The sequence below is a fragment of the Acidovorax sp. SUPP3434 genome, assembly GCF_030159015.1.
GTDB lineage: Bacteria > Pseudomonadota > Gammaproteobacteria > Burkholderiales > Burkholderiaceae_C > Paracidovorax.
In genome coordinates this window covers 167461-224512 of record NZ_BQXL01000006.1, presented here as the reverse complement: position 1 = coordinate 224512, position 57052 = coordinate 167461, and the positions used below count along the sequence as shown (strand labels likewise).

At 69.2% G+C, this 57052-nt stretch carries 49 protein-coding genes and 1 pseudogene (2 of these 50 running past the window's edge); 18 read left to right on the top strand and 32 right to left on the bottom strand.

Annotation, left to right across the window (positions count from 1 at the left end; translation table 11 throughout):
• The 8 genes from rlmN to surE all read right to left on the bottom strand — a co-directional run.
• A protein-coding gene (rlmN, locus tag AVKW3434_RS12580) for a dual-specificity RNA methyltransferase RlmN (protein WP_272568220.1) crosses the window boundary here: on the bottom strand, positions 1-288 show its 5' portion. The gene continues 834 nt to the left of window position 1, outside the view; 288 of the gene's 1122 nt are visible here — the first part of the coding sequence; it begins with the start codon at positions 286-288; its stop codon lies beyond the left edge, outside the window.
• A gap of 87 nt (positions 289-375) precedes the next feature.
• Positions 376-801, bottom strand: a complete 426-nt coding sequence (ndk, locus tag AVKW3434_RS12575) for a nucleoside-diphosphate kinase (RefSeq protein WP_272551858.1) — start codon at positions 799-801, stop codon at positions 376-378.
• 101 nt (positions 802-902) lie between these two features.
• Positions 903-2357, bottom strand: a complete 1455-nt coding sequence (locus AVKW3434_RS12570; RefSeq protein WP_284406101.1) for a pseudouridine synthase — start codon at positions 2355-2357, stop codon at positions 903-905.
• The gene (gene scpB, locus AVKW3434_RS12565) at positions 2354-3121 is read right to left on the bottom strand and encodes an SMC-Scp complex subunit ScpB (RefSeq protein ID WP_284406100.1); all 768 of its coding nucleotides are present in this window, start codon (positions 3119-3121) and stop codon (positions 2354-2356) included. The genes AVKW3434_RS12570 and scpB overlap by 4 nt, the downstream gene beginning before the upstream one ends.
• Before the next feature lie 150 nt (positions 3122-3271).
• Positions 3272-4288 carry an RluA family pseudouridine synthase gene (locus AVKW3434_RS12560; RefSeq protein WP_284406099.1) on the bottom strand — a complete coding sequence of 339 codons (1017 nt, stop codon included), beginning with the start codon at positions 4286-4288 and terminating at the stop codon, positions 3272-3274.
• Positions 4285-5175, bottom strand: a complete 891-nt coding sequence (locus AVKW3434_RS12555) for a peptidoglycan DD-metalloendopeptidase family protein (RefSeq protein ID WP_284406098.1) — start codon at positions 5173-5175, stop codon at positions 4285-4287. The genes AVKW3434_RS12560 and AVKW3434_RS12555 overlap by 4 nt, the downstream gene beginning before the upstream one ends.
• Positions 5176-5186: 11 nt before the next feature.
• Positions 5187-5957: a protein-L-isoaspartate(D-aspartate) O-methyltransferase gene (locus AVKW3434_RS12550; RefSeq protein ID WP_272568210.1), complete on the bottom strand. Its 771-nt coding sequence runs from the start codon at positions 5955-5957 to the stop codon at positions 5187-5189.
• Positions 5954-6748 carry a 5'/3'-nucleotidase SurE gene (surE, locus tag AVKW3434_RS12545; protein WP_284406097.1) on the bottom strand — a complete coding sequence of 265 codons (795 nt, stop codon included), beginning with the start codon at positions 6746-6748 and terminating at the stop codon, positions 5954-5956. Before surE ends, AVKW3434_RS12550 begins: the two co-directional genes overlap by 4 nt.
• Before the next feature lie 162 nt (positions 6749-6910).
• On the opposite strand from surE, the gene AVKW3434_RS12540 reads away from it, so the two are divergent.
• The 4 genes from AVKW3434_RS12540 to AVKW3434_RS12525 all read left to right on the top strand — a co-directional run bounded on the left by AVKW3434_RS12540 (position 6911) and on the right by AVKW3434_RS12525 (position 13268).
• On the top strand, positions 6911-7885 hold the full coding sequence (locus AVKW3434_RS12540) for an NADPH:quinone oxidoreductase family protein (protein ID WP_284406096.1): 975 nt from the start codon (positions 6911-6913) through the stop codon (positions 7883-7885).
• 154 nt (positions 7886-8039) lie between these two features.
• Positions 8040-9569 (top strand): GGDEF domain-containing protein, encoded by a 1530-nt coding sequence (locus AVKW3434_RS12535; RefSeq protein ID WP_272568206.1) that lies wholly within the window; start codon positions 8040-8042, stop codon positions 9567-9569.
• Between the two features lie 70 nt (positions 9570-9639).
• Positions 9640-11262 (top strand): alkaline phosphatase D family protein, encoded by a 1623-nt coding sequence (locus AVKW3434_RS12530; RefSeq protein ID WP_284406095.1) that lies wholly within the window; start codon positions 9640-9642, stop codon positions 11260-11262.
• 176 nt (positions 11263-11438) lie between these two features.
• On the top strand, positions 11439-13268 hold the full coding sequence (locus AVKW3434_RS12525; protein WP_284406094.1) for a gamma-glutamyltransferase family protein: 1830 nt from the start codon (positions 11439-11441) through the stop codon (positions 13266-13268).
• Positions 13269-13346: 78 nt separating this feature from the next.
• Here the strand turns inward: AVKW3434_RS12525 and AVKW3434_RS12520 are convergent, their stop codons facing one another.
• From AVKW3434_RS12520 to AVKW3434_RS12490, 7 genes are all read right to left on the bottom strand, one after another.
• Positions 13347-13772, bottom strand: a complete 426-nt coding sequence (locus AVKW3434_RS12520) for a cupin domain-containing protein (RefSeq protein WP_272568201.1) — start codon at positions 13770-13772, stop codon at positions 13347-13349.
• A 217-nt stretch (positions 13773-13989) separates the two neighbouring features.
• Positions 13990-14736 carry a transporter substrate-binding domain-containing protein gene (locus tag AVKW3434_RS12515; protein WP_284406093.1) on the bottom strand — a complete coding sequence of 249 codons (747 nt, stop codon included), beginning with the start codon at positions 14734-14736 and terminating at the stop codon, positions 13990-13992.
• An 89-nt stretch (positions 14737-14825) separates the two neighbouring features.
• Positions 14826-15608 (bottom strand): EAL domain-containing protein, encoded by a 783-nt coding sequence (locus AVKW3434_RS12510; protein WP_284406092.1) that lies wholly within the window; start codon positions 15606-15608, stop codon positions 14826-14828.
• A gap of 270 nt (positions 15609-15878) precedes the next feature.
• On the bottom strand, positions 15879-17579 hold the full coding sequence (locus AVKW3434_RS12505; RefSeq protein ID WP_284406091.1) for a multicopper oxidase family protein: 1701 nt from the start codon (positions 17577-17579) through the stop codon (positions 15879-15881).
• A 9-nt stretch (positions 17580-17588) separates the two neighbouring features.
• A complete protein-coding gene (locus AVKW3434_RS12500; RefSeq protein ID WP_284406090.1) occupies positions 17589-18674 on the bottom strand; it encodes an RCC1 domain-containing protein in 1086 nt (361 codons plus the stop codon).
• 17 nt (positions 18675-18691) lie between these two features.
• Positions 18692-18850, bottom strand: a complete 159-nt coding sequence (locus tag AVKW3434_RS12495) for a hypothetical protein (RefSeq protein WP_284406089.1) — start codon at positions 18848-18850, stop codon at positions 18692-18694.
• 26 nt (positions 18851-18876) lie between these two features.
• Positions 18877-21129 carry an Lcl C-terminal domain-containing protein gene (locus tag AVKW3434_RS12490; RefSeq protein ID WP_284406088.1) on the bottom strand — a complete coding sequence of 751 codons (2253 nt, stop codon included), beginning with the start codon at positions 21127-21129 and terminating at the stop codon, positions 18877-18879.
• Between the two features lie 415 nt (positions 21130-21544).
• Here AVKW3434_RS12490 and AVKW3434_RS12485 point away from each other — a divergent pair, with 415 nt between their 5' ends.
• The 4 genes from AVKW3434_RS12485 to AVKW3434_RS12470 all read left to right on the top strand — a co-directional run bounded on the left by AVKW3434_RS12485 (position 21545) and on the right by AVKW3434_RS12470 (position 29269).
• The gene (locus AVKW3434_RS12485) at positions 21545-22492 is read left to right on the top strand and encodes a helix-turn-helix domain-containing protein (protein ID WP_284406087.1); all 948 of its coding nucleotides are present in this window, start codon (positions 21545-21547) and stop codon (positions 22490-22492) included.
• A gap of 54 nt (positions 22493-22546) precedes the next feature.
• Complete coding sequence (gene dnaG / locus AVKW3434_RS12480; RefSeq protein ID WP_284406086.1) at positions 22547-24541, top strand: DNA primase; 1995 nt, start codon at positions 22547-22549, stop codon at positions 24539-24541.
• 254 nt (positions 24542-24795) lie between these two features.
• The gene (gene rpoD / locus AVKW3434_RS12475) at positions 24796-27162 is read left to right on the top strand and encodes an RNA polymerase sigma factor RpoD (RefSeq protein ID WP_284402516.1); all 2367 of its coding nucleotides are present in this window, start codon (positions 24796-24798) and stop codon (positions 27160-27162) included.
• Positions 27163-27601: 439 nt separating this feature from the next.
• Positions 27602-29269, top strand: coding sequence for a methyl-accepting chemotaxis protein (locus AVKW3434_RS12470; RefSeq protein ID WP_284406085.1), 1668 nt, complete (start codon positions 27602-27604; stop codon positions 29267-29269).
• A gap of 19 nt (positions 29270-29288) precedes the next feature.
• Here the strand turns inward: AVKW3434_RS12470 and AVKW3434_RS12465 are convergent, their stop codons facing one another.
• The 5 genes from AVKW3434_RS12465 to AVKW3434_RS12445 form a co-directional block, all read right to left on the bottom strand.
• Positions 29289-30188: a LysR substrate-binding domain-containing protein gene (locus AVKW3434_RS12465; RefSeq protein WP_284406084.1), complete on the bottom strand. Its 900-nt coding sequence runs from the start codon at positions 30186-30188 to the stop codon at positions 29289-29291.
• A gap of 257 nt (positions 30189-30445) precedes the next feature.
• Positions 30446-31612 carry a mandelate racemase/muconate lactonizing enzyme family protein gene (locus AVKW3434_RS12460; protein WP_284406083.1) on the bottom strand — a complete coding sequence of 389 codons (1167 nt, stop codon included), beginning with the start codon at positions 31610-31612 and terminating at the stop codon, positions 30446-30448.
• A 28-nt stretch (positions 31613-31640) separates the two neighbouring features.
• Positions 31641-32360, bottom strand: a complete 720-nt coding sequence (locus AVKW3434_RS12455; protein WP_284406082.1) for an SDR family NAD(P)-dependent oxidoreductase — start codon at positions 32358-32360, stop codon at positions 31641-31643.
• On the bottom strand, positions 32350-33315 hold the full coding sequence (locus AVKW3434_RS12450) for a Bug family tripartite tricarboxylate transporter substrate binding protein (protein ID WP_272568184.1): 966 nt from the start codon (positions 33313-33315) through the stop codon (positions 32350-32352). Before AVKW3434_RS12450 ends, AVKW3434_RS12455 begins: the two co-directional genes overlap by 11 nt.
• 82 nt (positions 33316-33397) lie before the next feature.
• On the bottom strand, positions 33398-34336 hold the full coding sequence (locus AVKW3434_RS12445) for a dihydrodipicolinate synthase family protein (protein WP_284406081.1): 939 nt from the start codon (positions 34334-34336) through the stop codon (positions 33398-33400).
• 116 nt (positions 34337-34452) lie between these two features.
• On the opposite strand from AVKW3434_RS12445, the pseudogene AVKW3434_RS12440 reads away from it, so the two are divergent.
• From AVKW3434_RS12440 to AVKW3434_RS12425, 4 genes and pseudogenes are all read left to right on the top strand, one after another.
• Positions 34453-35410 (top strand): annotated as a pseudogene (locus AVKW3434_RS12440) (LysR family transcriptional regulator).
• A gap of 137 nt (positions 35411-35547) precedes the next feature.
• A complete protein-coding gene (locus AVKW3434_RS12435; protein ID WP_284406080.1) occupies positions 35548-37167 on the top strand; it encodes a sensor histidine kinase in 1620 nt (539 codons plus the stop codon).
• Positions 37164-37847: a response regulator transcription factor gene (locus tag AVKW3434_RS12430; RefSeq protein ID WP_284406079.1), complete on the top strand. Its 684-nt coding sequence runs from the start codon at positions 37164-37166 to the stop codon at positions 37845-37847. The genes AVKW3434_RS12435 and AVKW3434_RS12430 overlap by 4 nt, the downstream gene beginning before the upstream one ends.
• Positions 37848-38015: 168 nt before the next feature.
• Positions 38016-38498 (top strand): SgcJ/EcaC family oxidoreductase, encoded by a 483-nt coding sequence (locus AVKW3434_RS12425; protein ID WP_284406078.1) that lies wholly within the window; start codon positions 38016-38018, stop codon positions 38496-38498.
• A 76-nt stretch (positions 38499-38574) separates the two neighbouring features.
• Here AVKW3434_RS12425 and AVKW3434_RS12420 read toward each other — a convergent pair whose 3' ends face one another.
• The 8 genes from AVKW3434_RS12420 to AVKW3434_RS12385 form a co-directional block, all read right to left on the bottom strand.
• Positions 38575-39957, bottom strand: coding sequence for a sulfite reductase subunit alpha (locus AVKW3434_RS12420; protein ID WP_284406077.1), 1383 nt, complete (start codon positions 39955-39957; stop codon positions 38575-38577).
• 21 nt (positions 39958-39978) lie between these two features.
• Positions 39979-41085 carry an FAD:protein FMN transferase gene (locus tag AVKW3434_RS12415; protein ID WP_502869070.1) on the bottom strand — a complete coding sequence of 369 codons (1107 nt, stop codon included), beginning with the start codon at positions 41083-41085 and terminating at the stop codon, positions 39979-39981.
• Between the two features lie 14 nt (positions 41086-41099).
• Positions 41100-41912 (bottom strand): DUF4198 domain-containing protein, encoded by an 813-nt coding sequence (locus tag AVKW3434_RS12410; protein WP_284406076.1) that lies wholly within the window; start codon positions 41910-41912, stop codon positions 41100-41102.
• 47 nt (positions 41913-41959) lie between these two features.
• On the bottom strand, positions 41960-42484 hold the full coding sequence (locus AVKW3434_RS12405; protein ID WP_284406075.1) for a DUF2271 domain-containing protein: 525 nt from the start codon (positions 42482-42484) through the stop codon (positions 41960-41962).
• Positions 42485-42505: 21 nt separating this feature from the next.
• The gene (locus AVKW3434_RS12400) at positions 42506-43132 is read right to left on the bottom strand and encodes a PepSY-associated TM helix domain-containing protein (protein ID WP_284406074.1); all 627 of its coding nucleotides are present in this window, start codon (positions 43130-43132) and stop codon (positions 42506-42508) included.
• A 486-nt stretch (positions 43133-43618) separates the two neighbouring features.
• Positions 43619-44629: a tripartite tricarboxylate transporter substrate binding protein gene (locus AVKW3434_RS12395; protein ID WP_284406073.1), complete on the bottom strand. Its 1011-nt coding sequence runs from the start codon at positions 44627-44629 to the stop codon at positions 43619-43621.
• Between the two features lie 89 nt (positions 44630-44718).
• Positions 44719-45948 (bottom strand): CaiB/BaiF CoA transferase family protein, encoded by a 1230-nt coding sequence (locus AVKW3434_RS12390; RefSeq protein ID WP_284406072.1) that lies wholly within the window; start codon positions 45946-45948, stop codon positions 44719-44721.
• Between the two features lie 37 nt (positions 45949-45985).
• Positions 45986-46975, bottom strand: coding sequence for a hydroxymethylglutaryl-CoA lyase (locus tag AVKW3434_RS12385; protein WP_502869069.1), 990 nt, complete (start codon positions 46973-46975; stop codon positions 45986-45988).
• Between the two features lie 130 nt (positions 46976-47105).
• Between AVKW3434_RS12385 and AVKW3434_RS12380 the strand changes: the two genes are divergently transcribed.
• From AVKW3434_RS12380 to AVKW3434_RS12365, 4 genes are all read left to right on the top strand, one after another.
• The gene (locus AVKW3434_RS12380; protein WP_284406071.1) at positions 47106-48014 is read left to right on the top strand and encodes a LysR family transcriptional regulator; all 909 of its coding nucleotides are present in this window, start codon (positions 47106-47108) and stop codon (positions 48012-48014) included.
• 204 nt (positions 48015-48218) lie between these two features.
• Complete coding sequence (locus AVKW3434_RS12375) at positions 48219-48524, top strand: winged helix-turn-helix transcriptional regulator (RefSeq protein WP_092744314.1); 306 nt, start codon at positions 48219-48221, stop codon at positions 48522-48524.
• 145 nt (positions 48525-48669) lie between these two features.
• On the top strand, positions 48670-49029 hold the full coding sequence (locus tag AVKW3434_RS12370; protein WP_284406070.1) for an FKBP-type peptidyl-prolyl cis-trans isomerase: 360 nt from the start codon (positions 48670-48672) through the stop codon (positions 49027-49029).
• A 220-nt stretch (positions 49030-49249) separates the two neighbouring features.
• Positions 49250-50329 carry a TIGR03118 family protein gene (locus tag AVKW3434_RS12365; protein ID WP_284406069.1) on the top strand — a complete coding sequence of 360 codons (1080 nt, stop codon included), beginning with the start codon at positions 49250-49252 and terminating at the stop codon, positions 50327-50329.
• Positions 50330-50392: 63 nt separating this feature from the next.
• Here the strand turns inward: AVKW3434_RS12365 and AVKW3434_RS12360 are convergent, their stop codons facing one another.
• The 4 genes from AVKW3434_RS12360 to ppsA form a co-directional block, all read right to left on the bottom strand.
• Positions 50393-50884, bottom strand: coding sequence for a hypothetical protein (locus AVKW3434_RS12360; RefSeq protein ID WP_284406068.1), 492 nt, complete (start codon positions 50882-50884; stop codon positions 50393-50395).
• 168 nt (positions 50885-51052) lie between these two features.
• On the bottom strand, positions 51053-53146 hold the full coding sequence (locus AVKW3434_RS12355; protein ID WP_284406067.1) for a VC_2705 family sodium/solute symporter: 2094 nt from the start codon (positions 53144-53146) through the stop codon (positions 51053-51055).
• On the bottom strand, positions 53139-53498 hold the full coding sequence (locus AVKW3434_RS12350; protein ID WP_284406066.1) for a DUF4212 domain-containing protein: 360 nt from the start codon (positions 53496-53498) through the stop codon (positions 53139-53141). Before AVKW3434_RS12350 ends, AVKW3434_RS12355 begins: the two co-directional genes overlap by 8 nt.
• Before the next feature lie 19 nt (positions 53499-53517).
• Positions 53518-55908, bottom strand: a complete 2391-nt coding sequence (gene ppsA, locus AVKW3434_RS12345; RefSeq protein WP_284406065.1) for a phosphoenolpyruvate synthase — start codon at positions 55906-55908, stop codon at positions 53518-53520.
• Positions 55909-56126: 218 nt separating this feature from the next.
• Between ppsA and ppsR the strand changes: the two genes are divergently transcribed.
• A complete protein-coding gene (gene ppsR, locus AVKW3434_RS12340) occupies positions 56127-56948 on the top strand; it encodes a posphoenolpyruvate synthetase regulatory kinase/phosphorylase PpsR (RefSeq protein ID WP_272568151.1) in 822 nt (273 codons plus the stop codon).
• 34 nt (positions 56949-56982) lie between these two features.
• Positions 56983-57052, top strand: the beginning of a protein-coding gene (locus tag AVKW3434_RS12335) for a hypothetical protein (protein ID WP_284406064.1). Its footprint extends 242 nt past the window's final position; only the first 70 of its 312 coding nucleotides appear in the window; the start codon lies at positions 56983-56985; the stop codon falls past the right edge of the window.

The window sequence follows — 57052 nt, the reverse complement described above, 5'->3', positions numbered from 1 at the left end:
TGGGATGAACACGGTTTCGACCGCATTGCCGTCACCCACGTCGAACAGCCACTTGACCGTGCCGTCCGTCGAAACATGTTCGCTCACGACCGGCAATGCCTGCACATGGGCGCAGGACTTGAGTTTTTCCCGCAGCGACTTCGCCAGATCGCTCATCTGGTCGAAATCGTGCGCGCCCCGCTGGTGAATCCAGCGGAACAATTGGGTCGCCCGAAAACGCTTCTCCCCCAGCTGCTCGCAAAACGCAGCCAGACCGTCGAGGTCGAAGTCAAGGAGATTGGTGGTCATCGGAGCGAAGGCTGTTCACGTCGATCACCGCCCCCTGCACTGGGCGCGCGGCCTGGGCAGCGCTCCGGCGCAAGGGTGGATCGCATATCAGCGCGAGTAGATGTTGAGGCCAGGGAAGAAGAAAGCCACTTCTGCCTGAGCGGTTTCCAAGGCGTCGGAACCGTGCACGGCGTTGGCATCGATGCTGTCTGCGAAGTCAGCGCGGATCGTGCCGGCTTCTGCCTTCTTGGGGTCGGTGGCGCCCATGAGTTCACGGTTCTTCAGGATGGCGTTCTCGCCTTCCAGGGCCTGGATCATCACCGGGCCGGAGATCATGAAGTCCACCAAGTCCTTGAAGAAAGGACGCTCCTTGTGCACGCCGTAGAACTGTTCGGCTTCCAGGCGCGACAGGTGGGCCATGCGTGCTGCGACCACCTTCAGGCCAGCGGCTTCGAAGCGGGCGTAAATTTGGCCGATGACGTTCTTGGCCACTGCGTCGGGCTTGATGATGGAGAGGGTGCGTTCGATAGCCATGTTGATTTTCCTGGAGAGTGGTTGATCTATTTGAATTTTTCGCCCTGCGGACAAAGCCCTCGATTCTAACTGGGCGGATTAATTCCCCAAGGCGCAAAGGTTCAGCGACCGCCGCGGCGCGGCGGGCCGTTGCGTTTCTGGTCCTGCCGGTAGCGCGACAAGCTGTCCGTGCCGATGTAGCCCACCGACGTCTTCATCGGATCCGGCTGGCTGCCCGTGCCGCCACCGCCGCCCTGGCGCCCACCGGGTGCGCCGTCCTTGCCGCGCCCTGCGCCCGGTCCATAGCCCGGCTTGCGCGCAGAAGATGGCGCGGCCGCATCGCGCGGCGTGCCATTGTTGCGACCGCGGGGCCCGCCACGGCGCAAGCCGCTTTTGCGGTCCGCAGGTCCGGCAGGTGCCTCGACCGTCTCTCTGGGGGCCTTGTTGCCACCACCCACGGCCTGCATGAGCGCGCGGATATCGCGCTCGTCCAGTTCCAGCCACGCGCCGCGCTTGAGTCCGCGGGGCAGCATCATCGCGCCGTAGCGGATGCGGATGAGCCGGCTGACCGCATGGCCCACGGCCTCCAGCATGCGCCGGACTTCGCGGTTGCGGCCTTCGGAGATGGTCACGCGATACCAGCAGTTGGAGCCTTCGCCGCCGCCATCCTCGATAGAGCCGAACGAAGCCATGCCGTCGTCGAGCTGCACGCCGTCGAGCAGCCGCTGCTTCTCTTCGTTGCTGAGTGCGCCCAGCACCCGCACGGCATATTCACGCTCCAGGCCAAAGCGGGGGTGCATCAACTGGTTGGCCAGCTCGCCCGAACTGGTGAACAGCAGCAAGCCCTCGGTGTTCAGGTCCAGCCGCCCCACGGACTGCCACTTCCCGTGGGCGAGCCGCGGCAGCTTGCGAAACACGGTGGGCCGGTTCTGGGGATCGTCGTGCGTCACCACTTCGCCCGCTGGCTTGTGGTACGCGATGACCCGGGCGGGAGGGGGATCGATGCGGTAGCGAATGGGCCGGCCATTCACTTTCACCTGATCGCCGAACTGCACGCGCTGACCGATGTGCGCCGGCTCGTTGTTGACCGAAATGCGGCCTTCCAGGATCAATTGCTCCATTTCCAGGCGAGAGCCCAGCCCCGCCTGGGCCAGCACCTTGTGCAGCTTGGGCGTTTCCACCTGCGGCAGCAGGACGCGGCGCGCAGGCACAGCATCGGCTGCCGTTTCGTCCTCGTCCAGGCGGCCGGACACCACGTCGGCGAACTGATATCCCGGCGTGGTACGCGCCCCCGCAGCAGGGCGAGGCCCCGAAGGGCGCTCCGATCTGGTTGAAGCAGGTTCAGTCCGCCCCGGCGCAGGGGCAGCCTCCACCGCCGTCCCATCCGGTGCAGCGACAGCCTCGGCATCCTGCGCGGACTCGGCAGAAGCCTCCACCGGCTGGCCTGCTGCCGCGTCGGACTCCTTCGGCGCCTTCTTGCGGGGCGGCTTGCGGGTCGCGGGCTTCTTCACGCTGGCGTCTGCCTCGGCGGGCAACGCGGGCTGGTCGTCGGCAGGTTCTGAAATGGGATCGTTCATGGGAGACTCTCTGGTGTGCCGTTATCGGCGTCTTTTGGCTTCTCGTGCGAGGGGGCCAGCACGTCTTCTTCGTCGGATGGGCGCGGTGTGTCTTCCGTGGACGGGCCGGTGACCGGCTCCGTTTCAGAGCCCTGCGGCACCGAAGGCACCGCCTCTGCCACAGGGGGGTGATCCCCCGGCGCCGGGTCGGCAGGTTCGTCGAGCGGCAAGGTGCCGCCAGAACCCAGCGCTTCGAGCACGCTGGCCTGCACGGCCGGATTTTCCATCACGGGCAACTGGTCGAGCGACTGCAGCCCGAGGTCGTCCAGAAACTGCCGCGTGGTGGCGAACAGGGCGGGCCGGCCCACGGTTTCTCGGTGCCCGATGACCTCCACCCAGCCCCGGTCTTCCAGCTGCTTGACGATCAGGCTGTTCACGGTCACGCCGCGGATGTCCTCGATGTCGCCCCGCGTCACCGGTTGCCGGTAGGCAATGATGGCCAGCGTTTCCAGGGTGGCCCGGGTGTAGCGCGGCGGCTTTTCCGGATGCAGCCGGTCCAGGTACTCGCGCATTTCAGGGCGGCTCTGGAAACGCCAGCCCGTCGCGACCTGCACGAGCTCCACGCCCCGCAATGCCCAGTCCTGCTGGAGTTCCAGCAGGATGGTTTTCAGGGTATCGGTTCCGAGAGCGTCGTTGAAGAGCGTGCGCAACTCGCGCAGGGTCGCCGGTTGCGGAGCGCAGATCAGCGCGGTTTCAAGGACCCGTTTGGCGTCCACCGTATTCATGGTTCAGCAATTGCGGGGAAAGGGACGCCACGTGTCGAAAAGGGCGCCATGCCTGTCAAAGGGTTCGTTCAGCGGGACCGCACGCAAAGACCTTGGTGCTGTTCCCAGCCCTGCAGTGTGTCCATGCGGGCGAGTCGGCTGGTACAGCCGCTAGGCGCGATTGTAGCGCAGGCCCCAAAAATCCAAGGCGTTTTCCATGTCTGGCGGCAGAGGCACATGGAACTCCATCGGCTCTCGCGTCATGGGATGGGCGAAGGCCAGCCGGTACGCGTGCAGCGCCTGGCGCGCGAGCCCCCCCGCAGCTTCTCCGCCGTACAAGGCATCGCCCACCAGGGGATGGCGAAGCGAGGCCATGTGCACCCGGATCTGGTGCGTGCGCCCGGTGTGCAGCGTGCAGCGCACGAAGCAGACCGGATCGACGCTATCGAGCAGGGCGATGTCCGTGCGCGCGGGCTTGCCCGACTGCGTGGCCAGGTCCACCACGGCCATACGCAGGCGGTTGCGCGGGTCGCGGCCGATGCTTCCCTCGACCACGCGCTGCTCCGGCCCGCTCCAGGGGCGGTGGCCGATGGCGAGGTACTGCCGGCTCACTTCGCGGGCGGCGATCATGCGCACCAGCGCATCCATGACGCCCCGCTCGCGCGCCACGACCATCAACCCGCTCGTGTCCTTGTCGAGCCGGTGGACGATGCCCGCCCGGGGCACCAGCAGCGCCTTGGGATCGCGGGCCAGCAGGCCGTTGAGCAAGGTCCCGCTCCAGTTGCCGGGCGCGGGGTGAACGACGAGCCCCGCAGGCTTGTGGATCACCAGCAGGTGCGCATCCTCGAACACCACGTCGATGGGCATGAACTCCGGCCGGAAGGCCTGGCTCTGCTGGGTGGGCCGCAGTTCCACCGCCACCACATCGCCCGCCTTGACGCGGGCCGCAGGCTTGGCCGCGGCCTGCCCGTTGAGCAGAACGCCCCCCTGGGCCAGCAATTGCTGTAGGTAGCTGCGCGAAAACTCGGGCACCTGATCGGCGAGCGCCCGGTCCAGGCGATCGCCGTGCTGCGCCTCGCCGATGGCGAACTGGCGAATCTCCTGCGAGGCTTCGCCGCCCTCCTCCAGGTCTTCGGTGCCGGCCTCCCCCTCGGGGAGCAGGCCGGGGCCGGACGGCAGCGTGCTCAACGCGCCGGCAGGTAGCGGGACGGATCGACCGGCTTGCCCTGGCGGCGGATCTCGAAGTGCAGCTTCACCCGGTCGGTGTCGGAGCTGCCCATTTCGGCGATCTTCTGGCCGCGGCGCACCGTCTGGTCTTCCTTCACCAGCAGGGTCTGGTTGTGGGCGTAGGCCGTCAGGTAGGTGTTGTTGTGCTTGAGGATCACGAGGTTGCCGTAGCCACGCAGGCCGGCGCCGGCATAGACGACCCGCCCATCCGCGGAGGCGAGGACGGGATCGCCCGCCTTGCCGCCGATGTCATACCCCTTGTTGCGGGCCTCGTCGAAACCCGCCACCAGCGAACCCGACGATGGCCAGATGAACGCCATGTCGTCTTCGCCGCCGGTCGCCGCAGGCGCGGGGCTGGGCGCAGGAGCGGGGGCGGTGGCCACGGCGGGGGCCGATGCGCCGGGCTTGGCACCGCTGGCGGGGGTCGCCGGGGCGATCGCGGACGAGGTGACCGGGCGAGTGACCACGCCGGTATCGCTGGCCACCGAGGGCGCTGGCGTGGCCGACGGCGCGGCCACGCGGAGCACCTGGCCAACCTCGATGAGGTTGGCGTTGTCCAGGTTGTTCCAGCGGGCGATGTCCTTCCAGCTTTGGCCGTTTTCCAGGCCGATGCGAATCAGGGTATCTCCTGGCTTGACCGTGTAGTAGCCGGGTTTGCCGGCGTTTTCAGCACCGGGCAGGGGCTTGGCCGCGGGAGCGACCACCATGCCGGGCTGGGAGGCGGATGTGGAAGCGGACGTGCCACGATCTTCCACCGGTGCCCTGTTGACGCGGGTACCGCAACCCGTCAGCACCAAGGCTGCGAGCGCTACCGAACCCCAACCAACAAGACCACGCGTAACCAACATAAGCAATCCCTTCAGGCAATCCCCGATTTTAGGGGGACAAAATGAACGGCCTCCAAAACGTTCTGTTTCAATCCGTGCGCCGTTTTGTCGATGACCAGCAACACCTGGTGGCCGCCGGCGCCCACCATGGGCGCCACGAGGCGGCCACCCACGGCCAGTTGGTCGATCCACGCCTGAGGGAGGGTCTCGCCGCCTGCTGCGGCGATGATGGCCGCATACGGCGCGCCCTTCGCATAGCCCACCGTGCCGTCGCCGAAGATGAGGTGCACGTTCGCGAGGCGCCAGGGACGCAGGTTGTCGCGCGCCTTCTCGTGCAACGCGCGCAAACGTTCGATGGTGTACACCTCGCGGGCCACGCGCCCGAGCACTGCGGCCTGGTAGCCGCAGCCGGTGCCGATCTCCAGCACGCGACCCAGCCCGGCGGCGCGCGCGCCCTCCGCGCCCAGCAGCAGCTCCGTCATGCGGGCGACGATGCTCGGCTTGGAGATGGTCTGGCCCAGCCCGATCGGCAGGCTGGTGTCTTCGTAGGCCTGGTTGACGAGGGCCGTGTCCACGAAGCGGTGCCGCTCCACCGAGCCCATGGCCTGCAGCACGGCCGGCGATGCGATGCCCGAAGCCGCCAGGCGCTGCACCATGCGCGCCCGCACGGCGGCCGAATCGAGCCCCACGCCCTGGGGCATGGGCGGAGCATCGCGGCGCGGCGCGGGCTGCGATGGCGGCCGGGGCGCAGCGCCCGGCGGGGGGTCGATGCGGGCCGGAAAGCCGGGGCGGCGCTGGGTCATCGGGCGGGGACCGGCGCGGGAGCGGCGGGCGCGTCGGGCACCAAGCGCGCCGCGGTCTGCGTCCAGTAGCCCAGGCCTTCGTGGTCGGTCAGGTCCACCTTCAAAGGGGTGATGGCCACATGGCCCTGGGCCGTGGCATGGAAGTCCGTGCCCTCGGCGTCGTCCTTGGCCGCGCCGGCGCCGCCGATCCAGTACATGACCTCCCCGCGCGGGCTTTGCTGCTCGATGACGCGCTCGGCCGCGTGGCGGCGGCCCAGGCGGCACAAGCGCAGGGGCCGCAGTGCATCGAACGGCATGTTGGGAATGTTCACGTTGAGGAGCCAGGGCGCCTCGCCCACCAGGTTCTGCGCCTGCATCTGCTCGACGATCTCGCGCGCCTTGCGGGCGGCGGATTCGATCTCGCCCCAGCCCTTGTCCACCTGCGAGAACGCGATGGCCGGAATGCCGAAGAGGTAGCCCTCCATTGCGGCGCCCACGGTGCCGGAGTAGATGGTGTCGTCGCCCATGTTGGCGCCGTTGTTGATGCCCGAGACGACCAGATCGGGCCGGTAGCCGAGCAGGCCGGTGAGCGCGATGTGCACGCAGTCCGCCGGGGTGCCGTTCACGTACCGGAAGCCGTTGGCCGCCTGGTGCACGTACAGGGGCGAATGCAGCGTGAGCGCGTTGGACTTGGCGCTGTTGTTGTGTTCCGGCGCCACCACCTCGACGTCCGCGATGGTCTTGAGCGCATCGTGCAGGGCCACGATGCCGGGTGCCTGGTAGCCGTCGTCGTTGGAAATGAGGATCTTCATGGGTGGCAGGAAGCAGGGTGCGAGCGATTGTAGGCCGCGTCCGACACGGCTCGGCCGGGCCGGATCCCGGGCGCCCGCCCTGCCGGCGGCCGCCGTCGCTCCAGGGACTCGCCATGCCGCCCCCCGCGCCTATCATGCGGCCACACCGACAGGAGACCTCCCATGCATGCTTGGCTTTGCACCAACCCGACGGGCGTCGACGCCCTGGCCTGGACCGAACTGCCCACGCCCACGCCGAAGGCGGGCGAGGTGCTGATCGCGATCAAGGCCGCCAGCCTGAACTTTCCCGACCTGCTCATCGTGCAGAACAAGTACCAGATGAAGCCCCCCCTGCCCTTCGTGCCGGGGTCGGAATACGCCGGCGTGGTGGAGGCCGTGGGCGAAGGCGTCACCCACCTGCGCCCCGGGCAGAGCGTGGCCTGCCTCACCGGCACGGGCGGCTTCGGCACCCACGCGGTGGCGCCCGCGGCGCTGTGCATGCCGCTGCCCGAGGGCTTTTCGCACGTGGATGCGGCGGCGTTCATCATGATCTACGCCACATCGCACCATGCGCTGGTGGACCGGGGGCAGCTCAAGGCCGGCGAGACGGTGCTGGTGCTGGGTGCGGCCGGTGGCGTGGGCACGGCGGCCATCCAGATCGCCAAGAAGATGGGCGCCCGCGTGATCGCGGCCGCCTCCACCGAGGAAAAATGCAAGCTGTGCCTGTCCGTGGGCGCCGACGCCGTCATCAACTACACCGAGGAAAACCTGCGCGAGGCGATCAAGTCGCTGACCGACGGCAGGGGCCCGGACGTGATCTACGACCCGGTGGGCGGCGACTTCACCGAGCCCGCCTTCCGCTCGATCGCCTGGCGCGGGCGCTACCTGGTGGTGGGCTTCGCCTCCGGCCCCATCCCGGCGCTGCCGCTGAATCTGGCGCTGCTCAAGGGCGCCTCGATCGTGGGCGTGTTCTGGGGCGAGTTCTCCAAGCGCGAGCGGCAGGCCAACGCCGCCATGATGGCCGAGCTGGCCGCCTGGTACGGCGAGGGCGCCATCAAGCCCGTGATCGACCGCACCATGCCGATGGCGCAACTGCCCGCGGCCTATGCCCACATGGGATCGCGCGGGGTGATGGGCAAGCTGGTCATGGTGAACTGACACTGGCGCCGACCCGCACCCGCCGGGGCCTTCACCCCGTTCACCCAGGCCGGTGGTGCGCGGGGCCGGCGTTGCACGGATGCCTTGCGGGCGCCTGTTCAAGCCGTGCGCCGTCTGTCACACTCGCGCATCTTTGCCTTTCCGTGCACGCCAGATGGCCGACCGCCCCCCTTCAGAAATCGCGCGAGAAACCCTCAAGCAGCTGGCCGCGCGCCGTTTGGCGCCCACGCCCGACAACTACCAGGCGCTCTACGACGAGATCGCCGGCAACCCCAGCCCCACCGCCTTTCCAGAAGGCCCCCTGCGCCACATCCTGCGCGTGCTGCCCGGGCAGACGCCGGCGCAAAAGCGCCTGCTGGGCCTGTTCGAATCCGCCATCGACAACACCGACTGGGCACAGTTGCAGAGCGTGCTGGTGGGCTACGCGAACCTCGGCCTGGCCAGCGTGGCCGCACCGGCCGCCGCGGCGGCGGAACCCTCGGCCGCCACGCACCTGCCCGAGGAACTGACCGAGCAGCTCGCCCGCCTGATCGACAACACCCTGCCTGCGCTGGGCGAAGACGATGCCCGCGTTCATGAACTGGCCGCGCAGCTGACCAACTTCCTGCGCCAGCCCTCGCCCCCGGTCTCGACCTTCGGCCTGATGCTGAACAACTTCAGCTATCGGCTCTCGTTCGCCACCGAGGACCAGGCGGCCATCCGCGCCAGCCTGCTCGAACTGCTGCACATGCTGTTCGAGAACATCGCCGTGCTGAGCCAGGACGACCGCTGGCTGCAGGGCCAGGTCGAGGCGCTGATGGCCGCCTCCACGCCGCCGCTCACGCTGCGCCGGCTGGACGAGGTGCAGCGGCGCCTGAAGGACGTGATCTTCAAGCAGACGGAGGCCAAGGAGCGCACCGTGCAGGCGCAGGAACAGATGAAGGAGCTGCTGGCCACCTTCATCGAGCGGCTGGTGCAGATCACCGCCTCCAGCAGCACCTACCACGACAAGATGGAGCACTGCGCCGAGCGCATCGGCCAGGCCAACAGCCTGCAGGAGATCACCCCGCTGCTCGAGGAGGTGATGAGCGCCACGCGCGCCATGGCCCTGGACAGCCGGGTGGCGCGCGACGAGCTGCAGGACCTGCGCGCGCGCTCCGATGCGCGCCATGCCGAGATCGCCAAGCTGCAGGAAGAGCTGGACCGCGCCAGCGCCCAGGCCCGGCACGACCCGCTCACCGGCTCGCTCAACCGCAAGGGCCTGGACGAGGTGATGGAGCGCGAGATCGCCCGCGCCACGCGCAACGGCTCGCCCCTGTGCGTGGCCCTGCTGGACGTGGACAACTTCAAACTCATCAACGACCGCCTGGGCCACACGGCCGGCGACGAGGCGCTGGTGCACCTGGCCGGCGTCACGCGCGAGGTGATGCGCCCGCAAGACATGCTGGCGCGCTACGGCGGCGAGGAATTCGTGTTGGTGCTGCCCGACACCGACCTGGACCAGGGCGTGGAAGCCATGAAGCGGCTGCAGCGCGAGCTGACCACGCGCTACTTCCTGAAGGACCGCGAGAAGGTACTCATCACCTTCAGCGCCGGCGTGGCGCAGATGGCCGAGCAGGAGGGCAGCACGGAAGCCATCCGCCGGGCCGACCAGGGCATGTACCTGGCCAAGCGCGCGGGCAAGAACCGGGTGATGGCCGCCTGAGCCCCTCCCGGGCGGCTGTTTCAGCGCGCCCGGCCTGACGGCTTCCCGCTCGCGCACTGCAACCCTTCCCATGACGCAAACACCCCTGCTCTCGCGCCGGGCACTGCTGCAACGGGCCGCCTGGGCCGCAGGCGTGGCCGCCTGGCCCCGCTGGGCCGGGGCAGGCACCGCAGCGCTGCGGCACGACCCGTTCACGCTGGGCGTGGCCAGCGGCGACCCCTCGCCCGATGGGATGGTGCTGTGGACGCGTCTCGTGCCCGCCGAACCCGGCGCATGGAACCGCCCGATCGCCGTGCGGTGGGAGGTGGCGCACGACGACGCGTTTCGCCGCATCGTGCAGTGCGGTACGGCCACCGCCCTGCCGGAGTTCGCGCACAGCGTGCATGTCGAGCTGCAGGGGCTGGCCCCGGGGCGCTGGTACCACTACCGCTTTCTGCAGGGCGACGCCGTCAGCACCACCGGCCGCACGCGCACCGCGCCGGCCGCCGGGGATGTGGCGCCGGGCCTGCGCATCGCCTTCGCGTCGTGCCAGCGGTGGGAGCACGGCCACTACGCCGCCTGGGCCGACGTGTGCCGCCAGTCGCCCGACCTGGTGCTGTTCCTGGGCGACTACATCTACGAATACGCCAGCCCCAAGGACCCGGCCGGGCTGGCGCGCGTGCACGGCCTGCGCCTGGCGCACACGCTGGCCGACTACCGCGACCGCTACGCGCTGCACAAGAGCGACCCGTCGCTGCAGGCGGCCCACGCGCTGTGCCCCTGGGCCACGACCTGGGACGACCACGAGGTGCAGAACGACTACGCCGGCACCCACGGCCGCGGCGACGCCGCCGACTTCCTGGCGATGCGCACGGCGGCATGGCAGGCCTTCTACGAACACACGCCACTGCGGGCCGCGAGCCTGGCGGCCAGCGGGTTCGGCGCGCTGCAGGTGTACCGCGCGCTGCCATGGGGGCGGCTGGCGACCATCCACCTGCTGGATGCGCGCCAGTTCCGCGACCGCCAGGCCTGCCGCGCGGAAGGCAGCAGCGGCGCGGGCGCCGTGCGGCCCGGCGACTGCGCCGAGTTGCAGGCGCCCGGGCGCAGCTTCCTGGGCGCGGCGCAGGAGCGCTGGCTGGATGCCGGCCTGGCCGCCGATGCGCGCGGCGGCGGCGTGGGAAGCGCCATCGGCGACGGCACCCGCTGGAGCGTGATCGCGCAGCAGACGCTGTTCTCGCCGCGTCACTACCCCTCGGGCGTGCAATCGACCGACAGCTGGGACGGCTACCCGGCCGCACGCCAGCGGCTGCTGCAGTCGGTGGCCCGGCATGCGCCGCGCAACACGGTGCTGCTGGGGGGTGACATCCACCAGAACTACGTCTGCAACGTGATGGCGCCGACCGACGGGGCCGCGCCGGCCGAGTCCCCGTTGGCCCCCGCGGCCCGCGTGCTGGCCAGCGAGTTCTGCGGCACCTCGATCAGCTCGCGCTCGGGCACCACGCAGGACAAGGTGGACGCCATCGCCCGCCACAACCCGCACGTGCTGCTGGCGCGCTGCGACCTGCGCGGCTGGGGGCTGGCCGAGGTCACGCCCCGGCGCTGGACCACCACGCTGCGCACCGTGGACGACCCGCTGCGGGCCGACAGCGGAGCCTCCACCCTGGCCCGCTTCGTGGTGGAAGACGGTCGCCCCGGACCCGTGCGCGACCTCTGATTTGCTACAAAATAGATAGCAAAATGCCCTAGTATTGATTGCGCTGGAGGCCAAAAAGACCAAAGACTCCCAACGCAGGGGCCACCCACGCGCGCCGGTTCGGTAGCGGGGTGTAACACCCGCAGGCCAGGCCTGCACCCCGCATTACCATGGCGCCCACCACACAGGGAGACTCCATGATCCAAAAGCACCTGCCCGCCGTCCGGCTGGCCGCCCTCGCTGCCACCGCCCTGCTCGCGGCCTGCGGCACCAGCCCCCGCCTGAACTACACCCTGCCCGACCAGCCCGAAGGCGCGTCCGGCTATACCGAGAAGCCCGGCTGGGCGACGCAGAAGTTCGCCGTGGCGGCCGCCAACCCGCTGGCCACCGATGCGGGCTACCAGGTGCTCAAGGCCGGCGGCTCGGCGATCGATGCCGCCATCGCGGTGCAGATGGTGCTGTCGCTGGTCGAGCCGCAGTCGAGCGGCATCGGCGGCGGCGCGTTCCTGCTGCACTCGGCGGGCAGCCGCGTCGAGGCCTACGACGGCCGCGAGACGGCGCCGGCCGCCGCCACCGATAACCTCTTTCTCGGCCCCGACGGCAAGCCCGTGCCTTTCTACGACGGCGTGGTGGGCGGCCGCTCGGTGGGTACACCCGGCGCGGTGCGCATGCTGGAGCTGGCGCACAAGGAGCACGGCAAGCTGCCATGGGCATCGCTGTTCCAGCCGGCCATCCAACTGGCCGAGAACGGCTTCAAGGTGAGCCCGCGCCTGAACACGCTGCTGGCCAACGAAAAGTACCTGGCCCAGGACCCGGCCGCGCGCGCCTATTTCTTCGACACGGCGGGCCAGCCCTGGCCCGTGGGCCATGTGCTCAGGAACCCCGAGCTGGCCGCCGTGCTGAAAGGCATCGCGAACAACGGCTCCAAGGCGCTGCTGGAGGGCGAGGTGGCGCAGGCCATCGTCGCCAAGGTGCAGGGCCACCCGACCAACCCCGGGCGCCTGGCGCTGGCCGACCTGGCCGGCTACCAGCCCAGGAAGCGCGAGGCGCTGTGCACGGACTACCAGGTGGCCTCCAAGGACTTTCGCCTGTGCGGCTTTCCGCCGCCCAGCTCGGGCGCGATCGCCGTGGGGCAGATCCTGGGCATCCTGAAGAACACCGACGCCAACACGATGGCGCTGCAGGAAGGCCCCAAGGGCGCGGGCGACTGGTTGCCCAGTGCCGACTGGCTCTACCTGTACAACGAGGCCTCGCGCCTGGCCTTCGCCGACCGCGGCCTCTACGTGGCCGACCCCGACTTCGTGCAACCGCCGGGCGGCAGCTGGAGCACCCTGCTCGCCCCCGCCTACCTCGCCCAGCGCGCCCAACTGATCGGCCCGCAGAGCATGAAGGTGGCGCAGCCCGGCAACCCCGGCGCGGTCCAAACCAGCCATGCGCCCATGCCCGACCAGATCGAACACGGCACCAGCCACATCAGCGTCGTCGATGCCTTCGGCAACGCGGTGGCGATGACGACCACCATCGAAGACCAGTTCGGCTCGCGCCAGATGGTCAAGGGCTTCCTGCTGAACAACGAGCTGACCGATTTCAGCTTCGCGCCCAAGGACGCGCAGGGCCAGCCCATCGCCAACCGCGTGGAGCCCGGCAAGCGCCCGCGCTCGTCGATGGCGCCCACGCTGGTGTTCGACAAGCAGACCGGCCAGGTGGTGATGAGCGGCGGCAGCCCGGGCGGTGCGCTCATCATCCACTACACGGCCAAGACGCTCTATGGCATCTTCAACTGGGGGCTGATGCCGCAGCAGGCGATCAACCTGCCCAATTTCGGCTCGCTCAATGGCCCGACGATGCTGGAGGAAAACCGCTTCCCGCCGGCCACGTTGGAGGCGCTGCGCGCCCGCGGCGCCGAGGTGCGCGAGATGAACATGACCAGCGGCCTGCAGGCCATCACCCGCGCCGAGGTGCACGGGCAGCCGATGTGGCTGGGCGGCGCCGACCCGCGCCGCGAAGGCGTGGTGATGGGGGACTGAGCGCCCGCCACCCCAAAAAAGAGCACCCTGCGGGTGCTCTTGGGCGTTGCGGCCCGGGGCTGGCCGCCGCGCCAGCGCCTACTGCTCGGCGATCACGTCCAGGAACACCAGCGGCTCGGTGCCAGTGTTGGTCAGCCCGTGCGATTCGCCCTTGCGCACAATGGTCACGTCGCCCGGCTTCACGGCCACGTCCACGCCGTCCTTGTCCTTGAAGGTGCCGCGGCCCGAGACGATGACGTAGGTGTCCTCGTTGCTGGTGTGCTTGTGGTAGCCGATGGAGTCACCCGGCTGCAGCGTGAGCCAGCTGATCTCCTTGATGGCCTGGTCCTTGAGCGCCTTGTCGCGGGTGAAGGCGTATTCGCCGGCCAGCGTGCCCTTGCCGCCGCCGGCGCCCTCCTTGTTGGCTTTCAGCAGCGCCTCCTTGGGGTACACCTCGGCCGACGCCGTCGATGCCACTCCCACCAGGGCGAATGCGGCGGCCAGCAGGCGGAACGTTTTTTTCATGGGTTGTCTCCTTTGGAATGGTCGGATGGCAGCGCGGGCCGCCGCAGCATGCCGCGGCCCGCCCGGTGCCGATGCGATCTTATGCGCGGCCCCGCGCGCACCGCACCGGCCAGCACCCCGGCGGGGCCCTGCGAAGCAGGCTTGGTATCAAAACAGGCCCCAGCACAATCAACACTAGGGCATATCGCTATTAAAACAATAGCATCGAATCACCGCCTCAAGCCGGGGCCTGGGCCGGCGCCACGGAGGCGCCCTGGATGCCGTGCCGCTCCAGCGCGGCCTGCACGAAGCCGCTGGCCTTGGCCTCCTCCACGAAGGCATGGAGCACGCCCGCCGCGGCCGCGCCCCGGCCCTTGGGCAGCCCCATGGCCTGCTGGATGACCATGAAGCGGCCCGGCAGCAGGCGCAGGCCGCCGCCCAGGCGCTGCGCATCGGCCTGCAGCTGCTGCTTGACGCCCGCGGCCACGTCGGCGCCTTCGGCCAGGAAGGTCTCCACGACGGCGGGCGACGTGGGGGCGCGCACCAGGGTGGCGGCCTTCATCTCGCGGCTCAGGTAGAGGTCGTAGGCGCTGCCCTTGCCGACCACCACCCGGTGTCCGGGCCGGTCCACGGCCTCGTTGTCGCGCAGCGGTGAATCGTCCCGCACCAGGTAGCAGCCTTCGATGAGCACATACGGCGCGGTGAACGCGATGCCGGCGCCGCGCAGCGGGTCCACGGCGAAGAAGCCCACATCGGCCTGCTCCTGCGTGACGGCCTCGACCGATCGGCCGGCCGCATCGAACACGGCGAAGGCGATCGGCACGCCCAGGCGCTCGGCCAGGGCCCGCGCCAGATCGACGGACACGCCGGACGGGTCCGCCCCCGGCGCGCCGGCCTTGGCCAAAATGGGGTTGCCCAGGTTGATGGAGGCGCGCAGCACCCCGGCGGGTGCAAAGGCCTGGAGGACGGCGGGATCGATGGACATGCGGCGAAGGACGGGGGGGTTGAACGAAGGCCGAGCATCTTCCAGCCAGAGCGCCGTGTAAACCCCCGCCGCCGCCTGGCGGCGCAGCGTCAGGCGCCGGCGTCCTGCGGCCAGCGCACAGGCGGCAGGGCCTGCAGCGCGGGCCGGGCGAACAGGTAGCCCTGGAACAGGTGGATGCCCAAGCCGCGCAAGGTGTGCAGCTCGGCATCGGTTTCGACGCCTTCGGCCAGGGCCTGCACGCCCAGGTCATCGCACAGGCCCACGATGCTGCGCACGATGGCTTGCCGGACCGGATGGCGGTCGACGCCGCGCACCAGGGCCATGTCGATCTTCAGCAGATCGGGCTGGAAGTCGGCCAGCAGGCTCAGGCCCGCGTAGCCCGCGCCGAAATCGTCGATCGCGCTCAGGAAGCCGTGGCGGCGGTAGGCGTGCAGGATGCCCTGCAGGTGCGCCTTGTCCAGCAGGTTCTCGCGCTCGGCGATCTCGAAGATGATGCGCTCGGTGGGAAAGCCGCAGCGCTGCGCGGCCTGCAGCGTGGCGCGGATGCAGGCCTCCGGCTGGTACACGGCGTTGGGCAGGAAGTTGATGCTCAGCCGGCAGGGCATGCCCAGTGCCGCGGCCAGCTCCACGGCCTTCACGCGGCAGGCCTGGTCGAAGGCGTAGAGGTTCTGCTCGGTCACCCGATCCAGGATGCTCTGGGCCGAGCTGCCGTCCAGCCCCCGCACCAGCGCCTCGTAGGCGTAGACGCTGCGGTCGCGCAAATCGACGATGGGCTGGAACGCCATGGTGAACTCGAAGTCCAGCGCCTGGCCATCGCGGCAGGCGGCGCAGGCGGGCGAAGAGGCGGCGTGGGGGGAGGCGGGCAGATTCATGACAGCGATGGGCCACGGGCAATGGCGGGGCGACGATCGACTCGACAAGCTTACGCCCATTCGGCGGCACCCCGGTCCCACACGCGTCCCGTGCGCCACCAGGACACCAGCCATTGCTGCCCCATCAGGCCCCAGCGCGCGCACGACGCCGGGGCCCGGCGCACCGCACCGGGCCCCTCGCCGCGCTCTTCTTCTCTCCCCTCTCTCTCTTGGTTCCTGTGGCTCCGCGTCTGCTTTCGCCCGTGTTCGCTCGCTCGTGTTCGTCGCCTGTCACGCCACCACGTGCACCAGTTGCATCATTCCCAGGTCTTCGTGGTCGAGCGCATGGCAGTGCCACACGAACTGGCCGTGGAAGTCGGTGAAACGCATGCGGAAGGTGATGCTGCCCATCGGCGGCACCGGCAGCGTGTCGGCCCAGTACGGATCGACCGGCTCGCCGTTGACCCGGACCACATAGCTGTCGTTGACGTGGATGTGGAACGGGTGCGGGTAGCGGTTGAGGTTCTGGATGGTCCATTCCTCCACCGCGCCCAGCGCCACCGTCTGCGTGGCCGTGAGCGACGACTGGAACGGCGACAGCCGGGCCTGCGGCGAGGCATCGCCGGACGAGAACACGGTGTCGGTGAAGCCGTCGACGCCGTCCGACAGCGGGATGAACCAGCCCTCCCCCGCCGGAATGGGCTGGGCCAGGCGCTCGCTCGTCTTGGACAGCACGGCCAGCACCAGGCTGCGCTGCTTGCCGCCATGGGCCGCCAGTTCCTCATCGGTGATGGGCAGGTGCTCGGCATAGCGCGGCAGGCGCGCGGGCTGGGGCAGCGGGGTGGACAGCGGCGTGCCCTCCACCACGATGCGCGCGACGATCTCGTCCTGCGCCTCGCTCGACGGCGCCTTGACCGAACGCAGGTAGTAAGTGCCAGGCACGTCGCTGGCCTTCACCACGATCGAATGGCGGTTGCCGGGGTACAGCGCGTTGCCGGGCCAGTGGGCGTTGTCGAATTGGTCCGAGGTGGCCGCGTTGATGGGCTTGAAGCGGCGGTTGAACACGTTGCCGTCCTTGGCATACGCCCAGAGCGTGTGGCCGTCCAGCACGGGGTTGAACGGGTAGAACGAAGCCGTGTTGACGAAGTGCCACTGCTGCACCTCGCCCGGCCGCATCACGATGGTGGGCTGGTAGGCGCCGTTGAGCAAAAAACCCGACGACGCGGTGCGGATGGAGTCGTAGAACGATTCCGTTTTGCCGTCGTCGGTCAGGTTGACCTTGTGCACGTGGATCGCGCGCTCGCGGATGTCCGGCGTGTCGATGAAGGTGTCCTTGGGGTCGTGGATGAGGATGGCGCCGAACATGCCGCTGGAGACCTGCACGTTGGACGACCCGTGCAGATGGGGGTGGTACCAATAGATGCCGTTGGTGTGGTCGGCCGGGATGGCCACCTCGTGCTGGCGGCTGGCCCCCGGCAGCACGCCGGCCTCGGCCATGTCCACCACGTAGTCGCCGAACACGCCGGGGCGGATCTCCCGCGGATCGACGTGCAGGCCGTGGAAATGCAGGTTGGTGCTGTTCTGGTGGTTGAGGTAGTCCAGCGAGGACTGGCCCTTCACGTTGGCCGGCAGTTCGTTCACCAGCCGGATGCGCAGCGTGTCGCCGGGCTGCAGGTGCAGCGTGGGCGCCATGTACTGGCCGTTGAAGCTGCGCAGCGCGGTCTGCACCGTGCGGGCCACGCCCGGATAGGCCGGCGGCTGCGATCCCGCGATGCGCAGCGGCTGCGCGCCGTAGCGGGCGAACAGGTCCAGGCTGAGTTGGCCGCCGGACGACGTCAGCGCGGCGGGTTCGGGCAGCGTGTCCGCCGTGGCGCCGGAGGCGCTGCCGCCGCAGCCGGCCAGCGGGGCAACCACCGAGCCCAGGGAGAGCCCGAACATCCACTGCAGGCTGGCGCGGCGCGTCGGCTCCGGGGTCGAGAAAGAATCGGTCATGGCGGGCCTTCAGGCGAATGCGATGGGATGGGGACGGACCTGCACGGCGGTGGACGGAAACGCCCCGCAGGCGGACGAGCGGTTGTCGCCCCAGGCGAGCAGCCCGGTGCCGGTGCGCGCCAGCACGTGGCCCGATCCGGCCGCCAGTTGCAGCACGCCGCGCAGCGCCGGCACCCGCAGCGGCTTGGCGGAAAAGGCCATGCCGTCCCGCGCGAGCTGCCCCATGCCGTTCCAACCCCACGCGAACACATCGCCCTGGCGCGACAGCGCCACGGTGTAGAACATGCCCGCATCCACCTGCGCCACGGCAAAGCCGGTGCGCACCCGCACGGGCCGGGCGAAATAGCGGGCCTCGCCGCCGCCCGCCTGCCCGTACTGATTGGAGCCCCAGGCCCACAGCCCGCCTTGCGCGTCCACCGCGAAGCTGTGCGTGTCGCCCGCGGCCACCTGCACGATGCGCCCGGGCAGGTCCACCCGCACCGGCACGGCGGATTCAGTCAGTGCCCCGTTGCCGAGCTGGCCGGCTGCGTTGGCCCCCCAGGCCCAGACGCGTCCGGCACGGTCCAGCGCCAGCACGTGCGCATGGCCAGGCGCCAGGTGCGCGATGGCGCCCAAGCCTTCGATGGCCTGCGGGCCGGATTCGCGCGACGCCGTCACGCGGCCCAATTGCCCGTAGGCCGCCATGCCCCAGGAGCGCACCGTGCCGTCGGCTTGCAGCGCGAATGCGGCGGCCTCGGTCTGCGCCACCTGGACCACGGGGGACGGCAGGCCCGACACGCCCACGCGGTCGGCGCCGTGATCCGGCGACACCACGGGCCGGCAGGCCACCACGGCGCCGCCCTGGCGCACGGCCAGCGTGTGGGAATGCCCGTCGTGCACCGCGGTGAACGGCAGCCCGGGGTTCAGCCACTGGGGCTGCGGCTGCGCGTAGCGGTTGTGGCCGATCTCGGTGGGGCTGGACGTGCACAGCTCACCTGGATAGCCGGGTGGCAGTTGGGCGCCGAGCCGCTTGACGCCGCCCCAGCCGTAGGCCGCACCGTCTGAGGCGAGGGCGATGGACCGGTCGCGGCCGGCACTGATGGTGAGAAATGGCATGGATGGCGCCTCGCGGGTCAGGGCAGCAGCACGAGGTAGGCGAACCCTTCGGCACCGCCGATCGTGGCCTTGATCTGGATCTGCTTTTTCGATGTGGGGGCCTGGGACACCGTCACGTGGCCGGAGGGGCTGATCTGCACGCCGGAATCGCTCGGGTTGCACGACCAGACGGCCATGTCCTTGTCGACGGCGGCCCCTGAACTCAGGACGCCCCGGATGCTGAGGTCGTACGAGAACGGGGATTGCTTGGTGATCTTCGTGGCCGGGGACAGCAACAGCGCTTGAGCACCGGCACCGGCGCGCTCTGGTTGCCGTAGAGGATGGCCTTGCCTTCGAGCCGGCCCGATTGCCCGGGCTGGTCCGACAGGTACCAGGGCAGTTCGGCCTTGATCGTGTAGGCACGTGGCGTGCGCTCCTGGCTGCGCAGCTGCACCAGGCCACTGGTGCCTTCGTGGTTGGACACGTGCACGTCCGATGCGTGTTCGCCCTCGACGCTCCAGATGGCATCCTGGGTCACGTCCTTCCATTCGCCGCTGTCGGAATAGCGCACCAGCGCCCAACCCTGCGCCGTGTCGGCCGTGGATTTGAAACCTTCGTAGAACTCGACCTTGAACTCCACGGGAACGGGCGGCGTGCGCACGTACAGCACCGGCATGGTCCAAGGCACAGGTGGCTGCGAGGAGCCGTATTGGGTATAGCACTTGCCGTCGCCACGGCAGAATTTGATGCGGATGTTTTCCTCGTCGCCGTTGTAGAGGTTCATCACCAGCGTGCGCAGTTCGTAGTCCGACTGGCCCCAGTGGCGATCGCGCCGCGTGTAGGCGTTGCGGGTGACGATGTAGCCCGGGCCGAGGATCTTGTACGGCCTGGACCCCGCCTGCCCCAGGTCGGCGAAATGCCGGTAATGGGTGGTGCCGTCCTGCTGGTACGACTGCGGCTTGAAGCCGAAATACCGCATGACTTGAGGCGTCGCAGCCGACTGTTCGCCGGAAGGCAGCCGATGGCGCACGGCGTTCGACGGTATCAGGCTCTGCAGTTCGGTGATGCTGGGCAGGCGCCAGGGATTGCCCGCGCTCGCCGGGTCGGCCATCAGCCCTTCCAGACCGTCGTACTCGAACATCTCCGGTTTCCACATCAGGCCGGTGTCGCGGTCCAGGATGCTGCCGTCGGCGAAGGGCTTGAGCCCGTTGGGGTACATCAGCCGCTGGCGCTTGAGGTGAATGTGGTACTCGTCCAGGTGCCGCTCCGCCTTGTCCAGCTGCGGCGGATCGCCCGCATGGGCGGCCTCGACCTTGAGGTTCAGCGCCTGGGCCTGCAGTGCGCGCGCCTGGTTGAAGGCGTTGAACAGCAGGTCGTCATAGGCCGTTCCGGCGCGGCCCGAATAGAACTTGGGGTGGTCGTCCAGCAGCAGGCGGATCAGCCCCTTGGCATCGGCACCGGAGCCCACCTGGTTGTCGTGCAGTTGGGTCAGCACCAGGCTTTCATTCACGGACTTGACGAATTGCTCCTGAAGCTGGTCGGCCGTCGGCGGCGCATCCCCCGCTGCGCTGGCCAGCAACTCGGTCTTGTCCTGCACGAACGCCTTCAATACCTCCAGCGCCGTCAGGCGGGCGATGTAGGCCGTGGACCGCGGCACCTTGTCGATCGCCTCGCTCAGCCGCTTGATCTCGGCCGTGATCGCCTGCAGTTGCTTGGCGGTGGTGTCCTCTCCTTCACCCAGCCCCAGTTCGTTCAGGAAGCTGTTGATCCCGCTGACCCGCATGAGCCAGCCTTTGACCTTGCCGCCGGCCCAGTCCTTGAAGTTGCCGGACAAGCCATCCACCAGGTCCTTGATGGTGGCGTCGGGGCTTTTGTCGGCGCCCAGCAGGCCGGCCGCGCTCCGTCCGAAGCGCTGGACGGAGACCGTGGCGTCGATGCCGTCCGCCACCTGCCATGCCAGCGCCTGCGTGCCGCCCGCGCCGCGCGCGGCCTGGTGGAAGTGGTCCGCATCGAACCGGTCGCGGTCCAGGCTGAAGCCCAGAGTCCCCACGGGAAGGTCGGGCGGCAGCCCCAGCGACTCCAGCACGCGTGCCTGGGCCCGCGCCAGCGCCATCCCTGGCTGCGTGGCGAGGTAGGCATCCACCAGCGTGGAGATCGGCGACAGCACGACCGCCGTGCCGGAGCGGTAGTCCTCGAGCCGGGCGGCCAGGTGCAGGCCGTCCCCCAAGTCCAGGACGAGGCGCAGGCCGCCCTGCGCCGCGTGCACCAGCACCGTGGCATGGCCGTCGAAGGCCGTCTCCACCAGCGTCTGGCCGCCCGCGCCGAAGACCGTGAGCGTGCCCTGGCCCGGGCCGCCCGGCTCGGCATGGACCGGCACCGACAGCGCATGGGGTGCAGGGCCGAGTCCGCCTTCGCCGCAGCTTCGGACGAGGTCAAGATGCTGCAGGGGGTCGAGGGGGCTGTCCACAGGGTGCATAAATTGTGTCCGGCAGGCCGGTCCATTGGGGTGATGACGCAGTTTTTTCGCCCGGAATCGGGCAGCAGGCCTCCCGCCCACCGGTGCATCGTGACGTTTCGCCCCGGCCGTTTCAACCCGCTGATCCAGTGGGGATTTCCATCCCACGCCGCGGCCAGAGCCCTCCGTACGGGCAATTGAGACGGGCGGCCATGCCAGGCCCAACGGGTGAGACGCGGGGTCCATTTCGACCCTGTTCGGCGCGCAGGGTTTTTTTCGCGACCTGTCGCGCGTGCACTACATTTCGAGTGGAAACACACAGAAAGCAACAGACCGCCGAAGGGAATTCATGGCAAACAAGATCCGTCCGGCTTCCGATTCCCATCCACCCCGCCGCCATGCTGCGCTCGCCAGTCCGCACGTCCCAGGGACCCTGGTGGAGGTCTCCACTGACCCCATCCCCTCAGGCGAGCGCCTCGACTTCTGGCGGGAATCGGTACTCAGCCGCATGCGCCCCGAATCCGACGTGCCGGACGGGGCGGCGTTCGGCGGGCGGTTGCGGCGCATCGTCGGCCAGGGGGCCGATCTGGTCGAGCACGCGAGCGAGGCCGTGCATGCCGTGCGCACCGAGGCCATGTGTCGCCGGGACGGCGCGGACGACATCAGCCTGTCGCTGATGGTGGAGTGCGACTGGGCCACCCAGGAAAACCACGGAGCGCAGCAGATCTCGGCCGGCATGCTCTACCTCGTGGACTACGCCCGGCCCGTGGAGATCCGGCGCTCCCGCCACCGCGACATGTCCCTCATCGTGTCGCGCAAGACCATCCACGACACCCTGGGCCCCGGTTTCGCCCTGCCCGACCAGCTGCCGCAGCGCCCGGGCCTGGGCAGCGTGCTGCAGACCCTGATGGCCGCCACCTGGCGCGAGGCGCCGCGCATGGGAATCGACGAACGCACCGTGGCGCTGAAAGCCTGCACCGACATGGCCCTGGCCCTGCTGCAGACATCGCAGAAAGCCGGCCTGCAGGCCGATGCCGGCCGCTTCGACGACAGCCTGTACCGGGCGGCCTGGGGCCTGGTGCGGCGCCACTGCGGCGACCCGGCCTTCGGTGCCGAGCGGCTGGCGGTGCTGCTGGAATGCTCCCGTGCATCGCTGTACCGCCTGTTCGCACGCCACGGCGAGGGCGTGGCGGCGGCCATCTGGAGCGCCCGGCTGGAGGCCGCATGGCAGCAGATCACCGCGACCGCGGGGGCCGGCACCGAGCGGCCCAGCCTCTCGGAGATCGCGCTGCGGTGCGGGTTTTCGGACCCCTCCACCTTCCAGCGCATGTTCAAGCGCCGTTTCGGCCTCAGCCCGCGCGAGGCGCGCCACCAGGCGAACTGACCCGCGGGCCGACCGGCGGGTGCCGGCACCGGCGCGTTGGGGGACAATCGCCGGGTGTCCATCCCCCAGTCGTTCATCCAGGAATTGCTCGCCCGCGTCGATGTGGTCGACATCGTCGGCCGCTACGTGCAACTCAAGAAGGGCGGCGCCAACTTCATGGGGCTGTGCCCCTTCCACGGGGAAAAATCGCCCTCGTTCAGCGTCAGCCCCTCCAAGCAGTTCTACCACTGCTTCGGCTGCGGCAAGAACGGCAACGCCATCAGCTTCCTCATGGAGCACGCCGGCATGGGCTTCGTGGAGGCCGTGCAGGACCTGGCCCAGCAAGTGGGCCTGCAGGTGCCGCAGGACGACGTTTCGCCCCAGCAGCGCGAGCGCGCCGCCGCCCAGCGGCAAAAGCAGGCCACGCTGACGGATGTGCTCGAGAAAGCGGGCGAATCCTTTCGCAAGCACCTCAAGGATTCGCCGCGCGCGGTGGGCTACTTCAAGGGGCGCGGCGTCTCCGGCACGGTCGCCAAGCGCTACGGCCTGGGCTACGCGCCCGAGGGCTGGCGCAATCTGGCCAGCGTGTTTCCCGAGTACGACAGCCCCCTGCTGGCCGAGAGCGGCCTGGTGATCGTGAACGAGGAGGACGACAAGCGCTACGACCGCTTCCGCGACCGCGTGATGTTCCCGATCCGCAACGTGAAGGGCGAGTGCATCGGCTTCGGCGGGCGCGTGCTGGGCGACGACAAGCCCAAGTACCTCAACTCGCCGGAAACGCCCGTGTTCCACAAGGGCCGCGAACTCTACGGCCTGTTCGAGGCGCGCACCGCCATCCGCGAGCACGGCTACGTGCTGGTCACGGAAGGCTACATGGACGTGGTGGCGCTGGCGCAGCTCGGCTTCCCGAACGCCGTGGCCACGCTGGGCACGGCCTGCACGCCCGACCACGTGCACAAGCTTTTCCGCTTCACCGAAACCGTGGTGTTCAGCTTCGACGGCGACGCGGCCGGGCGGCGCGCGGCGCGCAAGGCGCTCGACGGCGCCCTGCCCTACGCCACCGACACGCGCAGCGTGAAGTTCCTGTTCCTGCCGGCCGAGCACGACCCCGACAGCTTCATCCGCGAACATGGCACCGACGCCTTCGCCCGCCACGTGGGCGAGGCGCTGCCGCTCAGCCGCTTCCTTTTGGAGGCGGCCCGCGAGAACTGCGACCTGGGCACCGCCGAAGGCCGGGCCCACATGGTGAGCAATGCGCGGCCGCTGTGGTCCGCCCTGCCCGACGGCGCGCTCAAGCGGCAGTTGCTGACCGAACTGGCCGAGCTGGGCCAGCTCGACGCACGCGACCTGTCCGACCTGTGGAACCAGGCCGCGGCACAGGACGCGAGCCGCCAGGGCGGTGGCGCGCACCGCGCGGCGCCCGGTGGCGCGCCCCCGCCCGCCTACGCCGACGAACCACCCTGGGGCGCCTCGGCGCAGGACGCCGCCTGGGCCCCGGCCGGCGAACCGCCCGGCGGCGGCCAGGGCTATGCCGCCAAACCGTTTCGCAAAAACAACGGCGACTGGAAAGGCAAGGGCCGCTGGAAGAAGGAGGACGAGCGCCCCATCCAGCCGCGCCTGCCCCGCACCCCGGCAGCGAGCCGCACGGACCACGCGGTGCGGCTTCTGCTGTCGCACATGGAGTTCCTGGAAGACCTGGCCCACGAGGACCATGCGGTGCTGTGCGCCCAGGCGGCACCGCACGGGCCGCTGTTCACCTGGCTGGAAGGCCAGTTGCACGAGCACGGTCCGCTGGCCTGGGCCGTGCTGCGCAAGAGCCTGCGCGGGCACGAATGCGAGGGGCTGGCAGAGCGTGTGATGACCGGCTCGCACGCCCAGACCGAGGGCGACGTGCAGGAACTGCGGGCCGAGCTGCGCGACCTGCTCGACCGCATGCTCATCGAGGAGCTCAAGCGCCAGCAAAACGAGCTCATCCTGCTGGCAGCGCGCGACCCGGCGGCTCTGGCGCAATACCAAGCGCTGGAGCAGCGGCTCAAGGCATTGCGCGGAATTTCGCTCAAGCCGGCTTGAAATTCCCCTGGGCCGCTATAATGTAGGGTTCATCGGCAAGAGCGACAGCAGCACCTCCGGGCCGGGCAACCGTGACACACACGCACGACCGCCCTTCACACCGCAAGGACTGCACACCAAATGTTCGCCCACACATCTTGCCCCTGAGGGTCGCTCCCTCGAACCGCGAAGGCTCCGGCCTTTGCCGTGCCACCCGCGCCGGGATCCATGGCGCTTGCGTTTTCTTTGTGTCCGTTTTTGATCCTGAGGTGTCCATGCCTGCTCAAAAGTCCGCGAAGTCGCCCAAGTCCGCCCCAGGCACCGCCGCGAAGGCCGCTTCCAAACCTGCTGCCAAAGCCGCAACGACCGAGCCCAAGAAGGCCCTGGCCGCCGCTGCTCCAGCCGCCAAGAAAGTCCATACCGTGCCCGTGAACAAGTCCTCTGACAAGGCCGAAGCCTCCGAAGAAACCAAGAAGCCCGCCCGCGCCAAGGCCGCCGTGGCCTCCGCTGACGACGAAACGCCCAAGAAGCGCCCCGGCCGCCCGGCCAAGGCCGCCGGCGCCGCCGCAGCCGACAAGGCCCCTGCCAAGCGGGGCCGCAAGCCCAAGGCCGGCGCGGACGACGATGCGGTGGGCGACGACGCCGACCTGTCCGACATCGAGGCTGACCTCGAAGGCGAACCCGAAGCCGAAGCCACCCCCACGGCCACGGTCGAGAAGGTCAAGCCCCTTCGCATGAAGATCAGCAAGGCGAAGGAACGCGCCTTGATGAAGGAATTCGGTCTGGACGAGACCGTCCTGTCCGAGGAAGACCTGGCCAAGCGCCGCTCGCGCCTGAAGACCCTGATCACCCTGGGCAAGACGCGCGGCTACCTGACGCAAGTCGAAATCTCCGACCACTTGCCCGACAAGCTGGTCGATGCCGAGACGATGGAAGTCGTGGTCACGATGCTCAACGACATGGGTGTGGCCGTGTACGAGCAGACGCCCGATGCCGAGACCCTGTTCCAGAACAACGTGACGCCCACTGCGGCGACTGTCGAGGAAGCGGAAGAAGAAGCCGAAGCGGCCTTGTCCACCGTGGACAGCGAATTCGGCCGCACCACCGACCCCGTGCGCATGTACATGCGCGAAATGGGTACGGTGGAGCTGCTGACCCGCGAAGGCGAAATCGAAATCGCCAAGCGCATCGAAGGCGGCCTGCAGGCCATGATGGAGGCGATCAGCGCATCGCCCGCCACCATCGCCGAGATCCTGAACATGGGCGAAGAGATTCGCGAGGGCAAGGTCGTCATCTCCACCATCGTGGACGGCTTCTCCAACCCCAATGAAGCCGACGACTACGTGGCCGAAGAAGACTTCGACGAATTCGACGAAGAGGACGACGACGACGGCAAGGGCGGCTCCAAGGCGCTGACCAAGAAGCTCGAAGAACTCAAGCGCGAAGCCCTGTCCCGCTTCGACACCATGCGCGACCTGTTCGAGAAGGTCCACAAGATCTACGACAAGGAAGGCTACGGCACGCCCGCGTACATGAAGGCCCAGCAGGCCCTGTCGGCCGAGCTGATGACCATCCGCTTCACCGCCAAGACCATCGAGAAGCTGTGCGACATGGTGCGCGGCCAGGTGGACGACGTGCGCAAGAAGGAGCGCGAGCTGCGCCGCATCATCGTGGACAAGTGCGGCATGCCGCAGGAAACCTTCATCAAGGAATTCCCGCCCAACCTGCTGAACCTGAAGTGGGTGGAAAAGCAGGCGGCGTCCGGCAAGCCCTGGAGCACCGTGCTGCAGCGCAACATTCCGCCGGTGCAGGAACTGCAGCAGCGCCTGATGGACCTGCAGGCGCGCGTGGTGGTGCCGCTGCCCGAGCTCAAGGACATCAACAAGCGCATGAACGAGGGCGAATCGTCCTCGCGCGATGCCAAGAAGGAAATGATCGAGGCCAACCTGCGCCTGGTGATCTCCATCGCCAAGAAGTACACGAACCGCGGCCTGCAGTTCCTGGACCTGATCCAGGAAGGCAACATCGGCCTGATGAAGGCCGTGGACAAGTTCGAATACCGCCGCGGCTACAAATTCTCGACCTACGCCACGTGGTGGATCCGCCAGGCCATCACGCGCTCGATCGCCGACCAGGCGCGCACCATCCGCATTCCGGTGCACATGATCGAGACGATCAACAAGATGAACCGCATCTCGCGCCAGCATCTGCAGGAGTTCGGCTTCGAGCCCGATGCGTCCATCCTGGCGGCCAAGATGGAGATTCCGGAAGACAAGATCCGCAAGATCATGAAGATCGCCAAGGAGCCGATCTCCATGGAAACGCCGATCGGCGACGACGACGACAGCCACCTGGGCGATTTCATCGAGGACGGCGCCAACACCGCCCCGATCGACGCCGCCATGCAGGCCGGCCTGCGCGATGTGGTCAAGGACATCCTGGACGGCCTCACGCCGCGCGAGGCCAAGGTGCTGCGCATGCGCTTCGGCATCGAGATGTCCACCGACCACACGCTGGAAGAGGTCGGCAAGCAGTTCGACGTGACGCGCGAGCGCATCCGCCAGATAGAAGCCAAGGCATTGCGCAAGCTCAAGCACCCCAGCCGCAGCGACAAGCTGCGCAGCTTCATCGACTCGCTGTAATCAGCCCGCCGCCGCCCCCTGGGCCGCGTCCATCGAAAAGCCTGCCCCCGCCTTGCGGGAGCAGGCTTTTTTCATGGCTGGACGTTTTCGCGAAAGCACCCCTTGGCCCGCACGGGAAAGAGCCCCACCACCCTTCGGAAGATGGCCGGCCGCCACATGCGGCGTTTGGCGAGACATGCGAAATTGGCACGTGTTGCTTTCCAAAATTTCGCTTTGGATTTGAAAATCTGAAACATAGACTTACGAACGACATTGCACTGCCAGCAAGTTTCCACGCAGATGGACAGGGAGGGAGGGTAGAAGCCGAAGCGGCTGACCCATGGGGCGAACCGCACGCCGCAAGAGGAAAGCATTGAAGTGCGCGCCACCTGCAACTCCGCCCCGGCACTTGCGGGTGGCGCATTTTTTTCTGCCCACCAAGAAAGAAAGAGCCACTTCCATGAACCACCGATTCTTCGGAAACCTGCGCATCGGCCCCCGCATCACGCTCGCATTTCTTTCCACGATCGTGTTGCTGCTCCTCGTGGCCGGCATCTCCATGTCGGCCCTGAGCAACGTCAATCAGGCGCTGACGCTGGTGACCAAGGACTATTACGTCAAGGTCCGGCTGCTGAACGAGATTTCCGACGAGGTCGATCAGCAGGCCCGCTACGTGCGCAACCTGGTGATCTTCGATGACGCAACCCAGCGGGCGCAGGAGATCAAGGGCATCGAAGGCAGCCGCGAACTCATCACCGGCATGTACGCCAAGCTCACGCCCACGGTGCAAAGCGATATGGGCAAGCGGTTGCTCGCAGACACGCAGGAGCAGCGATCCGCCTATGTGAAGGACGTGGACGCCTTCCTTTCGCTGATCCGCGCAGGCCAGACCGAGGAAGCCAAGGGCCTGCTGGCCAACACGCTGCGGCGCAACCAGCTGGCCTACATGGCAGCGATCGACAAGATGTCCGATCACCAGCAATTGCAGATGGACCAGGCCAGCGACGGCGCGGACCGCGAGGTGAAGACGGGCTTTCAGCTCATCATCGCCATCGCGTGCGCGGCAGTGGCCGTGTCGTTCGTGCTGGGCTGGCTCATCACGCGATCCATCACCCGGCCCATCGGGCGCGCGGTGCAGATCGCCGAGACCGTGGCGGCGGGCGACCTGACGTCGCACATCGAGGCGAACAGCAAGGACGAGGTGGGCCAGTTGCTCAACGCGCTGCAGCGCATGAACGCCAGCCTGGTGCAGATCGTGGGCAACGTGCGCACGAGCGCCGACTCCATCGCCACCGGGTCGGTGCAGATCGCCAATGGCAACGCCGACCTGAGCCAGCGCACCGAGGAGCAGGCCAGCAACCTGGAGGAGACCGCGGCGTCGATGGAAGAGCTGACCTCCACCGTGCAGCAGAACGCCGACTCGGCCCGCCGCGCGCACCAGCTGGCCTCCGGCGCCTCGGCCGTGGCCACGCAGGGTGGCTCGGTGGTGGGCAACGTCGTGTCCACCATGCAGGACATCCAGCAGAGTTCCGGCCGCATGGCAGAGATCATCGGGGTGATCGACGGCATCGCCTTCCAGACCAACATCCTGGCGCTGAACGCCGCGGTGGAAGCGGCCCGCGCGGGTGAGCAAGGGCGCGGCTTCGCAGTGGTGGCCAGCGAGGTGCGGTCGCTCGCGGGGCGCTCGGCGGAGGCCGCCAAGGAGATCAAGGCGATGATCGAAGCCAGCGTGTCGCGCGTGAGCACCGGCAGCGATCTCGTGGCCCAGGCCGGACGCACCATGGACGAGGTGGTGGCGCAGGTCACACAGGTGTCCACGCTGCTGTCGGAGATCAGTGCGGCCAGCGCCGAGCAATCGAGCGGCATCAACCAGGTGGGCGATGCGGTGCAGCAACTGGACCAGGTCACGCAGCAGAACGCCGCGCTGGTGGAGGAGAGCGCCGCTGCGGCCGACAGCCTGAAGTTCCAGGCCGAATCGCTTTCGCGCATGGTGGCCCAGTTCCGCCTGCCGGGCGACACCGATGCCGGCACGGCCGGAACCCCGGCAACCCCCGTCCGCAGCAGCAGCCGCACTGGCGCACTGCCGGCGCCCGCGCAGCGGCTGATCGGCTCGTCGGGCGCCTACTGAACCAGCCCGCAACCGGAGATCAGCAGCCGAGCTCGCGCACCTGGAAGTAATCCCGGGCCAGGTCCAGCCAAGCGCGCGCCGCGGGCGTGTGCGGCACGCCGCGGCGCCAGGCCAGCGTGAAGTGCCAGATGGAGGGCAGATCGTCCACATCGAGATAGCGCACGCCGGGGTGCTTGCTCCAGCGCGTGATGGCGCGCGGCAGCAGCATCACGCCCAGCTGCTGCGCCACCAGCTGCACCATGAAATCGACCTGCCCCGTGCCCATCACCGACACGCGGGGTCGCACGCCCTGCCGCGCACAGGCCTGCAGCAGGGCCTGGTTCACGGTGGTGCCCTCCTCGAACAGGATGAGCGGCCATTGCGCCAGGTCCGCGAGCGAAATGCGCGTGGTGCCGGCGGGCACGAAGGCCTGCGGCACCAGGGCCACCACGGGCTCGGTGCGCACATGCTGCCAGTCGAAGTCGTGCGCGGCGGGCGCCACCAGGGCCGCCAGATCCACCTCGCCCGCGCGCAGCTGCGATTCCAGGCGGTCGAGCGGCTCGACCACCATGGCCACGTCGATGGCCGGAAAGCGCTGCCGGAACTCTGTGAACAGCCCCGCGTAGTATGCGCTGGTGCCCATGCGGGGAAAGCCGATGCGCAGGCTTCCGCGCTGCACCTGCTGCATTTCAGCCAGCTCGCCCTCCAGCCCGCGCATCTCATGCAGGATGTTCACCGCGCGGCGCAGCAGCAGATCGCCCGCAGCGGTGAGGCCCTTGCCGCGCCCCGTGCGCGCGAGCAGTTGCACGCCCATTTCGGATTCGAGTCCCTTCATCGCCTTGCTGACCGCCGACTGCGTGGCGCACACCACCTTGGCCGCTTCGGCGAAGCTGCCGTGTTTGGCGATTTCCACGAAAAGGCGCAGGGTCTTGATGTCCATGGGGATGGATGAGCACGAAGGACATGAGAAAACCGACGATACAAGCAAATGCCGACCCATCACAGGGCCCCGGCCAGCATAAGGCCCCCCGCACGCCCCGCGCCACCCCCCATGGCAAACGCCCGGCATCGCAGGGCGAGGCCGGGCGTCGGAGCGATGCCGCCAGGGCAACGGTTCTGGTCAAAAAGGCCTGTAGCGCATATCTTACTAGGGCATATTGCTCATATTTTTATAGCAACCGCCCCACTGCATTCTTCTCAGGAAGCCAGGGCTCGCATCTCCGCGATCAGGTCGGATTTGCCCTCGAACCCGATGCCCGGCAACGGTGGCAACGTGACGTAACCGTTTTCCACCTTCACGCCGTCCGGGAAGCCGCCATAGGGCTGGAACAGATCGGGGTAGCTTTCGTTGCCGCCCAGGCCCAGGCCCGCCGCGATGGCCAGCGACATCTGGTGGCCGCCGTGGGGGATGCAGCGGCTGGGGGACCAGCCATGGTCCTTGAGCATGTCCAGCGTGCGCAGGTATTCGACCAGCCCGTAGCTCAAAGCGCAGTCGAACTGCAGCCAGTCGCGGTCCTTGTGCATGCCGCCGTGGCGGATGAGGTTGCGCGCGTCCTGCATCGAAAACAGGTTCTCGCCCGTGGCCATGGGGCCTTGGTACACCTCGCCCAGCTTGGCCTGCAGTTCGTAGTCGAGCGGGTCGCCGGCCTCTTCGTACCAGAACAGCGGGTACTGCGACAGGGCGCGGCCGTAGTCGATGGCGGTCGGCAGGTCGAACCGGCCGTTGGCATCCACCGCAAGCTGCTGGCCCGGGCCGAGGATCTTGAGCACCGACTCGATGCGCTCGCAGTCGTCGGCCAGCGAAGCCCCGCCGATCTTCATCTTGACCACCGAATAGCCGCGCGCCAGGTAGCTCTCCATTTCCTTGCGGAGGCCGTCCAGCCCCTTGCCGGGGTAGTAGTAGCCGCCGGCGGCATACACGAAGACGCGCGGGTCGGGCGTGCCGTTGCCGTAGCGTTCGGCCAGCAGCTGGTAGAGCGGCTGGCCGGCGATCTTGGCCACCGCGTCCCACACGGCCATGTCGATGGTGCCCACGGCCACCGAGCGCTCGCCGTGGCCGCCGGGCTTTTCGTTGATCATCATGCGGGCCCAGACCTTGTGCGGGTCGAGGTTCTCGCCGGTGCCGTCCACCAGCGTGGCGGGGTCGGCTTCGAGCACGCGGGGGATGAAGCGGTCGCGCATCAGCGCGCCCTGGCCGTAGCGGCCGTTGGAGTTGAAGCCGTAGCCGATCACCGGCTTGCCGTCGCGGACCACATCGGTGACCACTGCCACCAGGCTCAGGGTCATCTTCGAAAAGTCGATGTAGGCGTTGCGGATGTCGGATTTGATGGGCCGGGTGGATTCGACGATATCGACGATTTTCATGGTGCTTGGGTGGTTGAAAAAAGAAGGATCAGCGGGCGAGCGAGGAGCCCCCGCAGATGGCGATGTCCTGCCCCGTGATGGCCGCCGCCGGCGGCGACAGCAGGTAGCCCACGAGCGCGGCGATCTCGCCGGGCTCGATGAGGCGGCCGATGGGCGGCAGGCGCGGTGCGCTGCCGGCGCGGGCGGGGTCGTTCAGCATGCCGGTGCCGGTGGCGGTGGCTGCGGGCGAGACGACGTTCACCGTCACGCCCTGCCCCGCCACTTCGGCCGCCCAGCTGCGCGCCAGCGCGACCAGCGCCGCCTTGGTGGCCGCGTACTGGCCGCGCCCGGGCATGCCCTGCGCCACGCGGCTGCCGATGAACACCACCCGGCCGTTCCCACGTGCGGCCATGGCGGGCACGATGGCATCGGCCAGGCGCGTGGCGGCATCGACGTGCAGGCGCCACATCAACCCGCCGCCCGCGTGGTCCAGCTGGCCCAGCGGGCCCACGCGCAGCACACCCGCGGCATGCACCAGGGCCTGGACGGCCGGCAGCCCCGCGGCGGCACGGGCGATGTCTTCGCCATCGGTCAGATCGACGGCCACGGGCGTGAACGCGGCGTGTTCGATGGCCGGCGCGGCCACGTCCAGCCCGCTCACGTGCCAGCCCGCGGCCAGCAGCGACTCGGCGATGGCGCGACCGATGCCGCTGCTGCTGCCGGTGACGGCGGCATGGGCGCCTGTGGGCGGCGTGCCGTCATTCCGCACGGATGTTGCCCTCGGTCACGATCTTCTGGGAGCGCTCCATGTCGGCGCGCTGGAACTTGGCGAAGTCGTCCACGCTGCCCGGCGTGACGAGCAGGCCCTGGTCCTTGAGCTTCTGGGCCATGTCGCCGGCCAGGGCCTTGTTCACCTCGGCGTTCAGGCGCTGCACCAGCGCGGGCGGCGTCTTGGCCGGGGCCCACAGGCCGTACCAGCTATAGAACTCGAAGCCGGGAATGGTCTCGGCCACCGTGGGCACGTCGGGCAGGTTGGGCACGCGCTGGGCGGACGTCACGGCCACCACCTTCAGCATGCCGCTCTTGTGGTACTGGAGCGAGCCGAGGATGGGGTCGATGAAGCCGTCGATCTGCCCGCCGATCAGGTCCTGGAAGGCCGGCGCCGTGCCCTTGTAGGGCACGATGAGGTAGTCGATCTTGCCGGCCCGTTTCAGCAGCTCGGTCGAGAGATGCCCCGCCGAGCCGATGGAGCCCACGGCGAAGGTCATCTTGCCCGGGTGGCTCTTGGCGTAGCCCAGCAGGGATTTGATGTCGGTCACCGGCAGGTCCTTGTTGACCGCCACCGACAGGGGCGCCTTGGCCACCAGCGCCACGGGCGCGAAGTCCTGCGTGACGCTGAACGGCACCGATTTGAGCGTCATCGGCGCGGTCGTGAAGGTGGAGGCGCTGAACAGCAGCGTGTAGCCGTCCGCCGCAGCCTTGGCGACCGCGTCGCCGCCGATCACGCCGCTGCCGCCGGGCTTGTTGTCAATCACGAAGCTCTGCCCGGTCTGCTCGCCGAGCTTTTGCGCCAGCATGCGGCCCACGGCGTCCAGCGTGCCGCCCGGCGGGAACGGGATCACCACGCGCACCGGCTTGTTCGGGTAGGTCTGCGCGAAGCCGCTGGCGGCGGCAGTGAGCGCGAGGGCGCCGAGGACGGCGCGGAGGAATGGCTTGCGTTGCATGGCGTGTCTCCTGTCTTTATGGGGTCGCGAATGTCCGGTGCGGGCCGTGCGGTGCGGCCCGTCTTGTCATGGCACCCGCAGATCAGCGCTGCAGCAGGCCCGCCTGCCGGACGGCGGCGCGCAGGGCCTCGACCTCCTGGGCGTTGGGCGCCTCGGTGGGCGGGCGCACGGTGGCGTCGTCGATCACGCCGGCCAGGTACATGCCGCCCTTCATGCGCGCATGGGCCTCGCCCGTGGGCTCGCCGCCGCCGTACACCGCGTCCTTGAGCGGCGTGATGACGGCCTGCACGGCCATGGCTTTTTTCAGGTCGCCGGCCTTCACGGCGTTCCACAGGTCGATGATGAGCTGCGGGATGAAGGTGGCGAAGCCCACCAGCGCGCCATCGACGCCCTGCACCATCGAGGCCAGCAGGTACTCGTCGTGGCAGGTGAGGATGGCCTTGGAGGCGTCGGCCTCGCGGATCGCCTGGATGTCGCGGGCGTACTTGTTCATGTCGCGCTGGCCCACCTTGAAGGCCTGCAGGTAGGGCAGCCGGGCGAGCTCGGCCAGCAGTTGCGACGAGTACGAGGCGCGCGTCCACGCCGGGTACACGTGGCACACCAGGTCCAGGCCCGGGGCCGCCCGGTGGATGGCCTCGAAATACTGCAGCGCATGGCCCGGGGTGAAGCCAAAGCGCAGCCAATGGTGGGGCGGCATGACATCGAGCGCCACGGCGCCGGCGGCCTGGGCGGCGCGGGCATGTTCGGCGGCTTCGGCCAGGCCCTCGCAGACGATGGAGGAGATGACGGGCGTGCGGCCCTTCAGTTCGTCGGCCACGATGCGGGTGACCTCGGCGCGCTCGGCGGGGGTGAGGGAAAACACCTCGCCGGTGTGCCCGTTGGTCATGATGGCCACCACGCCCTCGTGGCCGGCCAGCCAGGAAGCGAGCTTGCGCAGGGCGGGCTCGTCGATGCGGTGGTCGGGGGTAAAGGGGCACGAGATGGCGGGGATGATCCCGCGATAATTCGCGATGGAAGGCATTCAAGGTCTCCGTGATTGGGTGCAGGGGAACGACAACGCAGCGGATCTTCCGGCGACGGCCCCGCACCGTCCAATACCCGAATCGCATACATCTATCTGCACGGAACACGACGCCCATGGGACCTGGCAACCGCCCCCTCGATCTCGAATGGCTGGAAGACTTCCTGGCCCTGGCCGAGTGCGGCAATTTCTCGCGCGCCGCCGAGGCCCGGGCCATCGCCCAGCCCGCGTTCAGCCGCCACATCCGCGCGCTGGAGGAATGGGTGGGCGTGGAGCTGTTCGACCGCAGCGCGCACCCGGCCGCCCTCACGGCGGCGGGGCAGCGCTTTCTGCCCCTGATGGAAACCCTGCTGGCCAACCTGGAGGCCGCCCGCATCAAGGCGCGCGCCGCGCACGACACGGCGGCCGCCAGCCTGCGCTTCGCGGCCACGCACGTGCTCTCGCTCACCTTCTTTCCGCGCTGGCTGGGCCAGCTGGAGGCGCAGCTGCGCCTGGGGCCCATCCAGACCATGTCGGACAGCTCCCGGGCGTGCGAAGACCTGGCGCTGCAGCGGCGCGTGCAGTTCGTGCTGTGCCACGGCCATGCCGAAGCGCCCGGGCGCCTGCCTGGACGAGGCGCAATACCCCATGCAGCGGCTGTCGGACGACGTGCTGCAGCCGGTGAGCGCGGCGGGCCCCGACGGCGGGCCGCTGCACGCCATCGGCCGGGACGGCGCCCCGCTGCCCCTGCTGGCCTACAGCGACGCCTCGGGCCTGGGCCGCATCATGCGGGCGCGCATGCGCGGCGTGTACGGCGACGGCGGGGAGTCGGCCGTGCCAGGCGGCGTGGCGGTGGTGTTCACCGCGCACCACGCGGTGCTGCTCAAGACCATGGCGCTGGAGGGGCGCGGCGTGGCCTGGCTGCCGCGCAGCCTCATCGCCGACGACCTGCGGGCCGGCACGCTGGTGGCAGCCGGCGAGGCGGCCTGGAACGTGCCGGTGGAGATCCGCCTGTACCGCCAGCGCGCCGGCATGTCGGAGGTGGCCGAATCGCTGTGGGCGCTGGCCGCCAGCCAGGCCATCCCCGCCAAATAGCCCCGACGCCGGGAGATCGATTGCCTGTGTAGCTATTATTTTCATAGCAACCGGGCGATCCGGGTGCCGGGCCCCTGGCAGGTTGCTGGGAGCCCGGCCCGGAACATAATACAGGCCCTTCGCACTCCGACGGCCCCATGTACCGCGCAAGACTCTCCCTGGCATTCGCCGCCCTCGTGGCCCTGGTGTGCATCCAGGCCGCGTTCGTGTACTGGGGCACGCACCGCGTCAACGACTACGCCCAGCACAGCCGGCTGGCGAGCGACATCCTCTCGGAGTTGCTGGACCTGTCGGCCAACAAGCAGCGGCTGCGCGTGTGGGCCACCCAGCGCCTGATGAACGCCAATGCCGTGCCCGAGGTGCGGGAGCGGCTGCTCGAACGCATGCACGAAGGTGCGGCCGCCCTGGCGGAACTGGCCCGCCGCGACCTGGCCCACCGCGAGGGCATGTCCATGCCCCAGGAGGTGCCGCAACTCGTGGGCATGACGGAGCTGCTGGAGGACAACATCCGGGCCGTGGAGGCCCGCCTGGCGCAGTTGCAGCCGCTGGAGCCCGGGGCCGACTTCCCTGCGGTGTGGGAAGAGCTGAACGCCACGTTCGACATGGCGCGCGGCCTGGACCTGCGCGAACTCATCAACGGCGCCATCGAGCGCCAGCGCAGCGCCGTTCCGGTGGCGCGCGCCGCCACCGAGCGCGGGCTGGACGTGCTGCGCCAGCAGGCGATCACGCTGGTGATCGTCACCCTCGCCGTGGCGGCCCTGCTGGCGCTGCACCTGAACCGCCGCCTGCAGCGCCCGCTGGACCGCCTGCTCGCCGGCACGCGGGCCCTGCAGGCCGGCGCGCTGGACCACCGCGTGGCCACCGGCTCGAAGGACGAATTCGATCGCGTCGCCCAGCACTTCAATGCCATGGCGGCGGAGCTGCAGCAGCACCGCGCCCATGCCGATGCGGCGCGCCGTGAACTGGAGGACGCGGTGGAGGCCCGCACGCACGAACTGAGCGTGGCGCACGAGACCCTGCAGCGCGTGGACCAGCGCCGGCGCCAGCTGTTCGCCGACCTGGGCCACGAACTGCGCACGCCCGCCACGGCCATCCGGGGCGAGGCCGAGATCGCGATGCGCGGCGGCGACCGGCCGGCGCAGGAATACCGCCAGACGCTGGAGCGCATCGTGGGCGGCGTCGATCAGCTCACCAAGGTGATCCACGACCTGCTGCTGATCGCCAGGACCGAGGCGGACCAGTTGGTGATCCGCCCGAGCCGCCTGGACCTGCAGGCCCTGGTCACCGATGCGGCGGAGCAGGCCGCCGCCCTGGGCGGGCTGCACGGCGTGACCGTGGAGCCCCTGCCGCCCGCCCCCGGCGGCCCGCTGGTGGTGAACGCCGATGCCGACCGGCTGCGCCAGGCGCTGATGATCGTGCTGGACAACGCGGTGCGCTATTCGCAGCGCGGCGGCACGGTGCGCGTGGGCTGCCAGCCCGGCCCCGATGGCGAAGCCCAGGTGCTGGTGCGCGACGAAGGCATCGGCATCTCGGCCGAGGAACTGCCCGCCGTGTTCCAGCGCTTCGTGCGCGGCCAGCGCGCGCGGGCGCACCGCGCGGACGGCACCGGCATCGGGCTGTCGATCGCGCAGTCCATCGTGCACGCGCACCACGGCCGCATCGACATCGACAGCCAGCCCGGCGTGGGCACGGTGGTCCACATCACCGTGCCTTCGGCCAGCCACCCCGAAACCCTGTCCCCCGAGGAAACCGCATGAACATCCTGGTGGTCGAAGACGATCCGCGCGTGGCGGACTTCCTGCTGCGCGGCCTCAAGGCCGAAGGCTACAGCGTGGAGCTGGCGCGCAACGGCCCGGACGGCCTGGCCCTGGCGCGCACCGGCGATCCCGGGCTGCTGCTGCTCGACCTCATGCTGCCCGGCCTGAGCGGCCTGGAGCTGTGCCAGACGCTGCGCTCCGAAGGCCGCCACGTGCCGGTGCTGATGCTCAGCGCACTCAGCAACACCGAGGACAAGGTCAACGGCCTGCGGCTGGGCGCCGACGACTACCTCACCAAGCCCTTCGCGTTCGAAGAGCTGCTGGCCCGCATCGAGGCGCTGATGCGCCGGGGGCGCGAGCAGCGCCAGCGCGCCAGCACGCTGCAGGTGGCCGATCTGGTGCTCGACCTGGAGCGTATGCAGGCCAGCCGCGCCGGCCAGCCCATCGCGCTGACCGCGAAGGAACTGGCCTTCCTGGAGCTGCTCATGAGCGCGCCCGGCCGGGTGTACAGCCGCGAGCGCATCCTCTCCAATGTCTGGGGCACCAACGAGGACCCGCTGACGAACGTGGTCGATGTCTACGTGCGCCGCCTGCGCGCGAAAATCGACGAGGGCCATGCCATCCCGCTTCTGAAAACGGTGCGCGGCTTCGGGTACCGGCTGGACGCCGCGGCCGAGTGACACGGGGGCGAAAGCCTGTTCATCCGCGGTTCATTTTTGCGTCATCTGCCCTTCATGGGGCTGCACCGGCCGTGTTCATGCACGCCTTGAACAATAGGTCCTGTATCGCAGTGAGCGATGCAGTGCCGGCGAAGGCCGGCGCTTGACCCACTTTTCTCAAAGGACCCCATGAAGACGCTTCACACCGCCCTCTCCGCAGCTGCCCTGGCTCTGTTCTCCGTCTCCGCCCCGGCCTTCGCGCAGGGCCAGGGTGAGCCGGTCTGCTTCCCTGCCGACGAAAAACAGATCTCCGCGCTGTTCGACCGCTGGAACGCTTCGCTGCGCACGCTGGACCCGGACAAGGTCACCGCGAACTACGCGCAGGACGGCGTGCTGCTGCCCACCGTGTCCAATCAGCCCCGCACGACGCCGCTGGAAATCCGCGACTACTTCGTGAAGTTCCTCAAGAGCGAGCCGCAGGGCAAGATCGACAGCCGCACGATCCGCATCGGCTGCAACGTGGCGCAGGACTTGGGCACCTACACGTTCCGCTTCAAGGACGGCAAGACCGTGCAGGCCCGCTACACCTACGTGTACGAGCGCGTGAACGGCCAGTGGCTGATCGCCCACCACCACTCCTCGGCCATGCCCGAGACGGTGGCCGCCAAGTAAGCGGCCTTCCCACCGGCGCTCCATCGCCGGGCAGCGCAGGGGCCGGCATGCCGGCCCCTGCGCCGTGGCGCCTGCGTCAATACACGTCGCGGCGGTAGCGCCCGCTGCGCAACAGGCCCTCCATCGCCTCGTCACCGAGCGCGGCGCAAAGCGCGGCATGCACGCCCTGCGCCATGCCCACCAGGCTGCCGCAGACGTAGATGGCCGCGCCGTCCGCCACCCAGGCGCGCAGCGCATCGGCGGCCTCGGCCAGCCGGTCCTGCACGTGCACCCGCCGCGCCTGGTCGCGCGAGAACGCCAGGTCCAGGCGCGTCAGCAGGCCGCTGGCCTGCCAGGCCTGGATCTCTGCGCGGTACAGGAAATCGTGCGCCGCCTGGCGCTCGCCGAACACCAGCCAGTTCGGGCCCGCACCCGCCGCGGCGCGCGCCCGCAGATGGCTGCGCAGGCCGGCGATGCCCGTGCCGTTGCCGATCAAGACGAGGGGCCGAGCAGCGTTGTCCTGCAGTTGGAAAGGCCCGTGCGCGCGCAGGCGCAGCGGCACGGCGCCCCCCGGCGCCAGGCCCGCGCACAGCCAGCCCGATGCCACGCCGGGCGTGCCGTCCTCGCGCACGGCCTGGCGCACGGTGAGATGGATGCGTCCGTCACCCGCCACCGAGGCGATGGAATAGTCGCGCGGGCGTTGCGGGTCGGCCGGCGCGCACAGTTGCACCAGATCGCCCGACGCCCAATCGGCCACGGTGCCGGGCGGGGGCGCCAGCTCGATGTGAAACACCGGTGCGCCCAGGCTGCCCGGGTTGAGGTGGCGGCGCGCGGCCAGCGTCCAGTCGGCGAACGGCGGCGCCTCCCAGGCAGGCGCCCCGTTCAGGTTCGCGACCTGCGACAGCTGGTGCTGCCATGCCAGGAGCGCGGCCGGGGCGCCGTTGTCCATCTCCACCCGCTCGAACAACGGCACCGCGCCCTGCGCGCGCAGCCAGCCGTCCAGCTGGCGGCCGAAGCCGCAGTAGTGCGCGTATTGCCGGTCGCCCAGCGCGAGCAGGCCGTACTGCAGGGCTGCCAGCGAGGGCGCCGCGGCCGCACCCATCCACTGCCCCTGGAAGCCCGCCGCGTTGTCGGGCGCATCGCCCTCTCCGTACGTGCTGGCCAGGAACAGCGCACGGCGCGTGCGCTGCAGCAGCGCCGCATCCACCGCGCCCAGCGCGCACAGGTGCACGGGCTCGCCGGCCGCGTGCAGCAGGCGCGCGGTCTCGCGGGCCAGCGCCTCGGCCTGGCCCGTCTGGCTGGCATAGGCCACGAGCAGCGGCAGCGCCCCTTCGCGGGCCGAGGCCAGCTCGGCCGCCTCGGCCATCGCACGGCGTGCGCGGCGGCGCTCGCGCCGTGCGATGGCGGTGCACATCAGCCCATAGAGCAGGACCAGGATGAATGCCGCGGCAAGGCGCGGCACGGGAATCGAAAGAACCATGGGATGCAGCAGGCGATGGTGTCAGGCCCCCGTCAGCGCCTCGAAGGCCGGCGTCGCGGCCCAGGCCAGGCCCCGCGGCGTGCGCTCGCACACCAGTGCGGCCAGGCCCTGCCGCCGCGCGAAGTCCAGGCCGTCCTGCGGGCCCAGCACGGTGATGACGGTGGCCAGCGCGTCGGCTTGCATGCACTCGGCATGCAGCACCGTCACGCTCGCCAGCGCGTGGTGCACGGGCTCCCCGGTGCGCGGATCGATGGTGTGGGAATAGCGGCGGCCCGCATGGTCGAACGCATGCCAGAGGTCGCCCGAGGTGGCCACCGCCATGCCCTGGAGCACCAGCGCGCGCGGTGCATGGCCCGCGGGATCGGCCACGGCCACGCGCCAGGGCTGCCCGTCCGGCCGGCGGCCGCTGGCACGCAGCTCGCCGCCCACCTCCACCAGAAAATCGGTCCAACCCTGCGCCTGCAGATGCTGCGCCGCGCAGTCCACCGCATAGCCCTTGGCGATGCCGCTCAGATCGAGCTGCGCACCACCGGGCTGCCAAGCCTGGCGGTGCTCAGGCTGCAACGCGATGCGGCCATGGCCCACGCGGGCCCGTGCATCGCTCAGGGCCTGGGACGATGGAATGCGCGCCACGGGCCCGGCCTGCGGATCGCCCCCCGGGCCGAAGCCCCACAGGTCCACGAGCGGGCCCACGGTGGGATCCCAGGCGCCGCCGCTGCGCTGCGACCAGTCGAAGGCGCATTGCAGCACGGTGAAGAATTCGTCCGGCAGCGTGTGCCAGGTGCCGGCCGCGGCGCGGTTGAAGCGCGAGAGGTCGGAGTCCGGCTCCCAATGGCTCATCTGCTGCACGACCCGGCCCAGCGCGGCGTCGATGGCGACACGCACCGGCGCGAGCGGCGCGAAGCGCGGATTGCCCAGGCGCACGCGCCAGGTCGTGCCCATGGACTCGCCCGACAGCGTGTGCAGCGCGGCCGGATCGGCGCGGCGCGGCGACGGCGCCGTGGCATACCCGGCCGGCACGAACGAAGGCAGGACCGCGCCGCCCGCTGGCCGCGGCGGCCGCACTTCGGCGGTGGCGCCGCTGCGGCCACCGCCCTGCAGCGGCACGCCCGCATAGCGCACCCGCACGGGGGCGGACGGGGTCAGGGCAGTACCTCCAACGTGCCCACGTACGACAGGCGGCGTTCCTTGGCCTGGGGCAGCGACACCTTGTCGTCCTTGGCATCGGCATCGACCCAGTACATGCCGGCCTGCGGCCAGGTCACGCTGAACTCGCCCTTGGCATCGGTGGTGGCCTTGATCTCGTCCTGCTTGTCGCGGTAGCGCGTGGCACCCGCCACCAGCACCACCTCCAGCCCGGCGGCGGGCTTGCCGTCGATGTGGAAGGCGAAGGTGGCCTTGTCGCCCTTCACCAGGTCGTTGGGGTGCGTCACGGGCACCAGCTCCAGCCCTTTGCCGCTGGACTTCACGGCGCTGGGCTTGCCCACCGTCACGTAGGTTTCGATGCGCCCGGCCGACTGCGTGACCTTGAGGTCCTGGGCGTCGGCGGGCACCTCGGCCGCGAATTTTTCCGCCGTGCCGCGCCAGCGCCTGGGTTGGCCTGCCTTGTCCTTGTAGGTGGCGAACAGGCCGTTGTTCAAAACAGCCAGGCGGTAGGTGCCGGTCTGCGTGAGGTTCAGGTCGAACACGCTGCGCAGCTTGCCCTTGTGCGCGTTCTCGGGCGCCACGGCACTGCCGTCGGGGGCGGTGACGGTGAGGTTTTCCAGGCCCAGCGGGAAGTGGTTGAAGAAGAACAGGTCGTTGGACACCGCGGCGTCCACCGTGATCCATTCGGCCTTGGACAGCACGGTGGTGGACGGCAGCAGCCACACGTTGTGGGCTTGCGCGGAGGTGAACGCGCCGCAGAGGGCGACGAGGCAGGCAGCGGCGAGGCGCGATGGGGTCTTGAAATGCATGCGGAAACTCCGGACGGATGGGAATGGGGGGTGAAGGGCTTGCCGGGTCAGGGCTTGAGTTCGAGCGTGATCTCGCCCAGCTCCGTGGTGCCCTTGGCCCGCAGGGGCTCGCCCTTGGCGGCGGGCCAGGCGAAAGGCACGGTCACCACCTCGCGGCCGCCGACCTCGCGCGCGGCCTCCACCACCAGCTTGTAGTTGCCGGCGGGCAGCCGGGCGAGCGGGTTGGCGCCTTCGGTGAACTGCAGCAGGTGCTTGCCGGCGGGGCGCGTGGGACTGGTCACGCCGTCGATCGGCACCGACAGGTCGCGGCCCGTGCGGCGCCACCACTGGCGCATGTCCTTGAGCCACTTGCTGCCCTCGGCGTCCTTCATCTTCACGTCGTACCAGACGGCCAGGGTGGAGGCCACGGTGGCATCGGCGCGCTCGACCCACACGGCCACGTACGGGCGGTGGTATTCGGCCACGTCCAGGCGCGGGATCTCGATCCCCACGCCGAGCCCGGCCGCGAAGGCGGGCGCGCCCAGGCAGGCCCCCATCGCCACGGTGTAGCGCAGCTGCAAATGCTTTTTCATGGGCATTTTTCCTCTTTCGGTTCAGTGGATAAACAGGAACGCCAGCAGGGCCGGCAGCACCAGGCCCAGGCCGACCATCGGCCACGTGAAGGGCCGGTTGCCGGCGTGCATCTTCAGGATGAACAGACCCGTGATGCAGAACACCAGGCAGGCGGCGGCGAAAGCGTCAATGAACCAGCTCCATGCCGCGCCCGTGTTGCGTCCCTTGTGCAGGTCGTTGAAGTAGGAGATCCAGCCCCGGTCGGTGCGCTCGTACTCAGCCTCGCCATCCGCGAGGCCCACACGGATCCAGGCGTCGCCGCCGGGGCGCGGCAGCGAGACATAGACCTCGTCGGCAGACCACTCGGCCTCGCGCCCTGCCGTGTCGACGGACCACTGCGCCCGCGCCCAATCCTGCAGGGCCGGCGGCCAGGGCGCGCGGGCCTGCCCGACGGGGGGCGCCATAGCCTGGAGTACCGGCGCTGGCACGGTCGCCCGCAGGCTGGTGACCCGGGGCTTGGCCTCGATCTGGCCGGCGTGGTTGAGCGTGAACCCGGTCACCGCGAACAGCAGCATGCCGACGAGGCAGATGGCGGAACTCACCCAGTGCCATTCATGCAGGGTCTTGAGCCAGCGGGCGCGGCGGCGAGGGTCCGGAGGGCGGGTCATGCGGGAACGGAAGGGGCTGGATGGAGGGACAGGGAGCGAGCCACCGCACAGGGTGGCGCCCGGGAAAACCCGCAATTCTAGGGCGTCCAATTGAAAATGAATCGCATTTGCAAAATCTTTACCCGGAGGTCGTGGGCGCAGCGATTTGCAAGCCAGGGGTCGCGTGCTGCGCGCCTGGCACCGATGAATGCCCGCTTCGGCGTCGATATGAAACGCCCTTCACCCACGGGGCGCGTCCTCTCCGCCAGGCTCGCAGTCACACGGCGGCAATGGCGCGATAGCGGTTGACCGGCTCTGCCGCCCGCCGAGCGCGGGCGCGAACGCCGAAGGCATCCGACCGGCATGGATCTGGCGGCACGGCCCGTTTCGCATCGCGAGGGTGCTCCAGCGCCTGGAGCGCGCCGCACCCGCGTGAACCGGGGCCTGCACGGCCCCTTCTGAGCGCCATGCCGGCCTGCGCGAAGGCCGGTGCGTGGCGGCTGCGTTTCAGTCCATCTTCACGTTCGCGCTTTTCACCACCTGCGCCATGCGTGCGGCCTCGCTGCGAAAGAACGCCGCCGCCTGCTCGGGCGGCGTGAGCTTGATTTCGTAGCCCTGGGCCAGCAGGGCCTCGCGCGCCTCGGGCATCTCCATGGCGGCCTTGAAGCCGTTGTAGAGCCGCGCCACCTCGGCCTTGGGCAGGCCCGCGGGGCCGATGGGGGCGATCCACCCTTCCAGTTCGAAGCCCGACAGGCCCTGCTCGGCGATGGTGGGCACGCTGGGCAGCGTGGGCACGCGCACGGCGGTGGTGACGCCCAGAGCGCGCAGCGCGCCCGCCTTGATGTGCGCCGCGGCCGGCGCCACGGCCACGACGCCCAGTTGCACCTGTCCACCCAGGATGTCGTTCATCAGCGGCCCCATGCCCCTGTACGGGATGTGCTTGATGTCCACCTGCGCCTGGTCCACGAACATCGCCGCTCCCAGGTGCAGGATGGTGCCGTTGCCGGACGAGCCGTAGTTCAGCACGCCGGGTTTGGCCCTGGCGTACGCGATCAGCTCCTGCACGGTCTTGGCCGGCACCGACGGATGGGCGACCAGCACGAAGGGCGTGGCACCCAGCACGGTGATGGGCGTGATGTCGGCCAGCGAATCAAACGGAATGTTCTTGTAGACGGCCGGGTTCACCACGTGGTTGTTCGAGACGACGCCGATCACCGACCCGTCCCGCGGCGCCCGCACGATCTGCGCCGTGCCGGTGATGCCGCCCGCGCCGGGCAGGTTCTCGATCACGACCGGATGGCCCAGGGCCTTGGCCAGGCTGTTGCTGATGGCGCGGATGGCGCCGTCCGCGCCCGAGCCGGCCGACAGCGGCAGGATCACGCGCAGCGGCTTGTCGCCCGGTTGCGCGTTGGCCAGGCCCGGCACCGCGAGCGCAGCGGCGCCCCAGGCCAGTGCGCGGCGGCGGGTGAGAACGGCGGGGCGCAGCGCCAGTGCGCAGGGGGTGGGCAGCGATGTCATGGTTTGTCTCCGTGATCGTTGGGGGGATGAAGCGGCGGCGCGGTCTTTGCCGCACTCGCATGCCGGTGATGGGGCCGAGCCCGTTCTCGTCAGGCCACGGCGGCGGCCCCGTGCAGCGCGGCGATGGCCTCGGGCGCGTAGCCCAGGCCAGCGAGCAGTTCGCGCGTGTGCTGGCCCAGCTGCGGCGGGTCCAGCCGCACGCCCATGCGCTGGCCGTCCAGCCGCAGCGGCAGCAGGGTGACCCGCGCGGTGCTGCCGGCGCGTTCGCCGTCGGGCAAGGTGACATCGGCCAGGCCGCCCGTGGCATTCAGGTGCGGATCGTCGAACAGCTGCTCGGGGCGCAGGATGGGCGCGAACGGCAGGCCGTGCTGCTCGAAGATGGCCGACAGCGTTTCGGCCGTGTGCTCGGCCAGGCGGCGGCGCAGTTCGGGCAGCAGCGTGGCGCGGGCGCGCACGCGGTCGTTGTTCAAGGCCAGGCCCGGGTCGGCCTTCAGGTCGGCATAGCCCATGGCGTCGCAGAAGGTGACCCACTGCGCGTCGCTCACGGCGGCCAGAAAGATCTGCCCGCCGTCCTTCACGCTGAATACGTCGTACACCGCCCACGACGAGATGCGGTCGGGCATGGGCGCGGCGGGCTGGCCCGTCACGGCGTACTGCATCATGTGCTGGCCGACGAGGAACACGTTGTTCTCGAACAGGGCGGAATCCACCTCCTGCCCCCGGCCCGTCTGGGCGCGCTGCATCAGCGCCGCCATGGCGCCGATGGCGCCGAACATGCCGCCCATGATGTCGTTCACGCTGGTGCCCGCGCGCAGCGGATCGCCCGGGCGGCCGGTCATGTAGGCCAGCCCGCCCATCATCTGCACGACCTCGTCGAGCGCGGTGCGGTGCTCATAGGGGCCGGGCAGGAAGCCCGTGTGGTTCACGTAGACCAGCCGCTCGTTCAGGCGGGACAGCGCGGCGTAGTCGAGGCCGTACTTGGCCATCACCCCCGGCTTGAAGTTCTGCGCCACCACGTCGGCCGACGAGGCCAGGCGGATCGCCACCTCCAGCCCCTCGGGCTTGCGCAGGTCCAGGGCGATGCTCTTCTTGTTGCGGTTGAACATGGGAAAGAACCCGGCACCAGCGCCCAGCAAATGCCGCGTGCGGTCGCCGTCCACCGGCTCGACCTTGATGACCTCGGCGCCGAGGTCGGCCAGCACCATGCCGCACGTGGGGCCCATGACCATGTGGGTGAACTCCACCACGCGCAGGCCCTCCAGGGGCAGGCGCGGGCGCTCGGCAGTGGGGGCGAAAGAAGGATTCAAGGGAGCGTTCATGGGCGCAACGATAAGGGTTCGGTCAGGCAGGGTTCGGTCAGGCAGCGGACGCAACCGCTGCGGGGAAGGACGCGGCCGTGCGGGGCAGTCCGGCCTGCCAGAGCGCGCCGTGCAGGGTCTCCCCCTCCAGCCAGCCGGCCACGCGCTCGCGCAGCGCCAGCAACGCGGCCACGTCGAGGCCGGTGGAAACACCCATGCGCTCCAGCATAAAGGCGAGGTCTTCGGTGGTGACGTTGCCGCTCGCGCCGGGGGCATGGGGGCAGCCGCCGATGCCGGCCAGGCAGGCGTCGAATCGGGTGATGCCGGTCTGCCAGGCGGCGTAGGCGTTGGCCAGCCCCATGCCGCGCGTGTCGTGGAAATGCGCGCAGGCCAGCCGCTCGCCGACGAGTCCGCGGGCTTTCTCGAACAGGCGCTGCACGCCCGCCGGATCGGCATGGCCCACGGTGTCGGCCAGGCTCACGCGGTCGGCCCCGGCGTCGAGCAGGGCCTGCATCAGGCGCAGCACTTCGCTTTCGGCCACCTCGCCCTGGAGCGTGCAGCCGAAGGCCGTGCCCACCCCGCCTTCGATCAGGGTGCGGCTGCCCGCCGCATCGCGCGCCGCGCGGATGCGCGCCACCTCGGCCACCACCTCGTCCGGCGTCTTGCGCAGGTTGGCCAGGCTGTGCGCGTGGCTGGCGGACAGCGGTACGACCATCAGGTCGGCCTGGCATTCGATGGCCCGCTCCGCCCCGCGCAGGTTGGGCACCAGCACCGAGGCGACCAAACCCGGCAGGGATTTGGCGTGCGCGAGCACCTCGGCGGTGTCGGCCAGTTGCGGCAGCAGGCGCGCCGGCACGAACGAGCCGACCTCGATCTCCCGCTGGCCGGCCGCATAGGCGGCATCGACCCATTCGATCTTGCGGGCGGTGGGCACCACGGTGGCGATGCTTTGCAGGCCATCGCGCAGGCCCACCTCTCTCACGATGGCCTGGGCGGACGAAGGGGGGAGCAGATGGGCGGGCGGGCCTGCGGGCGTGCGGGGGGTCACGGAGTCTCCTGTCTGGGGTCTTGTGCAGGCATTCTAGAAATTCCCTTCCATCAATTCATGCCAATTTTGGAACGCCTAAGATTCCAGGCAGGAAAATCTTGACCCCCTTCCCTTTGTCCACCTTCCTTCCATGCGCCTGCCCGACCTCCAGACCCTCAAACTCTTCGTGGCGGTGTGCGAGCACCGCAACATCGCCCGCGCGGCAGAGCAGGAATCCATCGTCGGCTCGGCGGTGAGCAAGCGGCTGGCGCAACTGGAGGGCACGCTGGGCACGCCGCTGCTGGTGCGCAAGCGCCACGGCGTGGTGCCCACCGCCGCCGGCGAAACCCTGCTCGAACACGCCCGCACCATGCTGGCGAGCGTGCACCGCATCGAGCGCGACATGGCGGCCTTCGCCACCGGCATCCGCGGCCACGTGCGCATGCTGGTCACGGCCTCCGTCATGGCCGAATCGCTGGCAGACGACGTGGCGGCCTTCCTGCAGAACCCTGCGCACCGCGACATCCAGGTGAGCATGGAGGAACGGGTGAGCCCCGAGGTGGTCCGCGGCATCCGCGAAGGCAGTGCCTCCATCGGCATCTGCTGGGACGCGGCCGATCTGCAGGGCCTGGAAACGCGCAGCTATCGGCACGACCACCTGGCCATCGTCGCCCACCCCTCGCACCCGGTGGCGCGCCAGGACAGCGTGCGGTTCGCCGACGTGCTGGGCTACGAGTTCGTGAGCATGCCGGCCCTGAGCGCCGTGCACGTGCTGCTGGCGCGCGCCGCAGCGGTGGAGGGCAAGACGCTGGTGCACCGCGTGCTGGTGTCCAACTTCGATGCGGCGCTGCGCGTGGTGCGCGCCAACCTCGCCATCAGCGTGGTGCCCGCCGAGGTGGCGTTGCCGTTCGCCGCGGCCACGGGGGTGCGCATCGTGCCGCTGGCCGACCCGTGGGCCCGGCGGCGGTTCGCGCTGTGTTTCCGGCCGGCGCCGGGCCTGGCGCCGGCCGCTCAATTGCTGGTCGAGCACCTGGTGTCGGCGGGTGCCGCGGCGCGCTGAGGGAGCGTCCACCGGGGTCGTGGCAGGAGTGCAACAATCCTGTAACACCTGAGTATTTTTACCCCGCAGCGCAAGTGGGGTGCTGCTCTGGAGCTATTAAACTTGTAGCAAAATGGTTTCCACGCTATATTCACAGCGTTCCGGCCGCCCGGGTTTTGCCCGCTGCCGGATTTCTATCTCTCTATCGCGCAAGGAGAAGCTTTCATGAGCTCCAAGGAAAACGCCGCCATCAACCAGCTGTTCGAAAAGCTCGAATGCCGCTATGCGTTGCGCGTGCTCTGGGCCCTGCGCGACGGCCACCCCCAAACCTTCCGACTGCTGCAGGACAGCGTGGGCGGCATCACGCCCAACACGCTGAACACCCGCATCAAGGAACTGCGCGAAGCCGGCCTGCTGGACCACGGCAACGACGGCTACACGGTCACCCCCTCGGGCGTGGACCTGCTCAAGCGGCTGTCCGACGTGCAGGCCTTCGCCACCCGCTGGGTCGCAGCGCGGGTCAAGAAGTAAGTCGACCAAGCCGGCGCGAGGCCCCTCCAGCGTCCGCCACCCTGCCCGACCCGCGCACTGCGCGGGTTTGGTCTTTTAGGGCTCCAGCGCAATAAGCACTAGGGCATATAGCTATCATTTCAGTAGCACTTCGAAAGGAACACCCATGGCATTCATCACCACCCCCTCCGGCCTGCAATACGAAGACACCGCCGTGGGCGAAGGCGCCGAGGCCACGCGCGGCAACCACGTCAGCGTGCACTACACCGGCTGGCTCTACAACAACGGCGAGCAAGGCGCCAAGTTCGACTCCAGCCGCGACCGCAACGATCCGTTCGAGTTCGGCCTGGGCGCCGGCATGGTGATCAAGGGCTGGGACGAAGGCGTGCAGGGCATGAAGGTGGGCGGTCAGCGCACGCTGATCATTCCCGCCGCCCTGGGCTACGGTGCCCGCGGCGCCGGTGGCGTGATCCCGCCGAACGCCACGCTGAAGTTCGACGTCGAGCTGCTCGGCGTCGGCGGCTGATCGGCGCGGCGCGATCCGCACCGAGACCGGCGCCCGGTGGGCGCTGCCTCCCCCCAAAGGGCTGTGCCTTCGCAAGAAGGCACAGCCCTTTTCCATCTGGGGCGCCCTTGCCTGCCCGCTCGCGCTTTCATTTTCTTTTCCCCGCTCCCCGCAACCTTTGGCAACGCAGCCCGCACTCACGACGGCAGAAAAATGACTGCGATCTTCCAACGGAGCAATCTTGAAAATATCCAGAATCTTGTGGGGTGCGGTGCCGGCGACGGCGTTGGTGCTGGCCGGCTGCGGCGGGAGCGACGCCCCGCCGACGGTCACCTCCTTCACGGCCAAGGCCGTGGTGTCCGACGGCAGCATTGCAGGCACGCAGACCGATGCCAACCTGAAGAACGGCTGGGGCATCGCCTTCAACCCGAACGGCTTCGTCTGGGTGACTGCCACGGCCACGCAGAAGTCCACGCTCTATGACGGCAACGGCGTGCCGCAGGCCCTGGTGGTGACCGTGCCCCCGGCCGGCAGCGCTCCGGCCAACCCCACCGGCATCATCTTCAGCGGCACCAGCAGCTTCCCGGTCACCAAGAACGGCGTGACCGGCCCCAGCCGCTTCGTGTTTTCCAGCGAGGACGGCAGCCTCTCCGGCTGGAGCCCCGCAGCCGATCTGGCCAATGCCATCGTGACCTACCGGGACGGCGGCGGCGCGGTCTACAAGGGCCTGGCCGTGGCCACCCGCAACGGCGCGGACTTCCTGTACGCCACCGACTTCCGCAACAACAAGGTCGACGTGTTCAACACCAGCTTCCAGAAGGTGCAGCTGGCGGGCAGCTTCGCCGATCCGCAGCTGCCGGCCAACTACGCGCCCTACGGCATCCAGACCATCGGCACGCGCATCTACGTGACCTATGCGCAGCAGGACGCCAACCGGCGCAATGCCGTGGCCGGCGCCGGCCTGGGCGCGCTGAACGCCTTCAACACCGACGGCACCCTGGCGCAGCGCATCGTCACGCCCGGCGCCACACTCAACGCGCCCTGGGGCATCGCCCAGGCGCCTGGCAACTTCGCCGGGGCCAGCAGCCGCCTGATCGTCGCCAATGAAGGCGACGGCACGCTGCAGGCGTTCGACCCCGCAACGGGCGAATGGAACGGCGCCCTGGCGCAAAAGGACGGAACGACCCTGCAACTGGACGGCGTGCGCGGCATCGCGTTCGGCAACGGCCTGAACCAGCAGCCGCTGAACACGCTGTTCTATGTGGCGGGACCGAACAAGGGCGTGAACGGCGCCTACGGCCGCGTGGACGTGCAGCCCTGATCCGCGCCTTCCTGCCGCATCGCCCCGGCGCTGCGTCAGGACCGGCCCGCTGCGCGAGGCCGGTCAGCCGAACAGCGCCCGCTCCAGGCGCCGGTATTTTTCATCGCCCACCAGTTCGCGGATCTTCGGCGCCAGTGCGGCGAGGTCGTCGAAACTGCGTGCGCCCTCGACCGCCAGGTTCAGCCGAAAGCCGCGCAGCCCCAGGCTGGACGTGATTTCCGTGGCGATCGGATAGGCCGCCTGGTAGCGCTCCATGGGCGAGGATGCCTCGCCCGTTGCCGGGGCCGCGCCCGGTGCGCCCGCCGGGGACGGCATGCCCTCGGGCGACGCGTTCTGCAGGTCCGGCGCACTGCCGTCCGGCAACGACAGCAGGCCCTGCCCGACCATCGCCAGCACGTCGTCCATGCCGATGCCCATGGTCGCGGTGGCCGCCAGCACCTGCGCCAGCGTGCGCTTGCCATCGAACAGGATGAAGGCCGAACGCTGCCGCGAGGTCAGCGCGCCGTGGCGGTCCTTGAGGGCCAGATGGCCTGCAGATGTCTTGACGAGTAGCACGGTTCCCCCTGATCGTGTTCGGCGGCGTCGGGGACACGCGCCCGGCCGATGGTTGGGCGCAGCGTCGCACGCGGTCGGGGCTTTGTGAATCCGGGTTTATCCATAACCACCATCCCGTCCCGCTTCGCCGCGAGCCCCACCGCGCGCCGTGGCGCGCGCACATGCCGTTCACATCCCCGGCAGGCGCGAATGGACCGACGGCCCTGCCCCCGGCGCCCGCGTGAGCAGGCTCACCAGCCACGCGGTCGCAAGGCCCACCGGCACGCCGAACACGCCGGCCGAGATCGGCTGGATGCCGAACCACAGGCCGTCCGCCAGCAGCACGGCAGGCACCACGGCGCGCACGGCCTCCACATGCGACAGCAGGTAGTACACGGTCACGCCCAGCCCGCACAGCATGCCGGCCACCGCGCCCTGCCGCGTGGCGCCGCGCCAGAAGATGCCCAGCACCATCGCCGGCACGAAGGCCGAGGCGGCGAGCGAGAACGAGGCCGACACCATGGGCAGGATCTCCGAGCGCTTGAGCGCCGCCACGAACGCGGCGGACAGCGCCACCGCCAGCAGGGTGAACTTGGTCAGGATCACGCGCTGCTCGGGCGAAGCCCTGCGGCCCGTCTCGTGAAAGTACAGATCGCGCACCAGCGCATTGCTGATGGTGAGCAGCAGGCCATCGGCCGTGGAAAGCGCCGCCGCCAGCCCGCCCGCGGCGACCAGCCCCGAGATCACATACGGCAGCCCGCCCAGTTCGGGCGTGGCCAGCATGATGAGGTCGGCGCCGAAGCGGATCTCGCCGAACTGCACGATGCCGTCGCCGTTCACGTCTTCCACCGACAGCAGCGCCGCATCCACCCGTGCCCACTGCCCGATCCAGTTGGGCAGCGCATCGAACGGGCTGCCGACCAGGTTGCTCATGACCTCGAACTTCACCAGCACCGCCAGCGCCGGCGCGCTGAGGTACAGCAGCGCGATGAAGAACAGCGACCAAGCCACCGAAGAGCGCGCAGCCGCCACCGAGGGCACGGTGTAGTAGCGCGTGAGCAGGTGCGGCAGCCCGGCCGTGCCCACCATGAGGCAGAACATCAGCGCGAGGAAATTGCGCCGGGTGTCCTCGTACGCCCGCTGCGCCTCGGGCGGGCCGTCCGGGTCGCCCACGTAGGGCTGGCTGTGCGCGGGCAGGCCGCCCAGCGGGCGGGCGCGCTCTTCGCTCTCGCGCATCTCGCGGCTCCAGCGCTCGCGGGCCGTGTCCTCGTCGCGCGGCATGGTGGCCAGCTCCCGGCTGGCCGCCACGATGAGGCCGACGTCCGCGTTCTGGTCGCGCAGCTGGCGGATGCGCTGGCGGGCCGCTTCGCGCTCGCGCTCCAGCGCCGCGCCCACATCCTGCAGCCGGGCCTGCAGCTCCTGGGCCCGCGCCTGGTAGGCGGCAACCACCTGCCGCTCCGCGGGGTCGGCGAGCAGCCGGGCCTCCATGTCGGCGATCTTGCCGATCTGGGTGCCATACACCAGCGGCGCCAGGGGATTGCCCAGCTGCTTGTAGGCCAGCCAGGAGACGGGAATGAGGAACGCGAGCAGCAGCATCACGTACTGCGCCACCTGCGTCCAGGTGATGGCGCGCATGCCCCCCAGGAAGGAGCACAGCAGCACCCCGCCCAGTCCCAGCATGATGCCGATCTCGAACTGCACGCCCGTGAGCCGCGAGGCGATCAGGCCCACGCCGTAGATCTGCGCCACCACGTAGGTGAACGAGCACAGCACGGCCGCAAGCGCTGCGATCACGCGCGGCCAGCGCCCGCCGAAACGCACCTGAAAAAACTCCGGGATGGTGTAGAGGTTCATGGCCCGCAGGTGCGGCGCGATCAGCAGCGCCACGAGGCAGAACCCGCCCGTCCAGCCCAGCAGATAGGCCAGCCCGCCGGCCTGCCCCGGAACGCCCGAGAAGCCCTGCAGGTACAGCGCGCCCGACAGGCTGATGAACGAGGCCGCGCTCATCCAGTCGGCCGCCGCCGCCATGCCGTTGTACACGGGCGGAATGCGGCGCCCCGCGACGTAGTACTCGTCGGCATCGGTCGTGCGCCCGTACACGCCGATGGCCGCATAGACCATGACGGACAGGAACAGGAAGATGGGGCCGATCCAGTGGCGCGACAGGCCGCGCTGCTCGGCCCAGGCCATGACGGCCAGGAAGGCGATCACCCCGGCCACGTAGAGCGCGAGGATGCGGCGCAGCCGCCGGCCGTAGGCAGCTTGCGGCGGCGCGTCAGCCATGCGGCTTGCCGGGAGCGCCCGGGCCCGGCGCGTCGGGGGTGGACGGCGGCGTGTCCGCACCGGCCGCCGCGTTCGCGTCCTGCCGTTCGAAATGGTTCATCGCCGCGCAGTAGATCGCCACGATGCCGATGAACACCAGCACCGCGCCCTGCGACGCGATCCAGTACCCCAGCGGCCAGCCGCCCACCACCATGAACTGCAGGTCGCGGGCGAAGTAGCAGGCCCCGAAGGACACCGCGGCCCAGGCCAGCAGCAGGCCCGCCTTCAGCCAGAGGTGGCGGGCATCGTGCAGGTCGGGCGGAAAGGGATGTCCGGCCCCGGGCTCCTCGATCGCCGATGGGCGCGTGGGCATGGTGGCCGGACCGGGGCCGTCAGCGGGCCAGTTGCTGCCAGGTGGCGATCACGCTGTCGGGGTTGAGCGAGATCGACGAGATGCCTTCCTTGGCCAGCCACTCGGCGAAGTCCGGGTGGTCGCTGGGGCCCTGTCCGCAGATGCCCACGTACTTGCCCTGGGCCTTGCAGGCGGCGATGGCGCGCGACAGCAGGGCCAGCACGGCGGGATCGCGTTCGTCGAAGTCCTGCGCGAGCAGCTCGAGCCCCGAGTCGCGGTCCAGCCCCAGCGTGAGTTGGGTCAGGTCGTTGGAGCCGATCGAGAAGCCATCGAAGTACTGCAGGAACTCGTCCGCCAGCACGGCGTTGCTGGGCACCTCGCACATCATGATGACCTTCAGCTCGGCCTCGCCGCGCTTCAGGCCATGCTTGGCCAGCAGCTGGGTGACCTTGTCGGCCTGGCCCAGCGTGCGCACGAAGGGCACCATCACCTGCACGTTGGTCAGGCCCATCTCGCCGCGCACGCGCTTGATGGCGTCGCACTCCATCGCGAACGCCTCACCGAAATCGGCGCTGATGTAGCGCGCCGCGCCACGGAAGCCCAGCATCGGGTTCTCTTCCTCGGGCTCGTAGCGGCTGCCGCCGATGAGCTTGCGGTACTCGTTGCTCTTGAAGTCCGACAGGCGCACGATCACCGGCTTGGGCCAGAAGGCCGCGGCGATGGTGGCCACGCCCTCGGCCACCTTGTCCACGTAGAACGCGCGGGGCGAGGCATGGCCGCGTGCCACCGATTCCACGGCCTTCTTCAGGTCGGCATCGACGGCGGGGTAGTCCAGGATGGCCTTGGGGTGCACGCCGATGTTGTTGTTGATGATGAACTCCAGCCGGGCCAGGCCCACGCCGTCGTTGGGCAACTGGCAGAAGTCGAAGGCCAGTTGCGGGTTGCCCACGTTCATCATGATCTTGGTGCCGATCTTGGGCATTTCGCCGCGCTGCACTTCGGTCACTTCGGTTTCCAGCAGGCCGTCGTAGATCTTGCCGGTGTCGCCCTCTGCGCAGCTCACCGTCACCAGCGTGCCGTCCTTGAGCAGGCTGGTGGCGTCGCCGCAGCCCACCACGGCAGGAATGCCCAGTTCACGCGCGATGATGGCCGCGTGGCAGGTGCGCCCGCCGCGGTTGGTGACGATGGCGCTGGCGCGCTTCATCACGGGCTCCCAGTTGGGATCGGTCATGTCGGTGACCAGCACGTCGCCGGGTTGCACCTTGTCCATTTCGGCGATGTCGCTCACCAGGCGCACGGGGCCGGTGCCGATCTTCTGGCCGATGGCACGGCCTTCGGCCAGCACGGTGCCGGTGCCTTTCAGCTTGAAGCGCTGCTCGGCCTGGCCCTTGGACTGGCTCTTCACCGTCTCGGGACGGGCCTGCAGGATGTAGAGCAGGCCGTCGGTGCCGTCCTTGCCCCATTCGATGTCCATCGGGCGGCCGTAATGCTGCTCGATCACCAGGGCGTAATGGGCCAGTTGCTCCACGTCGGCATCGGACAGGGAGAAGCGGTTGCGCTGCTCGGTCGCCACGTCCACCGTCTTGACCAGCTTGCCGGTGGCGGCCTTCTCCTCGGCCGAGGCGAAGACCATCTGCACCAGCTTGGAGCCCAGGTTGCGGCGGATCACGGCCTTGTTGCCCGCCTGGAGCATGGGCTTGTGCACATAGAACTCGTCGGGGTTGACGGCGCCCTGCACCACCGTCTCGCCCAGGCCGTAGCTGCTGGTGATGAAGACCACCTTTTCGAAGCCGGACTCGGTGTCGATGGTGAACATCACGCCCGCCGCACCCAGGTCGGAGCGCACCATGCGCTGCACGCCGGCCGACAGGGCGACCACGTCGTGCGCGAAGCCCTTGTGCACGCGGTAGCTGATGGCGCGGTCGTTGTACAGGGAGGCGAACACCTCCTTCATCTTGTGCAGCACGTCGTCGATGCCGACCACGTTGAGAAAGGTTTCCTGCTGGCCCGCGAACGAGGCGTCGGGCAGGTCTTCCGCCGTGGCGGACGAACGCACGGCGAAGCTCGCCTGGGGGTTGCCTTCGGACAGTTTTGCGAAGGCTTCGGCGATCGCCTGCTGCAGGTCGGCCGGGAACGGCTGGGCCTCGACCATGGCACGGATCTCGGCGCCGGCAGCGGCCAGGGCGCGCACGTCTTCGGTGTCCAGCGCGGCGAGGCGCTTGCTGATCTTGTCGGCCAGGCCGTCGTGGGCGAGGAACTGGCGGAACGCGTGGGCGGTGGTGGCAAAGCCCGTGGGAACGCGAACGCCCTGGGGCAGCTGGGAGATCATCTCGCCGAGGGAGGCGTTTTTGCCGCCCACCGACTCGACGTCGGTCATTCTCAGGTTTTCAAACGGAACGACCAGGGCGGTCGCGTTGAAGAGTGCAGACATGGGATAGCTCCAGAAGTTGAAACTGGGTCTGCGCCTGCGCTCCGGGGGAGCAATCGCGGGCGAGCGCCCATGCACGGCGTTCGGCTTTGGTGTTGTGGTTGTGGGCCGCCGGGGTGCATGGTGAGAATTTGGATAATGGGCGCCATTGTAGGCTTGCCCTGCGCGGCCGCGCTGGCGGCGGGCTGACGGATCGTCCCCCTTCTTCGGAACCCCTGCCCATGCACACGCGCACCGTTTTCTTCATCTCCGACGGCACCGGCATCACGGCCGAAACCTTCGGCAACGCCATCCTGGCCCAGTTCGACATGAAGCCGCGCCACGTGCGCCTGCCCTTCATCGACACCGAGGACAAGGCGCACCAGGCCGTGCGGCAGATCAACCACACGGCGGACGTGGAGGGCAAGAAGCCCATCGTCTTCACCACCTTGGTCAACATGGGCGTGCTGCGCGTCATCCAGGAAGGCTGCAAGGGCATGCTGCTGGACATGTTCGGTACCTTCATCCGGCCGCTGGAGACCGAACTGGGCACCAAGTCGCACCACCGCGTGGGGCGTTTTTCCGACGTGAGCCTGAGCAAGGAATACACCGACCGCATCGAGGCGATCAACTTCAGCCTGGACCACGACGACGGCCAGAGCCACCGCGACCTGGCCGGTGCCGACGTGATCCTGGTGGGCGTGTCGCGCAGCGGCAAGACCCCCACCAGCCTGTACCTGGCCATGCAGTGCGGCCTGAAGGTGGCCAACTACCCGCTGATTCCCGAGGACTTCGAGCGGCGCCAGCTGCCCCCGGCGCTGGAGCCGCACCGCAAGAAGATCTTCGGGCTGACGATCCAGCCCGAGCGGCTTTCGCAGATCCGCAACGAACGGCGCCCCAACTCCCGGTACGCGGCGCTGGACAACTGCCGCAACGAGGTGTCCGAGGCCGAGGCGATGATGCGGCGCGCGGGCATCCGGTGGCTGTCCACGACCACCAAAAGCATCGAGGAAATCGCCACGACCATCCTGCAGGAAGTGCGTCCCGAGCGGCTGGTGTATTGAATCTGAACCGCGGCGAGTTCGCCAAAGGCAAACAATGAATCCGCAACCCATGAACAAACCGTTGCGGATCACCCTGCATGCAGCGTCCATCCTGGGCCTGCTGA

What these genes read in the sequence shown, in the direction of transcription:
- AVKW3434_RS12390 (WP_284406072.1), bottom strand. Translation starts at nt 45,948, where the DNA reads ATGAACGCTCCCTTGAATCCTTCTTTCGCCCCCACTGCCGAGCGCCCG.
- AVKW3434_RS12370 (WP_284406070.1), top strand. Translation starts at nt 48,670, where the DNA reads ATGGCATTCATCACCACCCCCTCCGGCCTGCAATACGAAGACACCGCC.
- rpoD (WP_284402516.1), top strand. Translation starts at nt 24,796, where the DNA reads ATGCCTGCTCAAAAGTCCGCGAAGTCGCCCAAGTCCGCCCCAGGCACC.
- AVKW3434_RS12450 (WP_272568184.1), bottom strand. Translation starts at nt 33,315, where the DNA reads ATGCAACGCAAGCCATTCCTCCGCGCCGTCCTCGGCGCCCTCGCGCTC.
- AVKW3434_RS12500 (WP_284406090.1), bottom strand. Translation starts at nt 18,674, where the DNA reads ATGCCATTTCTCACCATCAGTGCCGGCCGCGACCGGTCCATCGCCCTC.
- ndk (WP_272551858.1), bottom strand. Translation starts at nt 801, where the DNA reads ATGGCTATCGAACGCACCCTCTCCATCATCAAGCCCGACGCAGTGGCC.
- scpB (WP_284406100.1), bottom strand. Translation starts at nt 3,121, where the DNA reads ATGAATACGGTGGACGCCAAACGGGTCCTTGAAACCGCGCTGATCTGC.
- AVKW3434_RS12350 (WP_284406066.1), bottom strand. Translation starts at nt 53,498, where the DNA reads ATGCCCACGCGCCCATCGGCGATCGAGGAGCCCGGGGCCGGACATCCC.
- AVKW3434_RS12515 (WP_284406093.1), bottom strand. Translation starts at nt 14,736, where the DNA reads ATGTCCATCGATCCCGCCGTCCTCCAGGCCTTTGCACCCGCCGGGGTG.
- AVKW3434_RS12400 (WP_284406074.1), bottom strand. Translation starts at nt 43,132, where the DNA reads ATGACCCGCCCTCCGGACCCTCGCCGCCGCGCCCGCTGGCTCAAGACC.
- AVKW3434_RS12410 (WP_284406076.1), bottom strand. Translation starts at nt 41,912, where the DNA reads ATGCATTTCAAGACCCCATCGCGCCTCGCCGCTGCCTGCCTCGTCGCC.
- ppsR (WP_272568151.1), top strand. Translation starts at nt 56,127, where the DNA reads ATGCACACGCGCACCGTTTTCTTCATCTCCGACGGCACCGGCATCACG.
- AVKW3434_RS12375 (WP_092744314.1), top strand. Translation starts at nt 48,219, where the DNA reads ATGAGCTCCAAGGAAAACGCCGCCATCAACCAGCTGTTCGAAAAGCTC.
- AVKW3434_RS12425 (WP_284406078.1), top strand. Translation starts at nt 38,016, where the DNA reads ATGAAGACGCTTCACACCGCCCTCTCCGCAGCTGCCCTGGCTCTGTTC.
- AVKW3434_RS12535 (WP_272568206.1), top strand. Translation starts at nt 8,040, where the DNA reads ATGGCCGACCGCCCCCCTTCAGAAATCGCGCGAGAAACCCTCAAGCAG.
- AVKW3434_RS12420 (WP_284406077.1), bottom strand. Translation starts at nt 39,957, where the DNA reads ATGGTTCTTTCGATTCCCGTGCCGCGCCTTGCCGCGGCATTCATCCTG.
- AVKW3434_RS12520 (WP_272568201.1), bottom strand. Translation starts at nt 13,772, where the DNA reads ATGAAAAAAACGTTCCGCCTGCTGGCCGCCGCATTCGCCCTGGTGGGA.
- AVKW3434_RS12490 (WP_284406088.1), bottom strand. Translation starts at nt 21,129, where the DNA reads ATGCACCCTGTGGACAGCCCCCTCGACCCCCTGCAGCATCTTGACCTC.
- AVKW3434_RS12555 (WP_284406098.1), bottom strand. Translation starts at nt 5,175, where the DNA reads ATGTTGGTTACGCGTGGTCTTGTTGGTTGGGGTTCGGTAGCGCTCGCA.
- AVKW3434_RS12470 (WP_284406085.1), top strand. Translation starts at nt 27,602, where the DNA reads ATGAACCACCGATTCTTCGGAAACCTGCGCATCGGCCCCCGCATCACG.
- AVKW3434_RS12380 (WP_284406071.1), top strand. Translation starts at nt 47,106, where the DNA reads ATGCGCCTGCCCGACCTCCAGACCCTCAAACTCTTCGTGGCGGTGTGC.
- AVKW3434_RS12395 (WP_284406073.1), bottom strand. Translation starts at nt 44,629, where the DNA reads ATGACATCGCTGCCCACCCCCTGCGCACTGGCGCTGCGCCCCGCCGTT.
- ppsA (WP_284406065.1), bottom strand. Translation starts at nt 55,908, where the DNA reads ATGTCTGCACTCTTCAACGCGACCGCCCTGGTCGTTCCGTTTGAAAAC.
- AVKW3434_RS12465 (WP_284406084.1), bottom strand. Translation starts at nt 30,188, where the DNA reads ATGGACATCAAGACCCTGCGCCTTTTCGTGGAAATCGCCAAACACGGC.
- surE (WP_284406097.1), bottom strand. Translation starts at nt 6,748, where the DNA reads ATGAAGATCCTCATTTCCAACGACGACGGCTACCAGGCACCCGGCATC.
- AVKW3434_RS12430 (WP_284406079.1), top strand. Translation starts at nt 37,164, where the DNA reads ATGAACATCCTGGTGGTCGAAGACGATCCGCGCGTGGCGGACTTCCTG.
- AVKW3434_RS12550 (WP_272568210.1), bottom strand. Translation starts at nt 5,957, where the DNA reads ATGACCCAGCGCCGCCCCGGCTTTCCGGCCCGCATCGACCCCCCGCCG.
- AVKW3434_RS12525 (WP_284406094.1), top strand. Translation starts at nt 11,439, where the DNA reads ATGATCCAAAAGCACCTGCCCGCCGTCCGGCTGGCCGCCCTCGCTGCC.
- AVKW3434_RS12505 (WP_284406091.1), bottom strand. Translation starts at nt 17,579, where the DNA reads ATGACCGATTCTTTCTCGACCCCGGAGCCGACGCGCCGCGCCAGCCTG.
- AVKW3434_RS12570 (WP_284406101.1), bottom strand. Translation starts at nt 2,357, where the DNA reads ATGAACGATCCCATTTCAGAACCTGCCGACGACCAGCCCGCGTTGCCC.
- AVKW3434_RS12355 (WP_284406067.1), bottom strand. Translation starts at nt 53,146, where the DNA reads ATGGCTGACGCGCCGCCGCAAGCTGCCTACGGCCGGCGGCTGCGCCGC.
- AVKW3434_RS12405 (WP_284406075.1), bottom strand. Translation starts at nt 42,484, where the DNA reads ATGAAAAAGCATTTGCAGCTGCGCTACACCGTGGCGATGGGGGCCTGC.
- AVKW3434_RS12435 (WP_284406080.1), top strand. Translation starts at nt 35,548, where the DNA reads ATGTACCGCGCAAGACTCTCCCTGGCATTCGCCGCCCTCGTGGCCCTG.
- AVKW3434_RS12460 (WP_284406083.1), bottom strand. Translation starts at nt 31,612, where the DNA reads ATGAAAATCGTCGATATCGTCGAATCCACCCGGCCCATCAAATCCGAC.
- AVKW3434_RS12495 (WP_284406089.1), bottom strand. Translation starts at nt 18,850, where the DNA reads ATGGCCGTCTGGTCGTGCAACCCGAGCGATTCCGGCGTGCAGATCAGC.
- AVKW3434_RS12510 (WP_284406092.1), bottom strand. Translation starts at nt 15,608, where the DNA reads ATGAATCTGCCCGCCTCCCCCCACGCCGCCTCTTCGCCCGCCTGCGCC.
- AVKW3434_RS12445 (WP_284406081.1), bottom strand. Translation starts at nt 34,336, where the DNA reads ATGCCTTCCATCGCGAATTATCGCGGGATCATCCCCGCCATCTCGTGC.
- AVKW3434_RS12540 (WP_284406096.1), top strand. Translation starts at nt 6,911, where the DNA reads ATGCATGCTTGGCTTTGCACCAACCCGACGGGCGTCGACGCCCTGGCC.
- AVKW3434_RS12530 (WP_284406095.1), top strand. Translation starts at nt 9,640, where the DNA reads ATGACGCAAACACCCCTGCTCTCGCGCCGGGCACTGCTGCAACGGGCC.